Raw genomic sequence first — 54,280 nt, forward strand, 5'->3', positions numbered from 1 at the left:
ACGGGGGAGGCGACCGTGCTCGCGGTCGCGGCGCAGAAGCGGTACATCTCGCTGTACGTGCTCTGCGTCAGCGACGGCCGGTACCTCGCCGAGCGCTACGTCGACAGACTGCCCGGTGCGTCGATCGGCCGGTCGTGCATCCGTTTCACGCGGCTCGCCGACGTCGATACGGCGGTGCTGCGAGACCTGGTCGCCGAGGCGGCGGGACGAGGCCCCGAGGACGCCGCCGGATCCGGGTGATCCCGTCAGCGGGCCGGCATCGTCCGGGCGACCATGTCGAGCAGGTCGAGCGTGCGCTGCGCGTAACCCCACTCGTTGTCGTACCAGCCGAAGACCTTGGCCGTGCTCCCCACCGTGCGGGTCAGCCCGAGGTCGATCACGCAGGACGACGCCTCGCCGATCACGTCGTGGGACACGATCGGCTCGTCGGTGCAGCGCAGGATCCCCTTGAGCACGCCGTCGGCCGCGGTGAGGAACGCCCGGTTGACCTGTCCGACGGTCACCTCACGAGCGAGCCGGACCGTCAGGTCGACGATCGAGGCGTCGACGACCGGAACCCGCAGGGCGACCGCGTCGAGCCGGCCCGCCAGCTCGGGGATCACCTCACCCACGGCCCGTGCGGCGCCGGTGCCGGTCGGGATGATGTTGACGGCGGCGGAGCGGGCGCGGCGCAGGTCGGCGTGCTGCCCGTCGAGCAGGTTCTGGTCGCCGGTGTAGCTGTGCACGGTGGTCAGCAGCCCCTCCTCGATGCCGAAGCTGCCGTGCAGCACCTGCGCCATCGGGGCGGCGCAGTTCGTCGTGCACGAGGCGTTCGACACGAGATGGTGGGCGGTGGCGTCGTAGACGTCCTGGTTGACGCCCATCACGATGGTCGTGTCGAGGTCGTGCCCCGGTGCGGTGACGATCACCTTGCGCGCCCCGGCCGCCAGGTGCGCGGTCACGTCGGCACGGCCGCGGAACCGCCCGGTGGCCTCCACGACGACGTCGACGCCGAGCGCGTCCCAGTCCAGCCGGGTGGGATCGGACTCCTGCGTTGTCCGGATCGCGTGGTCGTCCACGGCGATGAAGTCGTCCGAGAGTTCGAGGCGGTGCGGCCACGTACCGTAGGTGGAGTCGTGGCGCAGCAGATGCGCCGTCGTCGCCGCCGGAGCGACGTCGTTGACGGCGACGATCTCGAACGCCGGATCGTGCCGGTCGACCGAGGCGCGCAGCACGTCCCGGCCGATGCGGCCCATCCCGTTGATGCCCACCCGGACTCGCATCGGTCCCACCTCGCTGATCGGGGATCACCTGGTGCGCACGATCCTGCGCCGGGCCGTCCGGTGCGGACCACGGTCGGACGGGCGCGCGTCGACAGGTCGCTCGACGACCGCGAGCAGGTCCTTCGACCTCTGACGAGGTGCGGAGGCCGCTGCGAGAGTGTGCGCGGTAACAGCCCTGCACACCGAGGTGGAACCTGATGACAACGTCACGCAGCAACACGGCCGTCGCGCACCGGACCGTGCTGGACCGGCTCGTCCGGTCCGGGATCGCCGAGGACCGCGCGGTGGAGCACATCCGGGGAGGCTGGGTCCTCGTCGACGGGAAGAAGGTCACGGACCCGGCGGAGCCGGCCGACGTGCCGGCGAAGGTCGAGCTCCGGGCGATCCCTCGCCGTTCCGACGACGGTGAACGCGCAGCATGACAGCACCCTCTGTCTGAGGATGTGCCGCTCGCGGGCGGCGGGTACGGGCCGGAACCGGTCGGCCGGCCGGCCGGCCGGTGAGCGAGCAGTGGATGACCGTCGTCGTCCAGGACCACGACGCAACGACCGTGGTGACGCTGGTGGGCGCCGTCGACGCGCTGACCGCGCCGCGGCTGCGCGAGGCGCTGCGCCACGCGGTCGACGCGCTGGACGGTCGCGTGCTGGTCGTCGACCTCACGGCGGTGCAGTTCCTCGGTCCACCGGGGCTGCGCGCCCTGGCCGACAGCGCCCGCGAGGCGTCGACCACCACGGGCTGCGGCCACTGCGCACCATCGTGGACCACAACCGTGCGGTCATCCGGCCGATCGAGATCGTCGGGCTCGACGGGGCCCTGGTCCTCCACCAGGACAGGGAAGCAGCTCTGCGCGGCTATGGATGACCGACCACGAGACGACCCGGGAATCGGGCTCCGAGGATCGAGGTGATCAGGCTCCATGGCCCCGCCCTTCGACCGGGAGGAGCAGGCCGCCGGCCGCCGCGGTCCCGAAACCAGCGGCTTCGGCGCGCGCGGTGAAGCCGCGCTGGACCTGGAGCTGCGTGCGGACATCGTGTCGGCGTCGGTCCGGAGACCTACGACCATCCGGGTGCCGTACGCGTCCGAGCGCGGACCGTGCCCGGTAGACCCGGCTTCCGCCACCTCGAACTCGTCGTCTCCGACGACGGCCGATGGCGTGGACCAGAGGCCGGATGCAGCCCGGACACGGCCTGCATCATCCGATGAGCCGACCCCCGCCGTGCACCCGCCCGCCGCTCAGCGGGCCGGGACGATGTCGCGCGGCGGGCCGGCCGGCGTTGTCGCGGTCAGGCGGTGAGCCCACCGGGACACCTCGGCGGGGGCGGCCACGACCCGCTCGACCCCGAGCTGCTTGGCGTTGGTCATGCCGCCTCCCTCCGACGCGATGACGAGAACCCCTGCCGGCAGGGGCTCCCGCGAACCGCACCGGAGGATCCGGGCCCCGGCCGCCACGTCAATCGGGTGAACGGTCCAACGGGCCGGGTGGGAGTGACGCGTCGCCGGCGGAGCGGTCGGCGAGGACACGCTGCCGTCCGCCGAGCGACACGAGCACCGGCGCAACACCGCCGCCGCCACGGCCGAGAATCCCGTCGGCCGCACAGCGGGGCCTGCCGGTGGTGCTCCCGGCCGAGGGGCCGGGGGCGCGCCGGTCCCGCTCGGCGTATTGCGTGGCGGTGCGACCACCGCCCAACCTGTGGTGTGCTCCCACCCGGCCCCGCGGTCCTGACCAAGCCGGTGCACCGGCTCTGTCTCGGCCGGACAACGGGACCGCGTTCTCCTATCTCGCCGGCCCATCGGCCGAGAACGTGACGCGGGGCACTGTGACGACGGCAACCCCGCACCCGGATCCCGTGTCCGGGCCCGTCGGAGCAGGTCGACATCGACGCACCACGTTCAAGGAGGAACCGGTATGGCCGACGTTCTGGCCGAGGGCTACAACGTCTTCGACACGTCCAAGTCCCCCAGCGGGACGGTGAAGTACCTGTCCTCGCCCGCCGACGTCATCAGCCTCATCCAGTCCGGCAAGCTGCAGGAGCACATCCTGCTGGTCCGCGGCGGGACCACGACGTTCCTCGCCCCGGCGCTGAGCATGGGCGCCATCGGTGTGATCACGATGTCGGGTGCGCCGGAGTCGCACCTGGGGATCCTGTCCCGCGAGTTCCAGACGCCGTGCGTGATGACCGCGCACCTGACGAGCAGCGACTCCCGCTACGTCGTCGGCGCCACGGACGAGGCGCACTTCGTGGAGATCGCGCAGGGGCTCGACGGCAAGCGGGTGCGGCTCGACTGCACCGACGACGAGGTCGGCCGCATCGTGGCCGACGACTGACCCGCGCCGAGCACCCCGACCCCCGCCGAACGGACAGGAGCACACAGCAGTGACGACGACCGAGGGCAAGCGCGCCACCTACAAGCAGCGGTACGAGGCCGGTGACGACGGCCTCCGCTTCCAGGAGCTCACCTACACCGGCAACTTCGTCGGCATGGAGCCCGTCACCGACGGGATCAAGGGCGACAAGATGATGAAGGCCCGCGCGAAGAGCGGGGTGCTGGAGAAGGTCTCGAAGGACGACGTCCTCAAGGACCAGTTCTCGATCGACGAGCTGAACGACCTCAACAACTACCTGGCGTGGAACATCTGGGACGTGCTCGTCATGCGTGCCACCGAGGGCGTCAGCGGCATGATCCCGCGACAGGAGTACGAGATCCTGGCCTTCATGCACGAGTTCTACCGCTGGCCGGAGATCCTGCGCATGACCACCGCCGAGGTCGGTGGCGCGCAGGGCGTCATGGACATCGGCGCCAGCGCCCGCCGGGAGATCGGTACGAAGATCAACTCCGTGCACGACTGGGCCATCGGCGCCGTCGGGTTCGGCATGGGGCGCTGCGGCCTGCTCGCGCTCGAGACGATCGGCCCGGACGACTACATCCCCGAGTCGAACGAGATCCTCAAGTTCATGCAGCGCGTGCTGTGGGGCAAGCGGCAGGACGGCTACCTGCTCAACTCGCAGGACCGCTACCGCTGCCAGATCCACGAGCAGGACTTCCTCGACCAGCTGGTCGCGCAGGTGGAGCCGCTGGAGAACGGCAGCCCGAAGCACGCGGCCTTCACGCAGTTCAACGCGGCCGCGGAGCTCCTGTCGTTCCTCGACCACTACGACTGCCGGCTGGGCCTGGGCGACACCGGGCCCTACGAGCTGCCCGACGGCACCATCCTCATCCTGCGCGACCTCTTCGTGAACGAGGAGGTGTTCCACTGGAGCGACGTCTGCGAGGACGCCAAGCTCCCGCACTGCTACACCCTCGCGCTGGTGATCGACCCGGAGAAGATGGGGCTCAACGAGATCCGGGTGAACGACATCTCCACCACCTTCACGAGGCCGAAGAACTACATCGAGGCCATCGTGGGCGGCGCGGTGTTCGCGCGCGAGAAGTGGAACACGCCCATGGGCGAGGTCTACCCGATCAAGATCGACGACCTCGGCGAGCACCTGGGTCGCGTGCAGACCGCCACGCTGAAGCTCTACACGAAGACCTCGAAGATGTGCCGCCGCGACCTGATCTGGAACGGGCAGTACGTCTACTACGTCGACATGATCCTGCCGCACCTGCGCAAGGCCGCGACGTACGAGAAGGCCTGCGTCGACTACGACCTGTGGGAGATCGACCAGCGCGTCTCCAACTACTACTACGACATCACCAAGCGTGGGTTCGCGCAGGAGACCGTGCCCAGCAAGATCTTCTCCGGGGCGGGGTACCTGCCGTTCTCCGACGATGCCGACCTGCGGAACTCGAAGGGGCGCTGGCTCTAGCGGCCCCCGCGCCACCCGTTCCTGAGTCGACCCCTCCGGGCGGCGCGGCCACGCCGCGCCGCCCGGCCCATCGTGGAGGACCCATGACCGCCCCGGTTCCGGACAAGACCGGCTACGACGTGCTCAACGTCGTGGCGCTGAAGAAGATGGCGTCCGCGCCGGCGATCGCCACCGACACCGGTGTCGACGCCGACGCAGTGACGGCCGTGCTCGCCGACCTGTCGGACCGGGGCCTCGTCGTCGTCGCCGGGGACGCCGCGCTGCCCACCGACGAGGCGGAACCGGCGCTCGCCGCGGCCGCCGCGAAGTACTACGCCGACCTGCGCAGCGACCCCGCCCTCGGGGACCTGGTGGACCGGTTCGAGACCGTCAACTCCCGGTTTCTGACCACGATGACGTCGTGGCAGCAGGTCGACGTCGGGGGGCGCAAGGTCGCCAACGACCACGCCGACTCCGAGTACGACGACAAGGTGATTTCCCGGCTCGACAAGCTCGTGCAGCGCCTCGGACCGCTCCTCGATGCTCTCGCCGCGCACGACGCCCGGTTCGCCGCGTACCCGCGCCGCTTCGCCGCGTCGATGGAGGCGATCGACGCCGGGCAGCACGACTTCGTGTCGTCCCCGACGAAGGACTCCGTGCACAACATCTGGTTCGAGTTCCACGAGGACCTGCTGCGCACCCTGGGACGGGAGCGGAAGGAGTGAGCGGCACCGTGGCGACGTCCGGTTCCACCTCGACCTTCACCGACGCCGATCCCGCCGACGTCGACCGGCTCGGTGGCAAGGGCGCGGGCCTCGCCCGGATGACCCAGCAGGGGCTCCGGGTGCCGCCCGGCTACGTCATCGGCACCGACGCCTGCCGCAGCTACCTGGCAGAAGGGTCGGTCCCGGCCGGCCTGGCCGACGAGGTGCTCGTCCGGCTCGGCGAGCTCGAGGCGGCCACCGGCAAGGCGTTCGGGGGCGGGCCGGTACCGCTGCTGCTGTCGGTGCGCTCGGGCGCACCGGTCTCGATGCCCGGGATGATGGACACGGTCCTCAACCTCGGTCTGGACCGGGCGGCGGCGGTGGCCCTGGCCGGGGCCACGGGCGACGCCCGGTTCGTCGCCGACCTGGTGGCCCGCTTCCACGCGATGTACGCCGAGACAGTGCTCGGCGCCCTCGACCCCGGCGCCGGAGTCGCCGGGCTGGTCGAGGCCGTCGACCCGGCCGGGGACGCGGGGGCGGCCTACGACCGGATCTGGTCCGCGTGCGAGCGCGAGCTCGCCGACGACACGGGCGACTCCGTCCCCGACGACCCCCGCGCCCAGTTGATGGGGGCGATCGAGGCCGTCTTCCGCTCGTGGAACACCCGGCGGGCCCGCACCTACCGCGACCACCACGGCATCCCGCACGACCTCGGCACCGCGGTCGTGGTGCAGGCGATGGTGTTCGGCAACCTGTCGGCCGACTCCGGGTCCGGCGTGGTGTTCACCCGCAACCCGGTGACGGGGGAGCCGGGCCTGTTCGGCGAGTACCTCGCGCACAGCCAGGGCGAGGACGTCGTCGCCGGGACCCGCACGCCCGACCCGGTCACCGAGGCGCTGGCTCCGGCCGTGCTCGAGGAGCTGCGTGGCACCTGCCTGGACCTCGAACGCACGCACGGCGACGTCCTCGACGTCGAGTTCACCGTCGAGCGCTCGGTGCTCTACTTCCTGCAGGTCCGCAGCGCCAAGCGCACCGCGGAGGCCGCGGTGCGGATCGCGGCCGATCTCGCGTCCGAGGGCCTGCCCCTCGCGCAGGCGCTGGGGCACGTCACGCCGGCGCAGATCCGCCAGGTGCAGCGCCCGGGCTTCGACGACGCCGAGGTCGAGCGCGCGCGGGAGGGGGAGCGGTTGCTCACCACCGGCATCGGGGCCTGCCCCGGGCAGGTCAGCGGCGAGCTCGTCCTCGACTCGGACCGGGCGAAGCAGGCGGCGGACGCCGGGCGGCGGGTGGTCCTCGCGCGACCGGTCACCAGCCCGGCCGACCTGCACGGGATGATCGCGGCGCAGGGCATCGTGACCGCCACCGGCGGCTCGACCAGCCACGCCGCGGTGGTCGCCCGCGCGCTGGGCACCACCTGCGTGGTCGGGGCGTCGGAGATGCGGGTGGACGAGTCCGCCCGCACGGTCACCGTGGGTGGACGCACGCTGCGCGAGGGCGACGAGGTCTCCCTCGACGGGGCCTCGGGCGAGCTGTTCGCCGGTGGCTTCACGACCTCGACCCCGGTCGCGGCGACGGCCGCGCTAGGTGCGCTGCTGGGCCTGGCGGCCGGGGCGAGCGGCTGCGAGGTCCTGAGCCGCGTGACCCTGCCGGCGGACGTCGCCGCGGCGGTGCAGGCGGGGGCGTCCGGCCTCGTCACCGCCGTCGACGACGTGCTCGCGGCCACCGGCCACCTCGACGGCCTGGTGCAGAGCCTGCTCGGGGACGGCGCGACCGGCGGTGTCGACCGCATCGCCGACCTCGTCGCGCAGGAGTTCACCCCTCTCCTGCGTGCGGCGGGCGACGGCGAGGTGGGTGTGCGGGCGATCGACCTGGTCGCCGACGAGGCCCGCGAGCTGCTGCAGCAGACCGCCGTGACGACCCGGCACCCGGAGCTGTCCGTGCCGCTGGGCCGCCCGGCGCTGATCGAGGCGCAGCTGGCCGGGCTGGCCCGCGCGGTGGAGGACTCCGGCGGACGGGCGGCGGTGCACCTGGCGGTGCGCCACGTGTCCGATCCCGCCGAGGCCCGGGCGCTGCGCGTCCTCGGTCAGGGCACGGGGATCGGCGTGGGCGCCTACCTGACCAGCCCGCGCGGGGCGCTCGCCGCTGGCGCCGTGGCCGAGGCCGGTGACGTCCTGTGGCTCGAGGTGCGGGCGGTGCAGGCGGCGGTGTTCGGGCTGCCCGCGCGCCAGCTGCTCACGGCCGAACCGCTCGACGGGTACCTGGCGCAGGGGATGCTGTCGTGCGACCCGCGCACCACGATCGACCCGTCGGTGGAGGTGCTGCTCGCGGGCGTCGCGGGTGCGGCCTCGTCGGTGCCGCGGTGCCGGGTCGGGCTGCGCCTGTCCGGCGAGGTCTCCCAGGAGGCCGCCGCGCAGCTGCACGCGATGGGGTTCCGCCGTTTCGCGGTCGACGCCGCGGAGACCCGCCCGCTCGTCCTCGCGCTGGGCCGGGCGGCCCTCGGGGTGTGATCGACGGACGCCCCGGCTCTCTGCCGGGGCGTCCGGTGGCTTTCAGGGACGATCAGGCTTTCAGGGACGGTCAGAACGGTCGGACCAGCAGGCCCGCGCGCAGGCGCTGCAGGACGCCTTCGTCGATGCCGCGCGAGCGCGACCAGGCCTCCGCGCCGCCGTGCAGGCGGTCGAGGCCGTCGAGGAAGCCGCGGATCGTGTGCACCTGGGCCTGGTAGACCTCGGCGGGCACCGCCGCCATGTGGTCGCGGTAGCGCGCCCAGCCGCGGAACCGCTCGATCACGCGCGGCATGTTCTGCTCCGTGCGCAGGTAGTCGGCGACGATCTCCTCGTCGTCGACGCCGAGCAGCCGCAGCAGGATCGCGGTGACGAGACCGGTGCGGTCCTTCCCCGCGGCGCAGTGCACGAGGACCGGGCGCCCGGCCAGCGCGCTGACGACCCGGACCACGGTGGCCAGCGGCGAGGTCGGCGACGCGAGGTGCTCCAGGGAGAAGTGCAGGCCCTGCTCGGCCGGGGGCAGGTCGGACACGGGCAGGTCGCGCAGCGGGGCGTTGAGGTAGCTGACGGGTGCCGCCGCCAGCGGGCCCCGGCCCTCCGTCACGGCCTCGGGGCCGATCCGCAGGTCGACGACCAGCTCCAGGGCCAGCTCGTCGACGAGGTAGGCCACATCGGCGGGGCTCAGCGCCTGCAGGGTGTCGCTGCGGAACAGGACGCCCGGCCGGACCACCGCGCCGGTGGGGGTGCGCAGGCCGCCGAGGTCGCGGAAGTTGAACGCGCCCTCGACGGTGTGGTGCGGTTCAGCCACGGCGGCACACCCGGCGCACGGCGTCGAGCAGCTCCCCGGACGCCGACGGTCCGCCGGCCACCGGCGGGGGATGCAGCGGCAGGGCCGGCAGCGCCGGGCGAGCGGCCGGCGCGGGTGCGCCGGTGCGCCGGGCCCGGCGCACCGCGGCCGCGACGCGGACCTGCTCGGCCGCGGTGCCGTCGTCGCCGGACACCGGGGCGGGTGCCGTGACCGGGGCGGGCACGGCGCACGCCCCCTGCGGCGGCCGGGCCGCGGCGTCACCCAGCAGGTGCGCGGCGATCTCCTGCGGCCACAGGGCGACGAACTCGGCGCCCGCCGCCGTCAGCTCCTCCACCGAGTGCATGCCCCAGGCGACGCCGACGACGCGGATGCCCGCGGCCAGCGCGTCGCGGACGTCCCCCGCGGTGTCGGTGACCAGCACCGTGCTGGACGGGTCGGGGGCGGGCCGCCGCCCGCCCTCGTCGTAGTCGGCCGCGCAGCGGCGGCCGAAGCCGCTCCCCGAGTCGGCCAGGAACGCCCCGATGGCGGCCCGCTTGTCCGGCGCCACGTCGCCGCCGAAGACGTGGGCGAAGCAGAACGCGAGGTCGTTGCCCACCAGCACGCGGCGCAGCACCTGCATCGCGTTGGACGACATCACCGCGAGCGTGCAGTCGCCCGCCAGCCGCCGCACGACGTCGGTCACCCCCGGCACCAGCGGTGGCGTGTACTCCTCGCGCAGCAGTGTGAGGAACGCGTCCTTGGCCCGCGCGGCGTGCGCGTCGTCGCGGCACAGCGCGCGGATCGACTCGAAGACGTTGCCGCGGAAGAGGTCGAAGTACTGCTCCGGCCGGTCGACGCCCAGCTCGAACCGCCTGCTGATCTGCTCGAAGATCTCCCACGAGGCGATGCGGGTCTGGACCAGGGTGCCGTCCAGGTCGAAGATCACCGCGCGGACCGGCGGGAGCGGGGGGCTCACCGCGTCACCCGGTGCCGTGGACCCGGTGGTAGGCCGCGCCCAGCTCACCGAGCCCGATGAAGTCCATGCACTCGCCGTAGCCGGTGAGGTCGCCGCACGTCCAGCGGTGCAGCGCGTTGTGCCCGACGGTGCCCGGCCACGCCTGCCACGGGAAGGTGGTGAGCGCGGTGCCCTCGAGCTCCCACGTCCGGTCCGAGGAGTCGGTCAGCGAGAGCTGGATCGCCTCGGGGTAGAAGCCGGTGCGCGAGGTGGTGCCACCGCCGGCCTTGAGCCCGTGCAGCTCGCCGTGGTCGAGCACGTACCCGTGGGTCATCGTCAGCGTCGACGGCGCGTCCGGTCCGGCGTCGGTCGTGAAGTCGAACAGCGCGTGCACGGCGAAGTCCTCCGAGAAGTGCGCGTGCAGCCAGCTCAGCCGCGAGGTCTGGCGCTCGGCCCGGACGCCCCAGCTGTGGTCCATGGTGGAGACGCAGTCGATCGGCGTGGTGGTACCGCGCAGGCTGATCTCGCCCTCGACCCGCCCCGTGAGGTCGAAGTGGCCGGCGTAGGCGTGGCCCCACGTGAGGTCCATGTCCTTGTCGGCGGCCATCGGGTCCTGCTGCGGGTCGTTGATGTCGTAGGGCACCGACAGGCCGGTGAAGCGGAAGTGCAGTTCCAGCCCCGCGGCGGGGTCGGAGTAGTCGACGTCCCAGACGCGGTTGGGCTCGCTGCAGACCACCGCGAGCCCGTTCGCCAGCCGGTAGTCGAGCAGGTTCGACGGCCGGGGCACCGCCAGGTGCTCCCAGGAGTCCCAGTAGTCGGCCGCCCACGGCATCGTCACGCGGCGGCTGTTCACCGACACCGTCGACCCGACGACGCCGAGCGGCTCGCGGAACAGGCCGTACACCCCGATGTTCATCGGCGTGGCGGTGTCCTGACCCGCGTACAGACCGAAGTAGTTGGTCTCGGCCCACAGGGGGTCGTCGCTGGTCGGGGGGTGGAACTGCGCGTCCTCGGGACGGATCACCGGTGAACCCTCCTCACGTCGGGGGCGGGCGCGCCCGGTGCGCCCGCCGTCCGGACCAGACTGGCCGGTCGGGTGGGGCCGATCCAGTGCGGCCGGGGACAACGGGTCCGCGCGACCTTGTCCCGCCGGGATAGGGCCAGGCGCCGATCGCCCGACCTACTGTCCGGCCACCGGCGACGCGGTCCCCCCGACGCCGCCACCGACGGAGGTGACCGCGCCATGCAGCTGGCCACGGTGCTGGGGCAGGTCGTCTCGACGGTGAAGCAGCCGGGACTCGACCGCTTCACCCTCCTCCTGCTGGCCGACGTCACCGGCGCCGACCCGGAGCGGACCACCGGCGCCGACTACGTCGCCGTCGACCTCGTCGGGGCCGGCGTGGGCGAGGTCGTCCTCGTCGCCTCGGGCGGCGCGGCGCGGGTCGCCGCCGGCGCCGACGCCCCGACCGACCGGGCCGTGGTGGCGATCGCCGACACGGTGGTCCGGGCCGGGACCGTCACCTACCGCAACACCTGAGCAACCGACACACATGGAGGACGTCATGGCGACACCGACCGGTGGCACCGGAGCTCCCGCGATGCGCGGGGCGCTCGGCCTGATCGAGACGAAGGGCCTGGTGGGCGCGATCGAGGCGGCCGACGCGATGGTGAAGGCGGCCAACGTCCAGATCGTCGGGCACCGCGAGATCGGCGGCGGCCTCGTCACGGTGATGGTGCGCGGCGACGTCGGCGCGGTGAAGGCCGCGACCGACGCGGGCGCCGTCGCCGCCGCCAAGGCGGGCGAGGTCGTCTCCGTGCACGTGATCCCGCGCCCGCACGACGAGACCGAGGGCATCCTCGCGATCCTGACCCGCCCGAAGGCGTGACGACCGGTCCCCGTCCCGTCCGACCGAGTCGCTGAGGTGTGGAGATGACCGCATCCCTGGATGCCGACCTGGCCGGCCTGGCCGACGTCCGGGCCAAGGCCCGCGCGGCCCGCCGGGCGTTCGACGAGCTGGAGGGCGCCGACCAGGCGACCCTCGACCGCATCGTGCGCGCGATGGCGGTGGCCGGTACGAAGGCCGCCGAGGAGCTCGCCCGCCTCGCCGTCGACGAGACCGGGTACGGCGTCTACGAGCACAAGGTCCACAAGAACCGCTTCAACACCGGCTTCGTCGCGAAGTGGATGCTCGAGCGCCGCGCCGTCGGTGTGCTGTGGGTCGACGAGCAGGCCCGCGTGACGGCCGTCGGCACGCCGATGGGGGTGATCGCGGGGATCATCCCGGTCACCAACCCGACGTCGACCACGCTGTTCAAGAGCCTCGCGGCGGTGAAGTCGGGCAACGCGATCGTGCACGCCCCGCACCCGCGCGCCGCGCGGTGCACGCTGCGGACCGCGGAGGTCATGGCCGAGGCCGCGGTCGCCGCGGGCGCCCCCGAGGGGCTGGTCTCGTGCATCGAGAACCCGACGCTGCCCGCGACGCAGGAGCTCATGCGCCGGCCGGAGATCGCGCTGGTGATGGCCACCGGCGGGCCGGGCATGGTGCGGGCCGCCTACTCCAGCGGCAAACCGACCATCGCCGTCGGTGCGGGCAACGTCCCGGCCTACGTCGGGGTCAGCGTCCCGGACGCGGCCGAGGCCGCCGAGATGATCATCACCTCCAAGTCGTTCGACAACGGCACGGCCTGCGTCGCCGAGCAGTCGGTCGTCGTCGCCGACGCGGTGGCCCCGGCGTTCCTGGCCGCCTTCGAGGAGCGCGGGGCGTACTGGCTCAACGCGGCCCAGCAGGAGCGCCTGGTGCGGGTCCTGTTCGACGAGCGCGGGGCGCTGCGGCCCGCGTCGGTCGGCCAGACCGCCGTCCGGCTGGCCGAGCTCGCCGGGTTCGCGGTGCCCACGACCACCCGGGTCCTGGCCGCGGAGCTCGACTCGGTCGGTGTCGACACCCCGCTGTCGCGCGAGATCCTCGGGCCGGTGCTCTCGGTCTACCGGGTCCGGGACGCCGTCGCGGGCTGGACGCGGTGCCGGGAGATCCTCGCGCTCGACGGCGAGGGCCACACCTGCGCGGTCCACGCCGCCGACCCCGAGGAGATCGCCCCGTTCGGGGCGCTGCCCGCCGGCCGCATCGTGATCAACACTCCGGCGCTGTTCGGCGGCATGGGTTACTCGACCGACGTCGACCCGTCCTTCCAGCTCGGCACCGGCACGTGGAGCGGCTCGATCTGCTCGGACAACGTCACACCGCTGCACCTGATCAACATCAAGCGGATCGCCCACGAGGTGCGCCCCTGGCGGACCGTGTACGACCCGGTCGAGCTGTGAGCGACGGGGGAGACCCGCGGCGCCTGCTGGAGAGCGCCGCCGGGCTCGTCGGCGCGGCCCCGGACGGGCCGCCGGCCGGACCGCTGCGGGTGGGCGTCGATCTGGGCACGGCCAGCTGCGTGCTGGTGGTGCTCGACGGCGACGGCCGGCCCGTGTGGGTCGACAGCCACCCCTCGGGTGCGCTGCGCGACGGCGTGGTCGTCGACTTCGCGCGGGCCACCGCCACCGTGCGGCTGCTGCGGACCCGCGCCGAGGAGGCGCTCGGCGTCACGCTGGCGTCGGCGGCCACGGCGTACCCGCCGTGCATCCCCGTGAAGGACGCCCGGGCCTGCACCTACGTCTGCGAGTCGGCGGGGTTCACCGACGTCGTGCTGGTCGACGAGGTCACCGCGGCACAGCGGACGCTCGAGGTCGTCGACGGCGTGGTCGTCGACGTCGGCGGCGGCTCGACCGGGGTCGGCGTGTTCCGCGGCGGCCGGCTCGACGCCCTCGACGACCGTGCGGGCGGCGGGCACCACCTCGACCTCGTGCTGGCCGGAGCACTGGGCCTGTCCGTCGAGGACGCCGAGGTGCACAAGCGCGAGCACCAGCGGGACTCCCTCCCCGTCCTCGTCCCCGGGCTGCAGCGGATCGCCGAGTCCGTGCGCGCCATGACCCGCGACGCCGAGGAGCTGCCGCTGCACCTCGCCGGCGGCGCACTGATGATCACCGGCGCGGGAGACGTGCTGGCCGAGTACCTGGAGCGCACCGTCGTGACCTATCCCCACGCCCTGCTCATCACCCCGATCGGCATCGCGAGGTCGGCGGCGTGAGCGCGCCCCGGGCCACCCCGACACTGCGCACCTACGCCTTCGTCGACCGCATGCAGCCGCAGTGCGCGGCGCACATCGCCGCCACCAGCCCCGGCGACGTCCCGCTCGCCGGGATGGCGGAGCTCTACATCGAGATGGCCCCCGGCAACGAGGTGTTCCGCGCGGCCGACATCGCGCTCAAGGCCGCCGGCGTGCGGCCGGCGCTGCAGATCATCGAGCGCGAGTTCGGCCTGCTGGAGATCCACTCCGAGCAGCAGGCCGAGGTGCTGGCCTCCGGCCAGGCCGTGCTCGACGAGATGGGGCTGACCGAGGCCGACCGCCTCAAGCCGGTGATCGCGTCGACGCAGTTCATCACGAACGTGCACGCCTACCAGGCGCAGCTGCTCAACAAGTGGCGCAAGGGCTCGATGATGATGCCGGGCCAGAGCCTGTTCGTCATGGAGGTGGCCCCGGCCGCCTACATCGCCGTCGCCGCCAACGAGGCCGAGAAGGCCGCGAACATCACCGTGATCGAGCTCCGCGCCGTCGGCCGGTTCGGGCGGATGTTCCTCTCCGGCACCGAGAGCGAGGTGCAGACCGCCCGCGACGCCGCCGTCGCCGCGCTGGAGGGGATGCACGGGCGCGAGGCGGCGAGATGACGGTCGTGGGGGCCGCCGACGTCGACGCGGCCGCGGCACGCGGCGTCCTGCAGGTCGGCGCCCGCGACATCGTCACCCCGCTGGCGCGGGAGCGGGCCCGTGAGGCGGGGGTCGAGATCGTGGTCGCCACCCCGGGCGCCGCCGCCGCGGTGGCGGGGGACCGCGCCACGCCGTACCCGTCGTCCCCGGTACCGGCGTCCCCTGTCGCCCGGCCCGCCCCCGCGGCCGCGCGGGTCCGCGTGGAGGCGGCCCCGCCCCCGGTGCGCCCACCGTCGGGCGCGCTGTTCCGGCGCGGTGCGCCGCTGCCGCCCGCGGTCCGCCCGGGCGGGGCCGGCCCCGCCCGGGGAACGACCGGACGGGTCGTCGTGGTCGGGGCGGGCAACGTCGGGACGATCACCGGGATGCGCCTGGCCGAGGCCGACGTGTTCGCCGAGGTGGTCCTGGTCGACATCGACGAGGGCCGGGCCGCGGGCGTCGCGCTGGACCTCACCCACACCGCCGCGCTGTGCGGGTTCGCCACCCGCGTACGCGGCGCGGGCACGGTCGAGGCGGCCGGGCCGGCCGACTACGTCGTCATCACCGCCGGGAAGGCCCGGCAGCCGGGGATGAGCCGCTCGGACCTGACCAGCACGAACGCGGCGATCGTGGGTGACGTCGCCGCGCGTGTAGCGGTCACCTCGCCGCACGCGGTGGTCGTCGTGGTCACCAACCCGCTCGACGAGATGACCCAGCACGCCTGGCGGGCGTCGGGCTTCCCCCCGGAGCGCGTGCTGGGGATGGCCGGCGTCCTGGACACCGCCCGCTTCCAGGCCCTGGCGGCGCTCGACGGCAGCGTCCGCGCCGACCGGGTCGAGGCGTGGGCGCTGGGCAGCCACGGCGAGGAGATGGTCATCCCGCTGTCCCGGGCCAGCGCCGACGGCCGCCCGCTGGGCCCCGGTGTCGACGCCGTCGTCGACCGCGCCCGCGGATCGGGGGCGGAGGTCGTGGGGCTGTTGAGGTCGGGCAGCGCGTTCCTGGCGCCCGGCACGTCGGCGGCGCGGATGGTGCTGGCGATGGCGGCCGACAGCGGCGAGGTGATGCCCGCCGCGGTGCTGGCCGACGGCACCTACGGCATCCGCGACGTCTACGTCGGACTGCCCGCGCGGCTGGGCCGCGGCGGCGTCCGGGAGATCGTCGAGCTGGACCTGCTCCCCGACGAGCTCTCGGCGCTGCACGAGGCCGCCGAGCGGATCCGCGAGCGCGTCGGCCGGCCGGCCGGGGACGCGGCGTGAGAGCGGCAGCGCGGTGAGGGCCGTCGTCTTCGCCGGCGACGGGCGGGTCAGCGTCGAGTCGGTGACCGACGCGGCGGTGGCCGACCCCACCGACGCCGTCGTCCGGGTCCGGCGGGCCGCGGTCTGCGGCACCGACCTGCACACCGTCACCCACGCGGAGCACGTGCCGCGGGGCACGGTGCTCGGGCACGAGTTCGCGGGTGAGGTCGTCGAGGTCGGGCCGGCGGTGGTGGGCCACCGGGTCGGTGACCGCGTGGCGGGTGCCGACTTCACCGCCTGCGGCACCTGCTGGTGGTGCCGGCGGGGCGACCACTGGGAGTGCGCGCAACGGCGGTTCTTCGGCACCGGTGCCGCGTTCGGCCCGGCCCTGGCCGGCGCCCAGGCGGAGCTGGTGCGCGTCCCGTTCGCCGACACGGTCCTGCGTCCGGTGCCCGCCGACGTCGACCTGGACGCCGCGGTGTTCCTCGGCGATACCCTCGCCACCGGCTACGCCGCCGTGCGGCGCTGCGGCCTGCGCCCCGGCGACACCGTCGCCGTGCTGGGCGGCGGCCCGGTCGGCCAGCTCACGAGCCTGGCTGCGCAGGCCTGCGGCGCCGGGGTCGTGGTGGTCGTCGAACCGGTCGACGGCCGACGGGCGCTCGCCGCGCGCGAGGGCGCGCTGGGCACCGACCCCGACGGGGCACGCGCGCTGGTCGAGCAGGTGACCGACGGCCGCGGCGCCGACGCGGTGATCGACGCGATCGGCGGCCCGCGCGGGCTCGACGCCGCGTTCGGGCTGGTCCGGCGGCGCGGCACCGTCGTCTCGGTGGGGGTGCACGCCGACCCGACCTGGGCGCTGCCGGTCGCGCGAGCGTTCGCCGACGAGCTGACGCTGCGGTTCGCCATCGGCGACGTCATGCGCGACGGCGACGCACTGCTTGCCCTCGTGCGCTCCGGCGCCGTCGACCCGACCGTCGTCGCCTCCGAGACGGTCGCGCTCGACGACGCCCCGGATGCGTACCGGCGGATGGCCGAGCGACGTACGCTCAAGTCGCTGATCGCGCTCTGAGCCCGGCGGAGGTGGGGTAGATGACTGCGACCGAGCACCGGCCCGTGCTGGATCTGAGCGCCGAGCGCGAGAGCATCGCGTCCCTGCTGCAGACCCTGCCCTCCGACGTCGCCGAGGCCGCCGGGCAGCTCGCCGGCCGGGCGTCGCTGCTCACCGGCACGCCCGTCACCGTCGCGGCGTGGACGGGCGAGCGGTGGACCGCGCTGGCCGGGTCCGGCACCGGGGTCGCCGGCCTGCCCCAGACCGGTCCGACGGCCGGCAGCTGCCGCGACCGCCTGGGCGTGCTCGCCGTCGACGACGGGTCGGTCGCGATCTGCTGGGACCCGGCCGTCCGGTGGGACCCGGAGTGGAAGAGCCTGCTGCGGCAGGCCTGCGCGTGGCTGTCGCTGCTGCTGGGCCGGCAGACGACCGCGGCCGAGATCGAGGCGGCCGGCGCCGAGGCCGGGGTCGTCCGCGACGTCGTGCGCCAGCTCCTGTCGGTGCGCGACGTCGACCGGCTGCTGCTCTCGATCGCCGAGCGCACGCTGGGGCTGCTCGACGCCGACATCTGCGGCGTGATGCTGCGCGAGGGCGACGTCGTGCGGATGCGGTCGTGCGTGGGCAACCGCGTCGCGGAGACCGCGCGGCTGCAGATGCGCCGGGGCCAGGGCGTGGCCGGCCTCGTGTTCCTCACCGGCGAGCCGGCCAAGGTCGACTCCTACCTCGACGACGAGACCATCAGCGACGACTTCATGTCCCTGGCCGAGCGCGAGGAGACCCGCTCCGCGCTGGCCGTCCCGCTGCGCCTGCAGGGCGAGTTCATCGGCGTCCTCGAGGTGTGGCGGCGCCGCCGGTCGATCTTCACCGAGCACGACACCCGCCGGATGGTCACGCTCGCCGACTTCGCCACCATCGCGATCGACAACGCCCGCCTGCACGACGAGCAGGCCGCGTCCACCGCCGAGACCGAGCGCGCCCGCGACGCCCTGCAGCACCAGGTGGCCGTGCTCGACCACTCGTCGCGCCTGCAGCAGACCCTGCTGTCCACCGTCATCGAGGGCGGAGGGCTGCCCGCGATCGCCCGCACCGTCGCCACCGAGTTCGACTGCGAGGTCGGCGTCTACGGGCCGGACGGCACGATGATCGCCTCGCACACGGGCTACCAGGTCGTGGGCTCGCTGCCCGAGCGGCTCGCGTCGTCGGCGGGCCGGACGGGCGAGCGCGAGCAGTGGATCCGGCCCGTTTTCGCCGACGGCGACCAGGTCGGCCGCGTCCTGCTCGTCCAGGGACGGCGGTCGGCCGAGATGATGGAGGCGGTCGCCGGGCAGGTGGCCATGGCCTGCTCCCTGGCGCTGCTGCGCCAGCGGGCGGCGAGCCGGGCCCGGTCCGAGGCGATCGAGCAGGTCCTCTGGGACCTCCTGCAGGGGCCGGTCGAGCACCGCGTCGCCGCCCGCACCCGGGCGCAGCAGCTCGGCGTCACCCTCACCGGGGCGCTGCGCGTGGTGCACGGCCAGATCGACAACGTCGAGGACCTCGCCGCGCAGGAGGGCTGGGACACCTCGCAGACCGACCGGGTCCGGCGCGACGTCCTGCGCACCGTCCGCGCCCTCGACGACGGCCGCGGCCTGGCGCTGGCGAGCCTGCGCGGCGACCTGCTCGTCGCGGTCGCCGCCGACATCGACCGCACGGCGGTCAAGGACCTCGTCACGGCGTTCTCGTCGGCGGTGCACCGCCACCAGCCCGGCCTGCGGCTCACGTGGGGCGTGAGCCGGGAGCACCACGACGCCATCGAGCTGCCCAGCGCGCTGAACGAGGCCCGCACCGCGCTGTCGGCGGCGCGCCGCCTGGGCGGGCAGAACGTTTTCCTCTACGAGGAGCTCGGCATCGTGCGGCTGCTGCTGGGCACCGGTGACGATCCCGACCTGCAGACCTTCATCGACGAGGTCACCGGGCCGCTGGTCGCCTACGACCGCGACAACGACGGCGCGCTCATCCGCACGCTGCGGGTCTTCTTCGAGTCCGACTGCTCGCAGCGCGTGGCGGCGGAGCGGCTGTTCATCCACCACAAGACGCTGCGCTACCGGCTCGAGCGGATCCGCCAGCTCACCGGCCTGGACCTGAGCCGCCACGAGGACCGCATGCGGGCCGACTTCGCGCTGCGGCTGCTGCAGGTCAACCGGGCCGCCACAGACGAGACCGGCTGAGGCCTCACCGGGGGAGGTCTCAGGAGGTCGGGGTGATCGCCTGGCCGAGCACGTCCTCGGTCTCGCCGTGCGGGCGGGCGATGATGTGGCTGGCGTACAGCTCGCCGACGCGCAGCGCGGCCGCCTTCCCGGCGTCCACCGCGGCGTTGACGGCGCCGACGTCGCCCCGCACGACGATCGAGACCTGCCCGTTGCGCAGGGTCCGGTAGCCCTCGATCTCCACGTTGGCCGCCTTCACCATCGCGTCGGCCGCCTCGATGGCCCCGACCAGGCCCTTGGTCTCGATGAAGCCCACAGCACCGGCCACGGTGATCCCCTCCGCCAGGGGCGCCCGGTGCGCCCGCGCTCTCCCCGACGCTAGCCGTCGGGACCGCACGGGGGGCTGTCCTCGCGGGACAACGGGCGCCGCCCCCGTTGTCCCGGGCGTCACGGCGTCCGCAGTCCGGCGGTGACCATGTGGACGAGCAGCTCGTAGGTCTCCTCCAGGTCCTCACGGCGCTGGAACGCGCCCTCGATCTCCAGCACCGCGAACCCGTGCACGGCGGCGCGCAGGCAGCGGGCCGCGTGGATCGGGTCGAGGTCGTAGGCGCGCAGGGACGCCACCAGGACGTCGACCAGCCTCTCGCCGGCCTGCGCCCCGATCGGCGAGGGCGCCTGGTCGGCCGCCGCGTAGCGCTGCGGGTGCTCCCGCACGTACCCGCGCCACGCCGTCATCAGGGCGCGAACCGCTTCGTCGCCGGAGCGGCCCTGCACGACGCCGCCGATGCGCTCGGTCAGCTCATCGACAAGCCGGACCGACAGCAGCGAGCGCAGCTCGGCCAGGTTGCGGACGTGCTTGTAGAGCGACGGCGTGGCGACGCCCGCGCGGGCGGCCACCGCCGCCAGCGTGAGCGCGGCGGCGCCCTCGTCGTCGACCAGGTCCAGGGCGATCTGCACGACCGCGTCCGCGGACAGCGTCGCCCTAGCCACGGGCGTCGGCCCCGAGGAACGACAGGACGGCCGCCACCACCTCGGCCGGGAACTGCACGTGCGGGTAGTGGCCCGCCCCGTCGATCACCTCGACGCAGCCCAGTCCCGGTGTCATGGCCGCCACGACGCCCTCGCCCTCGGCGCGCGCGTCGGTCCAGTCGGGGTCCAGCGAGCCCTCGATGATCAGGGTGGGGCAACGCACGTCGCCGAGCAGAGCGCCCGCGTCGGTGGGCGCGGAGGTGCCCATCGCGGCGAGCACCTTCATGCGGCCGGGCCGGCGCAGGTCGTCCTCGACGGCGGCGAGGTGCTCGGCGACACCGGCGGGCCGAGTGCCGGGGTAGGCGTGGTCGAGGTAGCGCATCCACAGCCCGACGCTGCGGAACAGCCCCGCGCCGACGAGCAGGGACATGCCGGTGCGGTAGCGGGCGTCGGTGACGAGGCCCCGCACATCGATCTTCTGCGCGCGCGTGAACGGGCTGATGCCGACGATGGCGGTGACCAGGTCGGGCTCCTGCGCCGCGGCGATGGTGACGGCGCCGCCGGCGAAGGAGTGGCCGACGAGGACGGCCGGGCCCCCGAGGTGCCGCACGACGGCGAGCAGGTCGGCCGCCGAGTCGGTGCGGGTGTAGGACGCCCAGCCGGTGCTCGACGCGCCGTGCCCGCGCTGATCGACCGACGCGACGCGGTAGCCGGCACCCGCGAGCGCGGCCGCCATCTCGCCGAAGGCGGCCCGGTTGTCGCCCATGCCGTGGGCCAGGACGACCAGCGGCCCCTCGCCGACAACGTCGTAGGCGAGCCGGCCGCCGTCGCGCTCCAGGAACTCCGTCATGTCCATCCACTCCTCAGCTAACGTCTATAGCTAGAAAGCTAATGACATTAGCCTCAGGAGTCAAGGCGTTCCCGGGAGGTCAGTCGTCGTCGACCGCCGGCTGGTGGCCCTGCGCGGCGGGAACGTCGACCTGCGGGCCTCCCGGCACCTCGGCCATCGGCTCGACGCCGGCGGCCAGGTCGTCGGGCGGGGCCGACGGCGGCGAGGCGTGCTGGTCGTCGGCGGCGGCGCGGCGGTCGTCGTCGGTGCGGTCCTGGGGGTTCGTGTCGTCGGTGGTCACGGTGCCGGCGTACCCACCGGCCCGGGCGGCCACCCGCGTCAGACCGGATCGAGGCGCACCGCCACGACGGCCCGGCGCCCGGCGCGGGAGGCGACACCGTGTCCCGCCCGCTCGACGCCCCCGAGCCGGACCGAGAGCGGCGCGCCCTCGCCCGTGAAGTTGCGCCACCACTTCTTCCGGTCCGGGAGCTCGACCCGGATCGTCACGTCGTCGCCCTCGCGCCGGTAGGCGACCGGGATCGTGAAGGTGCGGCCCGACCGGCGACCGGTGTAGGTGACCACCGTCATCGACCCCGCCAGCAGCCGGCCCCAGCGGGGCGAGAGGACGAGCGGCCGGACGACCGCGTTCACCGCGACCGCCATGTTCTGCAACGCGTTCATGCCGTTCCTCCCGTGGGTTGTGCCTCCGGTCTACCGCACCGGCGACGTCGCGGTGGGCTCGCCGGGGGGCGGCGTCGCTGTGCGCGGGGTGGACGGTGCAGGACGTCGCCGCCCACATGACGTGGGTGACGCGCCTGCACGACGGTCTGGGATCCGCTCGTCGACGTCCTGGTGCACGGCCAGGACATCGCGCGGCCGCTGGGCCGGGAGCTGGTGATGCCGCTGCGCCCCGTCCTCGGTGCGCTGACCCACGTCTGGTCGACCTCGGGCTACGGGACGCCGAAGCGCTTCGCCGGGTTGCGGTTCCGGGCCACCGACGCGGCCCGAACGGGGGAGAACGATGAGCGAGGCGGGGGAGACCGGCGCGGGGAAGACCGGGCCGGAGGAGCTCACGCAGGCGTGGCGCGACGCCGTGCCGTGGGACCACCCGATGTCGCGGGGCGACAAGGTCCTGGTGTTCGCGACGCTCGGCGTCCTGGTGCTGATGCTGGCGACGCTGTCGGTGCGGCCGTTCCTGCTGGCCTCGCACCCGGTGGCGCTGAGCGCGGTCACCGGCAGCCTGTCCGCGATCGGCGCCGGGGCGGCGTTCGCGCGGATCGGCGAGGGCGAGCTGTGGCCGGTGGTCGTGGCGGGCGTGTTCGGGATGGTCAAGTTCGACTGGCTGTTCTGGCTGGCCGGACGCCGGTGGGGAGCGAAGGTCATCGAGCTGTGGGCGCCCGGCGACGTCGCGAAGCGGTTCGTCGCGCGGGTCCGGTCGTGGCCCGCGTGGGCGATGCCGCTGGTCGTCATGGCGGCGGCGCTGCCCGGCGTCCCCGCTCCGGCGGTGTTCGCGCTGGCCGGGCTCGGGGGCACGGGCGTCGTCCGGTTCCTGCTGTTCGACGCGCTCGGCGCCGCGGTGATCGTGGGCCTCGTCGCGGGCCTGGGGTTCTGGGTGGGGCAGTACGCGGTCGACGTGGTGCTGCTGATCGACGAGTACGCGCTGTGGATCACCCTGGCGCTGGTCGTGCTCGTGTCGTTGCGGGCCGGGTACCGCGGCTACCGGGAGGACCGCGCGAAGAAGGCGCGGGAGGCGGGCGGGAAAGCGCCCTCGACGCCGTGACCCGGGTCGGGGCCACGGCCGTCGAGGTCGTCCGACCGGCCGGGCTCAGTCGTCGAGCAGCCAGGGCATGAACGGCACCAGCGGCGTCACGTCGGCATAGAGCTTCTCGGTGTGCATCCTGTCCCCGTCGAACAGGAACACGCCCATCGAGCGGACCTCGACGACCTGGCCCGTCTGCTGCCCGTCGAACCCGTCGGGGAACACGGTCAGCACCTCGACGGCCGTCGCGTCGTCGGCGTGGTAGAACGCCTCGCCGATGTGGGTGTTCGGGCCCATCGAGTCGAAGAAGGTCTGCAGGAACTTGCGCACGTCGTCGCTGCCCCGGACGGTCTTGCCGGCGCTGACGAGGTCGTAGGCGGGCTCGCCGCCGAAGGTCGCGAGAACGGCGTCGACGTCCTTGGCGCTCTCGCCGTCGAGGTGGGCGGCGAGCACCTGCTCACGGGCGGCGATGATCTCGGGGGTCAGCATGGTGGGTGCTTCCCTTCCAGGGTCTGCCAACGGTCGACAATCGACGGTCGCGCGTCGTGATCGTAGGTCCTGGGGCCGGTCCGGTCAGGCGATCGGGCCGAAGAGATCCGCGGCGGTGAGCTCGTCGTCGTCGAGGACGCCCAGGGCGTCCAGGACGTCGAGCAGCCGGCGCTCCTCGTAGCGGAAGTGGGTCTGCACGACCGCCTCGATCCCGTCGAGGTGGCGCAGCTTCACCTCGGTGGACGCCTCCTGCTCGACGGCCCGCTGCAGCTCGCCGATCAGGTGCTCGATCATGTGGTGGTCCTGCACCAGCTGGGCCACGACCGGTGCGAGGTCGGGACGCCGGTCGACCAGCAGGGGGAACAGGGCCCCGTCCTCGCTGCGATGGTGGCCGGTGAGCGCCGTGCAGAACCCCCAGCAGTACAGCAGCGGGGTCGCGGCGAGCGGGTCGACGGTGTGCTCGTCCTCGATCGACTCCCGGGCGAGGTCCAGGGCCTCGACCAGCCGCCGGTGCACCCGGCGCATCTCCTCGCTCCACGCCCGCAGCCGCCCACCCACGCGATCCCCCGCCGTCGGGACGAGCATCCCGGACGTGCGACCCCGTACGGTCGGCAGGTCGCCGGACCAGCGTCGTGAAGGAGTTCCCGTGCGTCTCGAGACCCTGCTTCCCCTGGGCAAGGTGGACCCCGGTCTGCGTGCCCCCGAGGTCCCGCTCGACATCCACTCCGTCGCGGCCGGGGCCGCGCTGCTGGAGGAGGTCGGGTACGGCGGGCTGGTCGTCGAGGAGACGAAGGACGACCCGTTCACGCTGCTCGCGCTGGCGGCCACCACGACCGAGCGGCTGCGCCTGGGCACGGCCGTGACCATCGCCTTCCCGCGCAGCCCGACCGTCATGGCGATGCAGGCCTGGACGCTGCAGAAGCTCTCGCGCGGCCGGTTCACCCTCGGGATGGGCACGCAGGTCCGGGGCCACATCCAGCGCCGCTACGGCGTGCCGTGGTCTCCGCCCGGGCCGTGGATGCGGGAGTACGTGCAGGCCGTGCGCGCGGTGTGGGACTGCTGGCAGAACGGCACCCCGCTCGACGTCCGCGGCGAGCACTACACGCTCGACCTCATGGTCCCGCTGTTCGACGCCGGGCCGATCGAGCACCCCGACATCCCGGTCCACCTCGCCGCGATCAACCCGAACATGTGCGCGGTCGCGGGGGAGGTGGCCGACGGCGTCCGGCCGCACCCGGTCTGCACGCCGTCCTACATCGCGGAGGTCATGCTGCCCGCCGTGCGGCGCGGCGCCGCCCGGTCCGGGCGCCCGCTCGACGACTTCCGGGTGTGCATGAAGCCGCTGGTCGCCTCGGCGCGGACGCAGGAGGAGCTGGTGCCGAAGGTGCGCGACGCACGGGCGCGGATCGCGTTCTACGCCTCGACCCCGGGCTACCGCGCCGCGTTCGCGCACCTCGGCCTCGGCGACCTCGCCGACGAGGCGAAGCACCTCTCCAAGGCCCAGCGGTGGGAGGAGCTGCCCGTCCTCATCGACGACGACGTCCTCGACCTGTTCGCCGTCATCGGCACCTACGACGAGATCGGCGCCCGGCTGCTCGACCGCTTCCGGTCGGTGGTCACCGACGTCGAGTTCTCGATCCAGGTCCGCGACGACCGCGACCGCGCGACGCTGACCGATCTCGCCCGCCTCGTGCAGTCCGACGACGACGCCCCGGCACGCGCGGCGATCACCGGCCGGCAGGGGGCCGGCGACGCCGTGTGGAGGTCGGGGCGGTGAGGGTCAGTGCGCGGCGGCCTTGCGCTTCGGCAGCAGGTGCATCACCGCGACGACGATCGCGCCCACGACCAGGCCCAGGATCGCGGAGAAGACCGTGTTGGTGAGCCAGCCGAGGAACCCGCCGAGCGCGCCGGTGGCGTCGTGCACGAGCACCTCGACGTGGTGCACGAAGTCGTAGATCGGGTGAAAGCCCAGCTCGTCGATGCCGACGAGCAGGATGTGCCCGCCGACCCAGAGCATCGCCGCGATCCCCACGGTGGACAGCACCGAGAGCACGATCGGCATCGCCCGGACCAGGCCGCGGCCCAGCCCCGCCACGGCCGGGGAGTCGCGCTGCGCCAGCACCAGGCCGGCGTCGTCCATCTTCACGATGAGCGCGACCACGCCGTAGACGAGCACCGTGATGGCGATGGCCACGACCAGCAGGATGACCGCCCGCGAGAGCAGGCCCTCGGACGCGACCTCGTTGAGCGCGATGACCATGATCTCCGCGGACAGGATGAAGTCGGTCCGCACGGCGCCCGAGACGACCTTCTTCTCGTGGGCGGCGGGTTCGGCGACGGCCGCCTCCTGGGTCTCCTCCGGCGAGGGGTGGTGCCCCGCGACCAGCTCCCAGATCTTCTCCGCGCCCTCGTAGCAGAGGTAGGTGCCGCCCAGCATGAGGATCGGGGTGAGGGCCCACGGCGCGAACTGGCTCAGCAGCAGCGCGGCCGGAAGGATGAACAGCAGCTTGTTGCGCAGCGAGCCCTTGGCGATCCGCCCGATGATCGACAGCTCGCGCTTGGGCTCCAGCCCCTGCACGTAGCGCGGGGTGACCGCCGCGTCGTCGACGACGACCCCCGCCGCCTTGACCCCCGCCCGCCCGGCGGCGCCCGCGATGTCGTCGAGCGACGCCGCCGTGAGGCGGACGAGCGCGGCGACGTCGTCGAGGAGCGCGAAGAGCCCGCTCATCGGGTCGGGTTCCGGGTCGAGGAGGTCTGCGTCGAGGCCGTGTGTCGCACGCGGGGGAGAGTACCCGGGCCACGGGGCCCCGCACCTCCACCGCGTCGGCCGCCACCGGCGACGCGGCTCCCCGTGCCCATCCCGGTCGCGCTCCACGACCGACGCGACGACGGCCACGACGCTGCGGGCCTGCGCTTCAGCCCCGGTGACGAGCGCGGCGTCGACGAGCTCGCCGGATCGGCGCACACCTCCAGACGGACGATCGAGCGCGCGTCGTAGCGGCCCGCGTCGAGCCTGCCGGACCGGGCGACACGTGACATCATCGGCCATCAGCTCGGTGACACATCGTGATCGACCGATTCGATGTCGCGTTCCGCCGGGTCGCCGACACCAGGGGAGGCACGACGGTGCCCACGGAAGCGCGGTTGCCGCGCGGCGCGCGCAGGCTGCGGGCCGCGGCGGCCTGGTTCACCACGCCGCTGCTGCCCGACGACTACCTGACGCTGATCAGCCCGCTGTGGTCGGCGCGGGAGCTGCGCGGGCGGATCGTCGAGGTGGTGCCGGAGGCGGGCGACGCGGCCACGCTCGTGATCGAGCCCGGCTGGGGGTGGCCGTTCGACTCGGCGCCGGGGCAGTACATCGGCATCGCGGTGGAGGTCGACGGGCGCTTCCACTGGCGCTCCTACTCCCTGACCTCGCCGCCGACACGCCGTCAGCGGCACGTGGCGGTGACGGTCAAGGCGATGCCGGAGGGGTTCCTCTCCCAGCACCTGGTGTCCGGCGTCGCCCCCGGCACGGTCGTGCGGCTGGCCGCGCCGCGCGGGGAGTTCGTGCTGCCCGACCCGCCCCCGCCGCGGATCCTCTTCCTCACCGCGGGCAGCGGCCTCACCCCCGTGATGGCGATGCTGCGCACCCTCGCGCGCCGCCGCACGCTGCCCGACGTCGTGCTGGTGCACTCCGCGCCCGACGCGGGGGAGGTGCTCTTCGGCGGGGAGATCGACCGGCTGAGTGCCGAGCACCCCGGGCTGCGGGTGCACGAGCAGCACACCCGCCGCGACGGGCGCCTCGACCTCGCCGCGCTCGACACCGTCTGCGCCGACTGGCGCGAGCGCGAGGCCTGGGTCTGCGGGCCCAACGCGATGCTCGACGAGGCGGAGCGCGTCTGGGGCGACGCCGGCCTCGCCCGGCGCCTGCACGTCGAGCGCTTCTCCGCCGACCTCACCGGCGGGGAGGCCGAGGGTGGCACCGTCACGTTCGGCGCGTCCGGGCGCGAGGTGGAGGTCGACGGCGCCACGACCCTGCTGGAGGCGGGGGAGTCCGCGGGCGTCGCACTGCCCTTCGGCTGCCGCACGGGCATCTGCCACAGCTGCACCGTGCCGCTGCGCTCCGGCGCGGTGCGCGACCTGCGCGACGGCACCGAGCACCGCATCGGGCGCGGTGCCCCCGCCGAGAAGGTCCAGACGTGCGTCACGGCCGCGGCCGGTGACTGCGTGCTGGACGCCTGACCGTCCTCGACATCCGCGAGAGAGGTACCGCCATGGCCATCGCCGACGTCCGCGAGTTCGCCCACCTCACCGAGGCCGACGTGGAGGCGGTCGGCCGTGAGCTCGACGCCGTCTGCGCCGACGTCGAGGACTCGCTCGGGCAGGCCGACGCCGACTACATCCGCCGGGTCATCACCGTGCAGCGGCGCCTGAACGTGGCCGCGCGGGTGGTGCTGCTCGGGTCGCGCGTGCCACCGCTGTGGGCGGCCGGGACCGCGATGCTCGCCGTGGCCAAGATCCTCGAGAACATGGAGGTCGGCCACAACGTCATGCACGGCCAGTGGGACTGGATGAACGACCCGGAGATCCACTCGTCGACGTGGGAGTGGGACACCGTCTGCCCGGCGTCCCAGTGGCGGCACTCGCACAACTACCTGCACCACACGTACACGAACGTCATCGGGCGCGGCAAGGACGTCGGCTACGAGATCCTGCGCGTCCGCTCCGACCAGCCCTGGCACCCCTACCACCTGACGCAGCCGGTGGTCAACGTGCTGCTGATGCTGCTGTTCGAGTACGGGGTGTCGCTGCACGACCTCGACATCGACGGCCTGGTCAAGGCGCACATCGAGGACCCGGCGGAGTTCCGCAGCAAGATCGCCGAGATCGGCCGCAAGCAGGCCCGCCAGATCAGCAAGGACTACGTGCTGTTCCCGGCACTGACGGGGCCCGCCTTCCTGTCGACCGCGGCCGCGAACGCCGTGGCCAACGTGGTCCGCAACGTCTGGTCCTACGCGATCATCTTCTGCGGGCACTTCCCCGACGGCGCCGAGGTCTTCGCCGAGGAGGAGCTCGACGGCGAGACCCGCGGCGAGTGGTACCTGCGCCAGCTCCTGGGCTCGGCGAACTTCCGCGGTGGTCGTCTCATGCACGTGATGTCGGGCAGCCTCGGCTACCAGATCGAGCACCACCTGTTCCCGGACCTGCCGTCCAACCGGTACCCCGAGATCGCGGTGCGGGTGCGCGCCCTGTGCGAGAAGTACGACCTGCCCTACACGACCGGCCCGTTCCCCCGGCAGTTCTGGCAGGCCACCCGCTCGATCTGGCGGCTGTCGCTGCCCCAGCGCGGACTGGCCGCCCGCGAGCGCCGCCGGCAGGCGCGGGGCCTGCGCCGCCGGGAGGGAGGCAGGATGCGGGGGTGACGGTCCTCCTGGAACGCGGCTCCGACCTGACCGTCGACGTGGTCCGCCGCGTCGCCCGCGACGGCGAGGCGGTCGAGCTCACGGCGGCGGCGGTCGAGGCCGTCGGGCGGCGGCGCCGGGAGTTCCTGGACTTCGTCGACGCCCACGGCGAGCGCCATCTCTACGGCATCACGACCCGCCACCACACCGGGGCCACGCACCTGCTCACGCCGCAGGAGCGCGCGGAGTACGGCAGCCACTTCGTCACGGTCCCCTCCACGACCGGCCCCGGCCTGCCCGGCCGCGTGCTGCGGGCGGTGCTGCTGGCCCGGCTCGCCGACGTCCTCAACGGCACCGCCGCGGTGCGCCCGGAGACCGCTCTCGCGCTGGTCGGGATGCTCGACGGCCCGCTGCCGCACGTGCCCGAGCGCGGCCACGGCGAGCCCGGCGACATCATCGCGCTGGGCCACCTGCTGCGGCCGCGGTTCACCGGGCACGTCGAGATCGGCGAGGGGATGGCGCTGATCAACGGCTCGCCCGTGGCGGCCGGGGTGCTGGCCGACGCCGTCGTCTCGGGCCGCGGGCACCTCGCCGTCGCGGAGGAGGTGGTGGCGCTGGCCGCCGTCGCCGCCGGCTCGCCCGACGCCCACTACGACGTGCGGCTCGCGGCGCTCTGGGGTGACGAGCACCAGACCGCGGCGCTGGCCCGGCTGCGCGACCTGCTGGCGGGTGGCGGCCGGACGGTGCTGCCGTACCAGGCGCCGGTGTCGTTCCGCAGCGCGCCGCGGATGCTCGGGTGGCTGCGCCGCTGCCAGGCCCAGGCCGAGGAGTGCGCCGCGATCGCGCTGTCGGCGTCGTCGAACAACCCGGTGTTCGTCGGTCCGGACGTGAGCCCGCCCCTGGGCGACGTGCTGTCCAACGGCGGCTACCACAACCCGCTCGCCGCTCCCGTCCTCGACGCCCTGACCCGCGCGTGGGCCGACCTCGGTCAGCTCGTCACCGCCCAGGTCGGGCGGCTGGTGCTGCTGCCCGACGGCATCGCGGCCACGGAGTCGGAGCCGCGCGTCAGCATGTTCGACATGACCTCCTCGGGCTGGGCGGAGGAGGGGCGGGCGGCGGCGCAGGCGTCGCTGATCGGGCTGGGACCGGTCGGGCGCACCGACACGACGACGTCGGAGGTGCTGGCCTGGCGCCGGGCGCGCGACGCCGGTGCGGCGCTGGTGGCGAACCTGGCCGCGCTGGCCGTGGTCGCCGCCCACACCGTCGCCCGCCGCGGCGCCGCGGTGCCGCCCGGGCTGGCGGAGCTGTCCGGGGCGGTGCTGACGGCCTTCCCCCTCGACACGCACCCCGCCGACTTCGGCCCGGCCCTGGTGCGGGTCCAGGAGCACCTGCTGCGCTGAGGGGCTCGCACACACCGCCGGGTGCTCGCACACAGGTCCGGCCCTGTGTGCGGGCCCCGCGGCCTGTGTGCCAGCCCGCCCGTTGCGTCGGAATGGGGTCCGGACGCGACCCGTTGACCAGGTGTGTCGAGTTCGCCCGCGACGGCCGACGCCGTCACCCCTCCCGAGACCCCCACCACCAGCACCGCCGCCGACCGCCTGCTGCGCATCGGCACCGTCTACGCCGAGCCCGAGGCGCGCGACTCCGAGCGCGGGCAGCAGATCCTGTCCCGCTTCCCGGGCGCCGAGGTGATCGAGGTCCCCTCGCACTGGCAGATCCCCGAGCTGCACGGCAACGAGGGCAACGTCGAGCGCTGGGTGCGCGTCAAGTCCGGGACGCTCGTGCTCGGCGTCAAGAAGTCGCTGTCGGCCCGGCCCAACGGGCGGTCGTCGGACTTCATCGCGCCGTCGACGTCCAACGGCTGCGCCATGGCGTGCGCCTACTGCTACGTCCCGCGCCGCAAGGGCTACGCCAACCCGATCACGGTCTTCACCAACATCGACAAGATCACCCGCTACCTGCGCGGGCACGTGCGCCGGCAGGGCGTGAAGCCCGAACCCGACCAGGTCGACCCGCACGCCTGGGTCTACGACATCGGCGAGAACAGCGACTGCTCGGTCGATGCGCTGGTGAGCGACAACGTGGCCGACCTCGTCGCCACCTTCCGCGAGCTGCCGACGGCCAAGGCCAGCTTCGCGACGAAGTTCGTCAACCGCGAGCTGCTCGACCTCGACCCGCAGGGCCGCACCCGCGTGCGCTTCTCGCTGATGCCCGAGAACGACGCCAAGCTCCTCGACATCCGCACGAGCCCGGTTCCCGAGCGGATCGCCGCGATCGACGACTTCGTCGCCGCCGGCTACGAGGTGCACCTCAACTTCTCGCCCATCGTGCTGCGCGAGGGCTGGGAGCGCGACTGGGCCGAGCTGCTGACCCGCCTCGACGACGAGGTCGGCGCCGCGGCCAAGGAGCAGGCCGCCGCGGAGATCATCATGCTCACCCACAACCGCGACCTGCACGAGGTCAACCTCGGCTGGCACCCCAAGGCCGAGGACCTGCTGTGGCGGCCCGACATCCAGCAGCCCAAGCGCTCGCAGTCGGGGATGTGGAACGTGCGCTACCGCAACGCGCCCAAGCGCGAGGCCGTGGCTCGGGTGCAGGACCTGATCGCCGCGCACGCCCCGTGGATCCGGGTGCGGTACGCCTTCTGACGGCGCGCCCCGCGTTCCGCGGGACGCTCACCGGCCGTGACCGCGCACGATCGAGACCGGCCCGCCGACTCTGGACGGTCGTACAGTGGCGTCATGTCGAGCAGCCCCCGGTCGGAGTTCGTCCTCGACGAGCAGCTCTGCTTCGCGCTGTACACGGCGTCCCGGGCGATGACCGGCGCCTACCGCGACGGGCTCGCGCGCCTGGGGCTCACCTACACCCAGTACCTCGTGCTCCTGCTGCTGTGGGAGCACGGCTCGCTGCCCATGGGGCACCTCTGCGAGCGGCTGCACCTCGACAGCGCCACCCTGTCCCCGCTGCTCAAGCGGCTGGCGGGGGAGGGGCTGATCACGCGGGAGCGGTCGCGCGTCGACGAGCGGGTCGTCGACATCACCTGCACCGCCGAGGGCCACGCGCTGCGCGATCGCGCGCACGAGGTCCAGTGCGACGTCGAGGACGCCGCCGGGCTCACGGCCGAGGAGCTCGCGACGATGCGCGCCGACCTGCACCGCATGGCCGAGCGCCTGCGCGAGCACCCGGCAGTCCACCGGTCGTGAGAGGAGCCGGGGAGCTGCTGTAACTCCGGCCCGGTGGCGGGCGTCCTCCTGGGTGCACGGGCCATCCGGCCCCGCCACCGCAGCCCAGGAGGATCCGATGTCCGAGTGCTACGCCCCCGAGCCCCTGATCGAGACCGGCAACGACGGCGCCATCCACCCCGGCTCCGGCGACGGGACCTCCGGGTCGTACGAGAGCCACGAGGTCTCCGAGACCTACGAGCCCTCCGAGACCTACGAGGGCCACCAGAGCTACGAGTACGTCGACCTCGACGGTGACGGCGACGAGGAGACGACGCTGGTCGACTCCAACGGCGACGGCGAGATCGACACCGTGCTCTCCGACGTCGACGGCGACTACCACGACGACATGGCCCTGTTCGAGAACGTCCCCGGCGACGCCCCGTTCGTGCCGGACGTCGTCGCGCTGGCCCTCGACGCCGACGGCCTGGCCGACGTCGTCCTCGACGACACCGACCTCGACGGGCTCTTCGACGCCATCACGCCCGGCAACGACGAGCCGCTCGCCTACGCCAACCCGTACGAGATCCCCGCCGGCGTGCCGGGCGCGTGACCGCCGGGGTGCAGCAGGATGCCTCATGGAGCCGGTGGGCAGCGGGATCCCGTCGCGAGGGCGGCGGGATCCCGACCGCAAGGCCCGCATCCTCGAGGCCGCGGGCGCGCTCATCGTGCGCTCGGGCTACCACCGGGTCGCGATGGCCGACATCGGCGCCGTCGGGATCGTCGGCTCCGGGATCTACCGGCACTTCGACAGCAAGGCCGCGATCCTCGCCGCGCTGCTGCAGGAGGTCCTGGACGAGCTGGAGCGCTCGGTGCGCTCGTCCGCAACCACGTCGAGATCGCCGTGACCGACCGGCGGGTCCTGCAGGTCTACCACCGCGAGGCCCACAACCTGCCCGAGTAGCCGCTGCGCCGGCTGCGGCGGGCGTCCGGTAGCGCTCGTCCGGAGGCGCACAACGCGCCCGCCCGGCCGGGTCCTCAAGTACCGGCTCCGCGAGCGGCACCGCGACCTCGACGCCGGCTGAGCGGCTCCTTCACAGAGGCCGCACCGTCACCGCCACCGCCCGGTGGTCGCCGAACACCAGTCGCCACGCCCGGGCGTCGCCGCCGCGCAGGTCGCCGAGGGCGAGCACGTGGTCGAGCTGCACGCGCGGGTCGTGGGCCGGGAAGGTCGGCGTGCGCACGAGCCGGGTGCCACCGCTGACGAGTTCGGGCACCGGCCCCACCAGGTTGAGGTCGCCCGCCACGACGACCGGCCCCGGCAGCCCGCGCACCCAGTCGCGGATCCGCGCGAGCTGGCGCCCCGCGGTGACCGGGGCGAACGACAGGTGCGTGCCGACGACCGTGAGCCCGTCGAGCTCCGCGGCGACGGCGGCGCGGGGCTCGTCGGGCACCCAGACCAGGCGCGGGGACTCCCGGCCCGTCGGCACCGGCAGCCGGCCGCGCCCGGTGCCCAGATCGAGCACGTGCCAGCGTCGTACCGGGTGCCGGGAGAACAGCGCGACGCCGTAGTGCGGGCCCGCCGGGCCGTCGCCGGGGCCGTGCAGGGCGAGCGGCTCGGCGGCCCGCCAGGTGTGCTGCGGCCCGGGCGTGCCCGTCACCGTCGGCGCCCAGCGCCAGTCGACCGCGCCCAGCGCCCGCGCCACGACGGCGGGCTGGTCGACCCCGTGCGAGCGGGGCTGGTCGCGGTCGACCTCCTGCACGGCGACGACGTCGGCCCCGACCCCGTCGAGCGCCGCCTCCAGCGTGGCGGCGTCGAGGGATCGTCCCGTGGCGTCGCGCCCCGAGGCGAGGTTCAGCGTCGCGACCCGCACCTACTTCGGGGGCATCCGGATCGCGCCGTCGAGGCGGACGGTCTCGCCGTTCATGTAGTCGTTGGTGAGGATCTCGACGGCCATCGACGCGTACTCCTCGGCCGACCCGAGCCGGTTGGGGTACACGACGCTCTGCCCGAGCTGGGCCTTGAACGCCTCGGCCTGCTCGCCGGTGCCGTAGATCGGGGTGTCGATCAGGCCGGGGGCGATGGTGTTGACGCGGATGCCGTGGCGGGCGAGGTCGCGGGCCATCGGTAGCGTCATGCCGACGACGCCGCCCTTCGACGCCGAGTACGGCGTCTGCCCGATCTGGCCGTCGAACGCGGCGGCCGAGGCGGTGTGCAGGATCGCGCCGCGCGAGGTGCCGTCGGCCAGCGGCTCGGTGGCGGCCATCGCCGACGCGGCGAGGCGCGAGCAGTTGTAGGTGCCGACCAGGTTGACGCGCAGCACGAACTCGAACTGCTCCAGCGGGATGGGCGACAGGTCCCGCCCGATGATCCGCCCGGCACGGCCCAGGCCGGCGCTGTTGACGAGCACGCGCAGCGGCCCCAGCTCCGACGCGGCCTCGACGGCGGCGCGCACCTGCTCCTCGTCGGCGACGTCGGCCTTCGCGAACACCCCGCCGATCTCGGCCGCGACGGCGCTGCCCAGCTCCTCCTGCACGTCCAGGACGACGACGTGCGCTCCGCGCTCCGCGAGCAGGCGCGCCGTGGCCGCGCCCAGCCCGGACGCACCCCCGGTGACGACGGCCGACGCTCCGCTGATCTCCATGTACCCGTGCTCCTCACGATCGACTGGTCCGGCGGAGTCTCGCAGACCGGCGTTAGCGTGGCCCGGTGACGCAGACCCCCTCCGCCCCCGGCGTGCGCGCCGCCTGGGCCGCCGGCCGCGCGGCCCGCAACGGCTGGATCACCGTGCCGGACCCGCACCTGGTCGAGGTCGTGGCGTCGCGCGGCGTCCTCGACGCGGTGACGCTCGACCTGCAGCACGGCCTGTTCGACCGCGCCTCCACCGCCGCCGCGGTGCGGGCCGCCACCCTGCACGGGACGGCGGTGCTGGTCCGGCTGACCGCGGTCGACGCCGCCGAGGCCGGGTTCGTGCTCGACCTCGGGGTGCAGGGCGTCATCGCGCCGATGGTCGACGACGTCGCCACGGCGCGGGCGCTGGTCGACGCGTGCCGGCTACCCCCGCTCGGGCGCCGCTCCTACGGCCCGATCCGCACGGCCTTCGGCGGTGCCGACCCCGTCGCCGCCGCGGAGCAGGCGCTCGTGTTCGCGATGGTCGAGACCGCGGGCGCGCTGGAGAGGGCCGGCGAGATCGCCGCCGTCGAGGGGCTGGACGGGCTGTTCGTGGGTCCCGGCGACCTCGGCGTCGCCCTCGGGCTGGGGGCGGCGCAGAACCGCGAGGAGCCCGAGGTCCTCGACGCGTTCGCCCGCGTCCTCGCCGCGTGTCAGGCCGCGGGCGCCCGGGCCGGGGTGCACGCCACCAGCGCTTCCTACGCGAGGGCCCGGGCCGACGACGGGTTCGGGCTGGTGACGGTGTGGTCCGACCTGCCGGCGCTGGCGGCGTCGGTGGACGCTTCGGCGTGGCCGCGCCCGTGAGCGCAAACCAGTGCCAGAGCACTCGTCGCCACTCACGGGTGCCGGAGGCGCCCGCCCGGTGACGGTCGTGAGTGGCGATCGTGGCCCTGGCGACGTTCGCCACTCACGGGCGCCGAAGGCGCATGCACGGAGCTCTGCTCGAACCGTGACCGCTGGGGCGCCGACGACGTCCTGGGCACCCTGAACTCCCTCGACGAGGCCAAGCGCCGCGAGGGCGCCGCGGTCGTGCGGCGAGGGACGAGCTCCTCCCTCGTCCAGTCCGTCGACGGCAACGGCCCGCAGGAGGACTGGCGCCGCCGGACCACTACGGTGCACACGGTGCTCGACACCGGCGTCGACGGCTTCGCGATCACCGTCGAGCAGGTCGCCGCGGGCGTCGCCGTCCGCACGCACCTACGAGCACGCCGGGTCGTGCATCGCCGACCGGGTGGCGGCGCGGTTCGCCGGGCGCTGACGAGCGGCGCGGCTCAGTGCGGCGAGGTGCGGCTCGGATCAGCGGTCGACAGAGCGCCGACCGCGACGTACAGCGCGGTCGTCAGCGGCAGCACCCCGAGCGCGGCGAGGCCGATGAGGACCAGCGGGCCGACGGCGGCGGTGAGCAGGGGCGGTGGGGGATTCGGACGGCGTCGCGTCGCCACTACGGGGGGCGTAGGGCGCAGCGACCCGGGTACGCCACCGCCATGAGCTTCCAGGTGACCGAAGTGCAGAAGGCCCTCAAGGGCGCGGACTACCCGATGGACGGGGCGGCCATGGCCGACCTCGCCGAGTCCAACGGGGCCGACAAGGAGCTGGTGGACGCGCTGCGACCGATGCGGGAGGTGGACGGACCGAACGGGGTGATGAAGGAGCTGAAGGGGCAGCTCGGGGGCGACGCGTGACGTCCTCGGCGCGCGGGTTCGCTCGCGGCCTGGCCGCGGGGGCCGTCGGCACGACGGTCCTCAACGCGGTGACCCAGCTCGACATGGCCGTGCGCGCACGGCCGGCGAGCGAGGCGCCCCAGGAGGTCGCGGCGGCGCTGACCGACCGGCTCGGCGTGCGTCTGCCCGGCGGCCGGCGGGCCCGCGGCCGTCGCCTGGCCGGGCTCGGCCCGCTCGGCGGGACCGCGGTCGGGGTGATCGTCGGCGGGCTCGGCGGGGTGCTGCGCTCCGCCGGCCTGTGGCTGCCCGCCCCGGTCGGCGGCGCCCTGCTCGGCGCGGCCGCGATGCTCGCCACCGACGGGCCGATCGCCGCGCTCGGCGTCGACGACCCGCACCGGTGGAGCGCCGCGACGTGGGCGACCGACGCCGTGCCGCACCTGGCCTACGGCCTCGCGACGCACGCGGCGCTGGTCGCGGCGATCCCCGAGCGGGAGGCCGCGACGCGCCGCCCGCCGCCCGCGGTGCTGCTGCGCGCGGCGGCGCTCGGGGCGGCCACCGGATCGCGCAGCTCGGCGGGGATGACGGGGCTCGCGCTCGCATCGTCCGGGCGCCGGGGCGCGGTGGCGGGGGCGCTGGCCGGGACGGAGCTGCTGCTGGACAAGAGCCCGGTGGTCCCGCCCCGCACCGGCGCACCCGGGCTCGCGCCGCGCGTCGCGCTCGGGGCGGCGTCGGCGGCCACGCTCGCGCACCGGGAGGGGGTCGACCCCGTCCTGCCCGGCGCGATCGGGCTGACGGCCGCGCTGGCGTCGTCGGTGCTCGGGCAGTGGGGGCGCTCGGTCGCCGCCCGCCGGCTCGGGTCCGACCTCCCCGGCGCGATCGCCGAGGACGTCCTCACCGCGGCGCTCGCCTGGGCCGGGGCGCGCCGCGCGCCCGAGCGGCCCGTGCCCGAGAGGTTCGCGCCCGCGGTCGACGCGTCGGCGGGGGCGCTCACGTAGCCGCTCGCCCCCAGGGGTCTACCCCTTGAGCGGGTCGTGGCCCCAGTTCATCAGCGAGTACCGCCACTTCGTGTCCGTGACGTCGCCCTTCGGGCGCTGCGCGAGGTGGCGGTGCACGTACCCGACGACCTTGCGCATCCGCGCGAGGTCGTCGTCGGTGAGGTCGCCCGCCTTCGTGCCCTGCAGCTCCACGATGTGGCGGCCCATCTCGTGGCCGACGGCCTCGCCACCGTCCTTGTGGTCGCCGACCGCCTTCGAGTCGTCGGTCCCGAGCCACTCGCGCAGCTCCTTGCCCGACATGTTCACGGCGTCGGAGAAGTCGGCGCGGATCTGCTTCGCCTCGTCGTCGTCCATGCCGGGCGGGTACCCCGTCCGGCCGCGCGGATGCTGCGTTCGGACGGCCGGTACCACCGGTCGGCCCCCCAGACGGAGCAGGTGACGATCAGCAGCGCGGCACCGAGGGCCAGCGCCGGTTGGAACCCGTGGAACGGGAACAGCCCGCCCGTCGGGGCCAGGACCAGCGCCAGCGGCACCGAGACCGCGAGCAGCGCCCGGCGCAGCCGCGGCAGCGCCGGCGTCGCGACCAGCGGGACCAGGACCCAGAGCAGGTACCACGGCTGCCCGGCCGGACCGAGCAGCACGACGGCCGCCAGCGAGGCCCCCAGCCCGGCGACCGGGTCGAGCCGCCCGCGGTGCACGGCGAGCAGCGTCGCCCCCACCACGGCGACGCCCGCGACGAGACCCACCGCCCGCACGAGCGCGACGGCCGTGGCGGTGTGGTCACCGAGCCCGGCGAGCACGCCCAGCGCGCCGGCCGCGTAGCCGATGTCGGTGGTGGGGGAGAAGGGGCTGTCGATCGAGCCCGGCACGCCGAGCGCGCCCAGCCAGCCCGGGCCGACGCCGGTGACGGCGGTGCACGCGGCCAGGCCGGCCACCGCGACGGCGGCCGGCACCGCCGCCTGCGCCGCGACGGCCCGCCACCCGCCGCCGCGGGCCCGGGCCACGCCCAGCACCCCGAGCGCGACGAGCGCGGGCAGCTTCACCGCCGACGCCGCGACGACCAGCACCGCGCCGCCCAGCAGCCGCGGGTCGAGCAGCCGCTCGCCCGCCCGCAGGCCCAGCTCCAGGCCGGCCAGCACCAGGCCGAGCATGAGGGCGTCGTTGTGCACGCCGCCGACCAGGTGGAACAGCACCAGGGGGTGCGCGGCGCCGCACCACAGCGCGTACCGGGGGTCGACGCCGCAGCGCCGCGCCAGCGCGGGCAGGACGGCGACGACCAGCGCGAGCCCGGCGAGCGCGAGCGCGCGGTGGACGAGGACGCCGAGCGCGACGTCGTCCCCGGCCACGTGCACGACGCCGCGGGCCAGCGCCAGGAACAGCGGACCGTAGGGCGACGGCGTGTCGCGCCACATCGCCGGGATGCTGCGCACCAGCGGGTCGTCCATGCCCAGCGCCTGCGCGGGCCCGAGCGCGTACGGGTCGAGCCCCTGCGCGAGGACCGCACCCTGCGCGAGGTAGCTGTAGACGTCGCGCGAGAACACGGGCGGGGCCACCGCGAGCGGCAGCGCCCAGAGCAGCGCGGTCCGGCCGAGCTCGGCCCGTCCGGGCGCGAGGGGGCCGCCCGCGCGTACGCGGCGCGACACCTGCAGCCACGCCAGCACCAGCAGCGCGGCCCCCGCCCACGCGAGGGCGAGCGACAGCGTCGCGGTGCGGGCGGGCAGCCCGAGCAGGCGCAGCCCGGCCAGCGGGTGCGGCACCGGCAGCGCGCCGGCACCCAGGGCGCCCAGCGCCACGAGCAGTGCGCCGGTCGTCCCGAGCAGGCGGGCACGCACCATCCCGTCGGCGGCCGGCCCCGTCACGGGCCACGTCACGAGGCCTGTCACGGGCGCCGCGCCGCGCGTCGAGCCGTCATCGGTCCTCCGGTCCACCCGCCGCGGCCCGGTCGGCCGCCTGCCGGAGGTGCCACGCAGGCGCCGTGTCGAAACCGCCGGGGACGAGGCGTGCACCACCCGGCGGCGCGGGGGCGGGTTCAGGCCGCCGGCCGCTGCCCGGTCCGGCGCACCGCGGCGCGCCGGCGGTCGGTCGACCGGGCCAGGCGCACGGCGTCGCGCAGTCGGCGCCGCACCGCGACAGGGTCGTAGGGCGTCGCACAGCGGCACGGCGCCTGCGGAAGGATCGCGTCGCCGCAGCGCTCGCACAGCCAGTCGTGCATCGGGTACCTCCTGGTCGTCCCGGTCCGTCGCGGGGGAGTGCCCCGGATCACAGGGGTCAATCACGCGGATCGCCGCGGATCTGCACGGATCTGCACGGATCTGCACCGGGTGTCGACCGGGGCCCCGGGGGTACCCCCCCTCCTGCGCCGTCGGGAGGATCCCGGCGCCGGGAGCAGAAGGAGCAGGCGTGTCGATCAGGGAGGGAGCGGTGCGGGCGCCCGGCTGCCGCGACGACGCGTGGAACGCCCGGGAGCGCGCGGAGGGGCCGCTGCAGCGGGCCGACCGCAACTTCGCCGAGCTGCTCCAGGAGCTGCGCGTCGTCCTCACCGGGGTGCAGATCCTGTTCGGCTTCCTGCTGACGCTGTCGTTCAGCGCCCGCTTCGACGCCCTCGACGGCGTGCAGCACGCGGTGTTCGTCGTGACGCTGTCGGCGGCCGCGCTGTCCTCGACGCTGCTGGTCGCCCCCGTCGCGGCCCACCGCCTGCTGTTCCAGCGCGGGCGCAAGCGCGAGCTCGTCCGGTGCGGCCACCGGATGGCGCTGGCCGGGCTCACCGCGCTGGCCGTGACGCTGTCGGCGGGGCTGTTCCTCGTGCTCGACCTCGCGGTCGGCCGGGCCACCGCCGCGGCGATGACGGGCGGGCTGCTGCTGGTCACCGCCGTGCTGTGGGTCGGCGTGCCGCTGCGGATGCGCGGCACGCCGACCCCCCGCTGACCCTCCGTCAGGTCGCGGGTGCGGCGTCGCGCACCGCGACGTCGATCTCCCCGTCGCGCACGCCGACGTGCACGTGCGAGCCCGGCGTCAGCGTCCCGGCCAGCAGCAGCGCGGAGAGCCGGTTGTCGACCTCGCGCTGGATGGTGCGGCGCAGCGGACGCGCGCCGAACTCGGGCTGGTAGCCGATCTCGGCGAGGCGGCGCACGGCGTCGGCCCCGAACTCCACGGTGACGTCCTGGCCCGCGAGGCGGCGCCGGGTGTCCTCCAGCAGCAGGTCGGTGATCGACTCCAGCTGCTCGGCGTCGAGGCGGCGGAAGACGATGATCTCGTCGATCCGGTTGAGGAACTCCGGCCGGAACACCTCGCGCAGCCGCGGCATGATCGTGTCCTGCAGCGCCCGGCCCTCCTGCGAGGCGGGGTCGCCGCCACGCGGGGTGCCGAAGCCCAGCGTCATGCCGCGATTGGTGATCAGCTCCGAGCCGACGTTGCTCGTCATGACGATCACGGTGTTGCGGAAGTCGACGGTGCGGCCCTGGCCGTCGGTGAGCCGGCCGTCGTCGAGGACCTGCAGCAGCACGTTGAAGACGTCCGGGTGCGCCTTCTCGATCTCGTCGAGCAGCAGCACCGAGTACGGGCGTCGCCGTACGGCCTCGGTGAGCTGCCCGGACTCGCCGTAGCCGACGTAGCCGGGAGGGGAGCCCACCATCCGCGCGACGGTGTGCCGCTCGCCGTACTCGCTCATGTCGAGGCGCACCATCCGGTCCTCCTCGCCGAACAGCGCGGCGGCCAGCGCCCGCGCCAGCTCGGTCTTGCCGACGCCGGTCGGGCCGAGGAACAGGAAGCTGCCGACGGGGCGGTCCTCGTCGCCCAGCCCCGCACGGGACCGGCGGATCGCCTCGGCGACCGCGCGGACGGCGTCGTCCTGCCCGACCACGCGCGCGTGCAGCTCGTCCTCCAGCTTGAGCAGGCGGTCGCGCTCGGCCTCGGTGAGCTGCGCGACGGGGATGCCGGTGGAGCGGGACACGACATCGGCGATGTCGTCGACGCCGACCTCGGGGACCTCACCGGCGCCCAGCGCGCTCGCCCCGAGCGGGCCGCCGCCCAGCTGCGCCCGCACCTCGGCGATCTGGTCGCGCAGCTCGCTCGCCCGCTCGTACTGCTCGTCGGCGACGGCCTGGTCCTTGTCGCGCTCGAGCTGCTCGAGGCGCTGCTCCAGGCCGCGGCGGTCGGTCGAGGGGGTGCGCGTGCGCAGCCGCACCCGCGCGCCCGCCTGGTCCATGAGGTCGATGGCCTTGTCGGGCAGGAACCGGTCGGTGACGTAGCGGTCGGCCAGCTCGACGGCCGCGCGCAGCGCCTCCTCGGTGTAGCGCACCTGGTGGTGGGCCTCGTAGCGGTCGCGCAGCCCGTGCAGGATCTCGATCGCGTCCTCGCAGCTCGGCTCGGGCACCAGCACCGGCTGGAAGCGACGGGCCAGCGCGGCGTCGGTCTCGATGTGGCGGCGGTACTCGTCGAGCGTCGTCGCGCCGATGACGTGCAGCTCGCCGCGGGCCAGCGCGGGCTTGAGCATGTTGCCCGCGTCCATCGCACCGCCGCTCTCGCCGCCGCCCCCGCCCGCGCCGACCATGGTGTGCAGCTCGTCGATGAAGACGATGAGCTCGTCGCCGTGGGCGCGGATCTCGTCGATGACGGTCCGCAGCCGCTCCTCGAAGTCGCCGCGGTAGCGGGTGCCGGCGACGACGCCGGAGAGCTGCAGCTCGACGACCCGGCGCCCGGCGAGGGTGTCGGGCACGTCGCCGTCGACGATGCGCTGGGCGATGCCCTCGACCACCGCGGTCTTGCCGACGCCGGCCTCGCCGATCAGCACCGGGTTGTTCTTGGTGCGCCGCGACAGGACCTCGATGGTCTGCTCGATCTCGTCGGCCCGCCCGACCACCGGGTCGAGCTTGCCGCCGCGCGCGGCGGCGGTGAGGTCCTGGCCGAACTGGTCGAGCGTCGGGGTGGACGAGGGCCGGTCGGGCGTCGCCGCCGCGGGTCCGGGCTGCGGCACGGGGCCCTCGGGGCGGCGCCCGCCCGCAGCGGGGCGCGCCTGCGCGAGCAGCTGCCCGGCCGCGGACTCCTGGTTCGCCGCGATGGCCAGCAGGATGTGGTCGGGCCCGATGTAGCTCGACCCGAGCGAGCGCGACACCTGGTGGCCGTCGAGCAGCGCGCGCTTCGCCGCCGGGGTCAGGCTGGGTGCGCGGCCGGTCGGTTCGCCGCGGCGCAGCCCCTGGTCGAGGGACTCGGCGAGGCCCGCGGGGTCGATGCCCGAGCGCTCCAGCCACTGCCGCGTCGAGGGCAGGCGGGCGGCGGCGAGCAGCAGGTGCAGGGCGTCGAGGTCGGTGTCGCCGCGGTCCATCGCCGCCTGTGCGGCGGCGCTGAGCAGCTCGCGCGCACCGGCGCTGAGCAGCCGGGTGAGGTCGACGCGGCGCACGCCGCCCCGCGGGCCGCCCGCGCCCAGGAAGCGGGCGAACAGGTCGTCGGCCGGGTCGCCGTCCTCGGGCCCGAGGAAGCCGGTCATGGGAGCACCTCTCGTCGTCGGCAGGGATCCCGGTCGGCGTTCCCGGTGTGGCCCGGCGGAAACGCTCGCTCAGCGCCGCACGTCGTGCGCGCCCAGCCGGTCGGCCAGCCCCGCCCCGGCGTCCTCGCCCACCGGCGACAGCGCGGTCAGCGTCGGGTGCCCGGCCGCGAGCAGCGCGGTGTCGGTGCCGGGGTCGGGCGTGCCGTCGCCCTCGACCTCCTGGAGCTGCCAGTGGTCGCTCGCGGCGGAGTCGACGCGGGTCTGCACGGCGCCGAACGGGGCCAGCGCGGCGTGCCGCAGCGGCCCGCACTCCGACGGCGGGCGGTCGGGGGCGTTGAGCGAGAGCACCGTGCCCTCGGGCAGGTCGGCCAGCAGCGCCAGCACCTCGGGCAGCAGGGAGGTGGCGCTGTCCCAGTGCCGGCCGCCGCTGCCGTCGGGGTGCAGGGCGACGTCGAGCGACACCGCCAGCGCCTTCACGCCGTGCACGCCCGCCGTCAGCGCGGCGCCCACCGTGCCCGAGTGCAGGACGACCCGGCCGGTGTTGGCGCCGTGGTTGATGCCGGAGAGCACGAGGTCGGGCACCGGGTCGAGCCAGCCGACGACCGCGGCCAGCACGATGTGCGCGGGCTGCGCCGACACGGCGTAGGCGGGGACGCCGTCGAGGCCGTCGACGGTGACCTCGCGGACCGGCGTCCGGCCCTCCTCCCGCTCGGCGGTGATCGCCGCGCTCGCGCCGCTGGACTGTTCGGCGGGCGCGGCGATGACGACGTCGAGGCCCGCGTCCACCGCCGCGCGGGCCAGCGCGGCGATGCCGGGGGCGTCGATGCCGTCGTCGTTGGTGACCAGCACGCGCGTCACGAGCGCTCCGTCCCGTCGTCGTTGCGCCGCACGATCTCGATCCGGTCGGCGAGGGCCTGCACCGCCTCGGAGCTGCCGGTGCCCAGCCCCTGGCGCACCACGTTCAGCGCGCCGCACGCCGCGCCGGTGCGCAGCGCCTCGACGGGGGAGCGGCCCTGCACGAGCGCGGCCATCATGCCCGCGGTCATGGAGTCGCCCGCCCCCTTCGGCTCGGCGGTGCGCAGCGGAGGCAGGTGGATCGCCAGCACCTCGCCGTCGACGAGGGCGAAGGCGGGCTCGGCCGCCCGCGAGACGACGACGATCCCGGCGCCCTGCTCGTGCAGCTCGCGCATGGCGGTGACGAGGTCGACGGGGTCCTCGGACTCGGCCCGCCCGTCCTCGACGAGCTCCTCGTGGCTGACCTTCACCAGGTCCGGCCCGCCCCCGAGCGCCGCGGTGAGGCGCTCGCCCGACAGGTCGACGGCCACACGGCACCCGTTGGACTGCAGGTCGGCTGTGAGGCGGCCGTAGAGCTCGGCGGGGACGACGCGGTCCTCGTGCGGGCCCGACAGCAGCGCCGCGCCGTGCTCGAGGCCCAGGGAGAGGGCGAGCTCGTAGAGGGCGTCGTGCTCGTGGCGGTCGAGCGCGCCGCCGGGGGAGTGGGCCACGACGGTGCGGTCGCCGTCGCGGCGGTCGTGGACGTAGCCGCCGTTGCGGCTGCTCAGCTTCACGGTCCGCAGCTCGACGCCCTCCTGCGGGATCAGGTGCAAGAGCACCGATCCCGTCTCGCCGCCGAGCCCGGCGCAGAGGACGACCCGCACGCCGAGCGAGGCGAGCATGCGGGCCTGCCAGACGCCCTGCCCCCCCGCGTGGACGTGGATGTCGGGTTCCCCGGCGCGGTCCTCGATGGTGACCGTGAGCAGGGGCGAGGGCGCGAGCACGACGACGGTGGCGGACACGGAGCAGGAACTACCCGAACCGGTCGTCGGTCATTCGCCGGGCATGGGATCACGTCCCCGGGGTACGCGGCGCCGGTGACCCCATCTCCCGAGGACCTCCGCGCCGCCGCGGCGGACGCGGTGTCGAGCCGGTGCCGCGACGAAGGCCGCACCGTCGCCGTCGCCGAGTCGCTGACCGGCGGCATGGTCAGTCAGGCGCTCGCCGTCGCGCAGGGCTCCGCGCAGTGGTTCCGCGGCGGGCTCGTCGCCTACAGCTCCGACGTCAAGCACGAGGTGCTCGGCGTGCCCGAGGGGCCGGTCGTCAGCGCCGCGGCGGCCGTCGCGATGGCCCGGGGCGTCCGCTCGCTGCTGCGCGCGGACGTGGCCGTCGCCGCCACGGGGGCGGGCGGGCCCGACCCCCAGGACGGCCGCGAGCCCGGCACGGTGTTCCTCGCCGCCGTCGACGGGGGCGGGGTGGTGGTGCAGGAGCACCGCTTCCCCGGAGAGCCGGCGGAGGTGTGCGCCGCCACGGCCCAGGCGGCGCTGAGCCTGCTGCAGGACCGTGTCTGCACCCCCCAGCCCGCCGACGTGACGACCGGCCCCTAGCCCCCGCGAGTTCGCCCCTCTCGCCCGGCGAGTTCGCCGCCGCCGCCCCGCGAGTTGTCCGGGCAGGTCCGGCCCGTCCGCACCCGCCCGGACAACTCGCCGAGCATCGACGGCAGACTCGCCGGGTGTATTGGCAGACTCGCCGGGGGTGTCGGCGGACTCGCCGCGGGTGTGGGTGCTCGTGCTCGGGGTACTGGCGGGGGATGACTTCACTGCTCTCCGCCCCCACCACCGCCCCACCCGCCGATCCGCTCGTCGTGCTCGACCCCCGGACCGGGGAGGTCGTGAGCACGATCAGGGTGACGACGGAGGCGGAGTGCGCGGAGGCCGTCGAGCGGGCCCGCGCCACCGCCCGGGGCTGGGCGCGCACCCCGGCCGCCGAGCGGGGGGCGGCGCTGCGGGCCGCCGCCGACGCCGTGCGGGCCGTCGCCGACGAGCTGGCCGAGCTCACGACCCGCGAGACCGGCAAGCCCGTGGACGACGCCCGCGGCGGCGTCGACGCCGGTATCGGGACCCTGGAGCAGTACGCCGAGCTCGGCCCGGTGCACGGCGGCCGGACCCTGAACGGCGGCTGGTCCGCGCTGGACGTGATGGTGCCGCAGCCGCGCGGGGTGGCCGTCGTCCTCACGCCGTGGAACGACCCGGTGGCCGTCGCCGCCGGGCTGCTCGGCGCCGCGCTGGTCACCGGCAACACCGTCGTGCACAAGCCGAGCGAGCGCTGCCCGGCCACCGGGCGCCGCTTCGCCGAGCTCCTCGCCGCGCAGCTCCCCGACGGCGTCCTGCAGATCCTCGACGGCGACGCCACCACCGGGGCCGCGCTGGCCGCCGCGCCCGTCGACGTCGTCGCGCACGTCGGCAGCACCGCGACCGGCCGGCTGATCGCGCTGGCCTGCGCGCGCAGCGGGGCCAAGGCGCTGCTGGAGAACGGAGGGAACGACCCGCTCGTCGTGGACGAGGGCGTCGACCCGGGATGGGCCGCCGAGCAGGCCGCGCTCGGCGCGTTCGCCAACGCCGGGCAGATCTGCGTGTCCGTCGAGCGGATCTACGTCCACGCCGCCGTCGCCGAGCCCTTCCTCGCCGCACTCACGGACCGGGCGCGCGAGTGGGGCGAGCGGATCGGGCCGCTGGTCGACCGGCGCCACCGCGACCACGTCGACGGCCACGTACGGGCCGCGCTCGCCGCCGGCGCGCAGGTGCTCACCGGCGGGACGGTGCCCGAGGGGCCCGGCGCCTTCTACCCGCCGACGGTCCTCGCCGGGTGCGGGCCGCGGATGGCGGTGCTGCGGGAGGAGACGTTCGGGCCGGTCGCGCCGGTGCGGGTGGTGCCCGACTTCGCGACCGCCCTGGCCGAGGCGTCCGACGACGCCTACGGCCTCGCCGCCACCGTGCTCACCCGCGACATGGGGCACGCGCAGGAGGCCTGGCGGGAGCTGCCGGTGGGCGCGGTGAAGGTGAACGACGTGTTCGGCGGCGCGCCCGGCGGGGCCTCGCACCCGCGCGGTGCCAGCGGTCAGGGCTTCGGCTACGGCCCCGAGCTGCTCGACGAGATGACCGCGACGAAGCTCGTGCACCTGGGCCAGGCTCCCGACCCCGGCCGGGGCGCGTGATGGCCGAGCGCCGCCGCCGCACCCGCGCGGACTACGAGAAGGGCCTGCCCGGCTACCACGACCCCACCGCCGGCGTCGGCGGTTCGACGCCCGCGCTCAGCGCCCTGACCCTGCGCGCCGTGCTGGCCGCGTTCGGCCTCGTCGTCTCGGCGGTCGGCGCGGTGCTCGCGCTGCGCGCCGGGCTGCCGCTGTTCGCGATCCTGCTCGGCGTCGTCGCGCTCGTCGCACTGGTGGACCTGGCGTGGGTGCTCTACCGCAAGTACCGCGGGGAGCCCGGATGAGTGACCTCGACGAGCTGCGCGAGGCCGCCGCGAGCTGCACCGCGTGCGAGCTGTACGAGCCCGCCACGCAGACCGTGTTCGGCGCCGGACCGCCGTCGGCGTGGCTGATGCTCGTCGGCGAGCAGCCCGGCGACCGGGAGGACCTCGACGGCGCGCCGTTCGTCGGCCCGGCCGGGCGCCTGCTCGACACGGCGCTGCAGCGCGCGGGCATCGACCGCACCGAGGTGTACGTGACCAACGCCGTCAAGCACTTCCGGTTCGAGGCCTCGGGCAACCGGCGGCTGCACAAGACGCCCGGCGTCACGCACGTCCGGGCCTGCCGGCCCTGGCTCGACGGGGAGCTGGCCGCGGTCGGGCCCGCCGTCGTCGCCACGCTGGGAGCAACCGCCGGCAAGGCGCTGCTCGGCTCGGCGTTCCGGATCACCGCCGAGCGCGGGAGGCCGCGCCCGTGGGAGGACCGGACGCTGGTGCCGACCACGCACCCGTCGGCGATCCTGCGCACCCCGCCCGAGCAGCGCGACGAGGCGCTGGACGCGCTCGTCGCCGATCTCCGCGTGGTCGCGGAGCTGCGTCCCTGAGCTGCGTCCCTGACCGGTTGCGCCGCCCGCGATCGGGTACCGCTGCGTCGAGACCCCGACCGAACGACCAGCGGAGGACACCCCACGCATGCGAGCAGTCACCTGGCACGGCAAGCGCGACGTCCGCGTCGACACCGTCCCCGATCCGCGCGTCGAGGACGCCACCGACGTCATCGTGCGGATCACCTCGACCGGCCTGTGCGGCTCGGACCTGCACCTCTACGAGGTCCTCGGGCCGTTCCTCGACGTCGGCGACATCCTCGGGCACGAGCCGATGGGGATCGTCGAGGAGGTCGGGCCGGGCGTCACCGAGCTGCGGGCCGGCGACCGCGTCGTCGTGCCGTTCAACGTCTCCTGCGGCACCTGCTTCCTGTGCTCGCAGGGCCTGCACTCCCAGTGCGAGACCACCCAGGTCCGCGAACAGGGCAGCGGCGCCGCCCTGTTCGGCTACACGAAGCTCTACGGCCAGGTGCCCGGCGGGCAGGCCGAGTACCTGCGGGTCCCGTTCGGCAACACCCTGCCGATCAAGGTCCCCGAGGGCCCGTCCGACGACCGGTTCGTCTACCTCTCCGACGTGCTGCCGACCGCGTGGCAGGCCGTCGCCTACGCCGACGTGCCCGCGGGCGGCAGCCTGGCCGTGCTCGGGCTCGGACCGGTCGGGGACATGTGCACCCGGATCGCGCGGTACCGCGGCGTCGAGAACGTCATTGGGATCGACCTGGTGCCCGAGCGGCTGGAGCGCGCGCGGGCCCGCGGCACCACCACGGTCGACCTGCGCGCCCACGGCAACGAGCTCGGCGACGTGATCCGCGGCCTGACCAACGGGCGCGGCGCCGACTCGGTGATCGACGCCGTCGGCATGGAGGCGCACGGCTCGCCCGCCGGGAAGATCGCGCAGCAGCTCGTCGGCCTGCTCCCGGACGCCGTGGCGGCGCCGGTGATGAAGACCGCCGGGCTCGACCGCCTCGGCGCGCTCTACTCCGCGGTCGACATCGTGCGCCGCGGCGGCACCATCTCGCTGTCGGGCGTCTACGGCGGCACGGCCGACCCGATGGACATGCTGCGGCTGTTCGACAAGCAGATCCAGATGCGGATGGGCCAGGCCAACGTGCACCGCTGGGTGCCCGACATCCTGCCGCTGCTCACCGACGACGACCCGCTGGGCGTCGACGGCTTCGCCACCCACCGCCTGCCGCTGGAGCAGGCGCCGCAGGCCTACGCGACGTTCCAGAAGAAGGAGGACGGGATGGTCAAGACGCTGCTCAGGCCGGGGGCGGCGTGATCGCCCTGTTCTCCAGCCGGCTGGGCTGCCTGGGCTCGCTGCTGGTGTCGCTGGTCCTGACCGCGGTGCTGCTGGTGGTGCTGTTGCTCCTGTAGCCCTCACCCCGCCCGGTCCTCCGGGCGGGGTGAGGGCCGGGCGCCTCAGGACTCCGCTGACCCCGGCTCCGCCATCAGCCGGTGCATCTGGGCCTTCGCCGCGTCCGGCAGCACCGCGTTCGCCACCCCCGACGCCTTCGTCGACACCGACCCCGCGATCACCTTCGCGTCGCCGTTCAGCATGGCCTGGAAGCCCTGCTCGGCGACCTGCGCCGGGTCGTCCTTGCTCGAGGCGCCCACGCGGGTGTCATCCATGTCGGCGCGGTGGAAGAAGTCGGTCTCCGTCGGCCCGGGCGTGAGCGAGGTGATCGTGACCCCGCTGTCCTTCAGCTCGTTCTGCAGCGCCTCGGTGAACGACTGCAGGAACGACTTCGAGGCGTTGTAGACGGCCTGGAACGAGCCCGGCATCGTCGACGCGATCGACGACGTCACGAGCACGCGGCCCGCGCCGCGCCCCACCATGTCGCGCAGCACCAGCTTGGCCAGGTGCACTGTGGAGGAGATGTTGAGGTCGATGATCTCCTGCTCGTCGTCGAGGTCGGTCTCGACGAACGCGCCGCCCCGGCCGACCCCGGCGTTGAGCGCGGCGGCGGCGAGCGGGCGGCCGGTGGCGGTCACGGCCTCGAACAGCGTCTCCACGCTCTCGGGCCGGCGCAGGTCCGCCCGGACGGGCGTCACGGTGCCGCCGGACGCCTGGCCGAGGACCTCGGCGGCGCGGTCCAGGCGCTCGTCCTCGGCGGCGACGACGAGGTCGTAGCCGTGACCCACGAAGAGCTTGGCCAGCTCGTAGCCGATGCCGCTCGAGGCGCCGGTGACGAGGGCGAGGGGACGGTCCTTCTCGGGTGCGGTCATCCCCGCGACGTACCCGCGGCCGTCGTCGCCATGCCCAGGAGGTCCCGCGCCTCCTCGAGGACCTCGGCGACCGGGATCTGGTCCAGGAACGACGGACGGTGGTCGCAGCCGTCGCCGGGGCGGTGCGGGTGGCCCGCCGGGGTGCAGTCGACGCCGCACTCGGGGCAGTGCACGGTCCAGCTCAGCAGCGGGCGCGAGGTGGCGCGGCGCGGGGCGGCGGCGTTGATCGCATTGCCGCACCAGTAGAGGCCGACGGTCGGTGTCCCGACGGCGTGCGCGAGGTGCAGCGGCCCGCTGTCGTCGGCGATCACCAGCGCACAGCGCGCGAGCACCCCCGCGAGCGTGCCGAGGTCGGTGCGGCCGGTGAGGTCGGGCAGGGGACGGCGGGCGGCGGCGCGCACGGCGGCGGCGACGGGCTGCTCGCCCGCGGCCCCGACGAGGACCGGCCGCGCGCCGTCGTCGGTGAGCCGGTCGGCGACCGCGGCGAACCGCTCGGGGGGCCAGCGGCGCCGGGGGTCGGTCGCACCGGGGTGCAGCGCGATCCACGGCCCCGCGCCGGGGAGCAGCTCCGCGGCGCGCGCGTGCTCGTCGTCGAGGACGGCCAGGCGCGGCGTCGCGGACGGGCCGTCGGCGCCGACCAGCGCCGTGACCTCCAGGAACCGCTCCACCTCGGGCTGGTAGTAGCGGTAGGGCACCCAGCGGTCGAGCTCCGGGGCGCCCTCGGCGCGCAGCCCCACCGCGCAGGCCGCGCCGAACGCCCGCACCAGCGGGTTGGAGGTGGCGCCGCCGCCGTGCAGCTGCAGGGCGAGGTCGAACCGGCGCTCCCGCAGCCCGGCGAGGAACCCGTCGAGCTCCGACGCCGGCGGCGCGCCCGGAGGCTGCCCGGCCAGGCCCGCGACCTCGGGCAGCACCGCCACCTCGTCGACGGGGCCGGGCCGGCCGGTGAGGAACGCCGCGTGCCAGCGCGCACCGACGAGCACGATGTGCGCGTCCGGGTAGGTGCGGCGCAGGGCGTCGAGCGCGGGGGTGGCCATGAGGTGGTCGCCGAGGGCGTTGGCGCGCAGGACGGCGATCCGGGTGACGCCGTGCAGCGGGTCGGGAGCGGGCACGTCGGGCGCGTACCCGGGGCCCGCCCGGGTAACCGCCGCAGGTGCCCATCGACGACCGACCCGTCCAGCTCGTCCTGCGCGCGCTCCACCTGGGCGACCTGCTCGTGGCCGTCCCGGCGCTGCGCGGCCTGCGCCGTGCGCGCCCGGACCACCGGCTGGTGCTCGCCGCGCCCGCCGAGCTGGCCCCGCTCGTCGCGCTGACCGGCGCCGTCGACGACCTGCTGCCGACCCCGGCCCCCGACGCGCTGCGCTGGGACGGCCCGCCGCCGGACGTCGCCGTCAACCTGCACGGCTCCGGCCCGGAGAGCCACCGCGCGCTCGACGCCACCGGTCCGCGGGTGCGCATCGGCTACGCCGCGTCCGGCTGGCCGGGCCCGGAGTGGGACGGCCCGCGCGAGGACCCTCTCGGTCTCACCGACCTCGCCAGCGGCGATCTGGCCGCCGCCGAGCTCGACTCGGGTCACCTCGGCGACGACGAGCTCGGCCTGCGTGCGCTGGTCACCGACCCGGCGCGCCCCGAGCGGCACGAGCGCGAGCGCTGGTGCGGGATGCTGGCGGCGTTCGACGTCCCCGCCGACCCCGACGACCTGCTGCTCGCGCCCCCGCCCGCCGTCACCGCCGGCACCCCGCCCACGGTCGTGCACCCCGGCGCCGCCTACGGCTCCAAGCGCTGGCCCGCGGAGCGGTTCGCGGAGGTGGCCGCGGTGCTGCACGGCGCGGGGCACCGGGTGGTGCTCACCGGCTCGGCGGAGGAGCGGGAGCCGGCGACGCGGGTCGCGGCGCTCGCCGGCCTGCCGGACACCGCGGTCCTCGCCGGGCGCACCGACCTCGCCCAGCTGGCGTCGCTGGTGGCGGGCGCGGCGCTGGTGGTCAGCGGCGACACCGGCATCGCCCACCTCGCCTCGGCGTTCCGGACGCCGTCGGTGGTGCTGTTCGGACCGGTCCCGCCGGAGCGGTGGGGTCCACCCGCCACCGGCCCGCACGTGGTGCTGACCGACGCCGACCGGCGCCGGGGCGAGCCGTTCGCCGACGACCCCGACCCGGCGCTGCTGGCCGTCGAGGTGCCAGACGTGCTGGCGGCGGTGGGGTCGGTGGTGGGGGCGCGGGCCGGCCGCTGACGGCGCGCGGCCCTACGCCCCGGCCGACCGCACCGACCGGGAGGGGGCGCTGTCGGGCTGGCCCCACCCCCGGGCCGTGCGCCGCACCGCGCCCGCACCCCCGGCCGCGACGAAGGCCGACGCGGCCGTCACCCCGCGCTCCACGGCCCGCCGCAGGGACGCGCCGGTGCCCAGGGCCGCGGCGAGCTCACCGGCGAAGCGGTCGCCCGCGCCGCAGGGGTCGCCGTCGACAGCCGGGGGAGCCGGGACGACGGCGCCGCCGCTGCCGCCCTGCAGGGCGGCGCCGCGCGACCCGAGCGTCACCACGACCGCCCCCACCCGCCAGCGCTCGCGCAGCGCGTCGGCCAGGCGCAGCACGGCCTCGTCGTCGTCGGGGGCGGGGGCGGGGACGCCGAGGACCGCGCACGCCTCGGACAGGTTCGGCGTGACGACCGACGTGCCGGGCACCGGATCGCCCCCACGGGGGTGGGGGTCCCAGACGACCGGTCGGCGGGTGGCGCGCAGGGCGGCCCGCACGCGCGGGTCGGCCGCGACCCCGCGCCCGTAGTCGGAGACCAGGACCGAGCCCCCGCTGGGGGAGGGCCGCAGCGCCCCGCGCAGGGCCGGGCCCAGCGCCCGCCCGAACCCCGGCGCCGCGCGCCCGGCGCCGCGGTCGGCGCGCAGCAGCACCCGGCCGTCGGCGCGCAGGCGCGTCTTCACCGCGGTGCCGCCGGTCCCGGGCCCCGCGACGAGCTCGACGCACCCGGCCAGCAGCCCGCGCAGCCGCCGGGCCGCGTCGTCCTCGTCGAGCGCGGCGACGAGCCGCACGGGCACCGACGCCGCCAGCAGCACCGCGGCCAGCCCCGCGCCGCCGGGCCGGTCGCGCTCCGCGTCGACGTCCAGGACCGGCGCGGGCGCGTCCGGGCACAGCCGCTCGGCCCGCCCGTCGACGTCCTCGTCGAGCAGCAGGTCCCCGACCACGACGACGCCGGTCACGAGCGCACCACCTCCCGCGCCTCGACGCGCCGGTCGGGCACGGTCGTCGGCGACTCCAGGTGCACCGCGCCCGAGGGCAGGATCCCGGCGCCGCCGAACCCGGCGAGGACCCGCAGCTGCGCCAGGACGTCCTCACCGCAGTGCACCGGGGGCAGCTCGGTCCAGAAGTCGAACCCGCCGACGGCGTCGAGCGCGCGGCGGTCGTAGAGCACGCACCCGCCGACCCAGGCGATCTTGTAGGCGACCCACCGCTCCCCGGGGCCGACGTGCAGGTCCGCGAGGTGGGTGGGGTTGGCCGCGTTGTGCAGCGTCCAGCGCCGCCACTCCGGGCCGTCGGGGCTGATCCGCTCCGGCTCGGGCCGCCCGTCCCACCGCTCGAACGGGGCCAGCTCGTGCGGGCGGTGGTCGGCCAGGTGCGACAGCCCCTGCACCGCGGCGCCGACGAGCCCGCAGCGCAGCTCGCCGATGGCCTCGCGCAGGCGGGCGACGGTGCCGGGCTCCAGCCACACGTCGTCGTCGAGGAACAGCACGTACCGCGCCGGCGACGCCTCCACCAGCGACGCGCGGTGCTCGGCCAGCCCGCGCCGCGGGAGGTGGCGCCGCGTGCGGACCCGGCGGCCCTGGCGGCGCAGCGCGCGCAGCATCGCCCGGGCCGGGGCCGTCTCGAAGGACGGGGCGCCCGAGGACTGGTCGCTCACCAGCACGTCGAACGGGTGGTCCTGACCGGCGAGCCCGGCGAGGGTCGTGGCCAGCTCGACGGGGCGGTCGCAGGTCGGCACGAGCACCTCGAGATCGGGCGCGAGGTCGGGCGCGGGGTCGAGAGAGTCGGTCGTGTCCACATCGGTGAGATCGCCGCTGGGGAGCGGTCTAAACGCTCCGCAGCCAACTGCTACTCCCCGTGTCGACTCCTGACCCTCGGTGGAGAGGTCAGTCGAAGAACCGCGCCGACCGCGTCGCCGGCACCTCGTGGTCGGCCGCGACGGGCGTGAGGTCGGCGAACACCGTGGCGCCGTCGTTGCCGACGTGCAGCGGTGACCAGCGCCGCGGCGACCCGGCCCGCGCGCAGATCCCCTTGACCGTCTGCGTGTCGAGCATCCGCACGTGCGTCGGGTCGGCCACGGCGTTGACGTGGCGCCACCAGGGCGTGAGCACGTGCAGCACGCCTCCGGGGCGCAGCACGCGGTGGCACTCGTCGACCAGCGCCAGGAAGTCGAGCAGGTGCTCCAGGACGTGGACGGCGAAGATGCGGTCGGCGCAGCCGTCGCGGAAGGGCAGCGCGCGGGAGAGGTCGGCCTGCACGGCCACCGCACCGGTGCGGCGCAGATCGACGCCCAGGTTGGTCGGGTACTGCG

General features: G+C 75.0%; 63 protein-coding genes (2 of these 63 running past the window's edge). 36 read left to right on the top strand and 27 right to left on the bottom strand.

Annotated elements, in window-relative coordinates:
• Positions 1–240: the 3' portion of a DUF1801 domain-containing protein gene (locus tag I4I82_RS29765; RefSeq protein WP_226370320.1), read on the top strand. Its footprint begins 111 nt before the window's first position; the window shows 240 of its 351 coding nt (coding positions 112–351); its start codon lies beyond the left edge, outside the window; the stop codon is at positions 238–240.
• 5 nt (positions 241–245) lie between these two features.
• On the opposite strand, the gene gap is transcribed toward I4I82_RS29765, so the two are convergent.
• On the bottom strand, positions 246–1,262 hold the full coding sequence (gene gap / locus I4I82_RS29770) for a type I glyceraldehyde-3-phosphate dehydrogenase (protein ID WP_218591570.1): 1,017 nt from the start codon (positions 1,260–1,262) through the stop codon (positions 246–248).
• A gap of 197 nt (positions 1,263–1,459) precedes the next feature.
• On the opposite strand from gap, the gene I4I82_RS29775 reads away from it, so the two are divergent.
• On the top strand, positions 1,460–1,684 hold the full coding sequence (locus I4I82_RS29775) for an Hsp15 family protein (protein WP_218591571.1): 225 nt from the start codon (positions 1,460–1,462) through the stop codon (positions 1,682–1,684).
• A gap of 92 nt (positions 1,685–1,776) precedes the next feature.
• The gene (locus I4I82_RS29780) at positions 1,777–2,169 is read left to right on the top strand and encodes an STAS domain-containing protein (RefSeq protein ID WP_218591572.1); all 393 of its coding nucleotides are present in this window, start codon (positions 1,777–1,779) and stop codon (positions 2,167–2,169) included.
• A 326-nt stretch (positions 2,170–2,495) separates the two neighbouring features.
• Here I4I82_RS29780 and I4I82_RS34575 read toward each other — a convergent pair whose 3' ends face one another.
• Positions 2,496–2,624, bottom strand: a complete 129-nt coding sequence (locus I4I82_RS34575) for a hypothetical protein (RefSeq protein ID WP_267460578.1) — start codon at positions 2,622–2,624, stop codon at positions 2,496–2,498.
• A 544-nt stretch (positions 2,625–3,168) separates the two neighbouring features.
• Here I4I82_RS34575 and I4I82_RS29785 point away from each other — a divergent pair.
• The 4 genes from I4I82_RS29785 (at position 3,169) to I4I82_RS29800 (ending at position 8,261) form a co-directional block, all read left to right on the top strand.
• On the top strand, positions 3,169–3,588 hold the full coding sequence (locus tag I4I82_RS29785) for a PEP-utilizing enzyme (protein WP_218591573.1): 420 nt from the start codon (positions 3,169–3,171) through the stop codon (positions 3,586–3,588).
• A gap of 49 nt (positions 3,589–3,637) precedes the next feature.
• On the top strand, positions 3,638–5,071 hold the full coding sequence (locus I4I82_RS29790) for a hypothetical protein (protein WP_218591574.1): 1,434 nt from the start codon (positions 3,638–3,640) through the stop codon (positions 5,069–5,071).
• An 83-nt stretch (positions 5,072–5,154) separates the two neighbouring features.
• Positions 5,155–5,775, top strand: coding sequence for a hypothetical protein (locus I4I82_RS29795; protein WP_218591575.1), 621 nt, complete (start codon positions 5,155–5,157; stop codon positions 5,773–5,775).
• An 8-nt stretch (positions 5,776–5,783) separates the two neighbouring features.
• A complete protein-coding gene (locus tag I4I82_RS29800; protein ID WP_218591576.1) occupies positions 5,784–8,261 on the top strand; it encodes a pyruvate, phosphate dikinase in 2,478 nt (825 codons plus the stop codon).
• Between the two features lie 70 nt (positions 8,262–8,331).
• Here I4I82_RS29800 and I4I82_RS29805 read toward each other — a convergent pair whose 3' ends face one another.
• The 3 genes from I4I82_RS29805 to I4I82_RS29815 are packed head-to-tail and all read right to left on the bottom strand — an operon-like array spanning position 8,332 to position 11,024.
• The gene (locus I4I82_RS29805; RefSeq protein WP_218591577.1) at positions 8,332–9,066 is read right to left on the bottom strand and encodes a tyrosine-protein phosphatase; all 735 of its coding nucleotides are present in this window, start codon (positions 9,064–9,066) and stop codon (positions 8,332–8,334) included.
• On the bottom strand, positions 9,059–10,021 hold the full coding sequence (locus tag I4I82_RS29810) for an HAD family hydrolase (RefSeq protein WP_218591578.1): 963 nt from the start codon (positions 10,019–10,021) through the stop codon (positions 9,059–9,061). Before I4I82_RS29810 ends, I4I82_RS29805 begins: the two co-directional genes overlap by 8 nt.
• Positions 10,022–10,025: 4 nt before the next feature.
• Positions 10,026–11,024, bottom strand: a complete 999-nt coding sequence (locus I4I82_RS29815) for a DUF7064 domain-containing protein (RefSeq protein WP_218591579.1) — start codon at positions 11,022–11,024, stop codon at positions 10,026–10,028.
• A gap of 219 nt (positions 11,025–11,243) precedes the next feature.
• Here I4I82_RS29815 and I4I82_RS29820 point away from each other — a divergent pair, with 219 nt between their 5' ends.
• From I4I82_RS29820 to I4I82_RS29855, 8 genes are all read left to right on the top strand, one after another.
• Positions 11,244–11,537, top strand: a complete 294-nt coding sequence (locus tag I4I82_RS29820; protein ID WP_218591580.1) for a EutN/CcmL family microcompartment protein — start codon at positions 11,244–11,246, stop codon at positions 11,535–11,537.
• A 61-nt stretch (positions 11,538–11,598) separates the two neighbouring features.
• Entirely contained in the window at positions 11,599–11,886 is a 288-nt protein-coding gene (locus I4I82_RS29825) for a BMC domain-containing protein (RefSeq protein ID WP_218591582.1), read from the top strand.
• Between the two features lie 44 nt (positions 11,887–11,930).
• Positions 11,931–13,319 carry an aldehyde dehydrogenase family protein gene (locus tag I4I82_RS29830; RefSeq protein WP_218591581.1) on the top strand — a complete coding sequence of 463 codons (1,389 nt, stop codon included), beginning with the start codon at positions 11,931–11,933 and terminating at the stop codon, positions 13,317–13,319.
• On the top strand, positions 13,316–14,131 hold the full coding sequence (gene eutJ / locus I4I82_RS29835) for an ethanolamine utilization protein EutJ (RefSeq protein ID WP_226370321.1): 816 nt from the start codon (positions 13,316–13,318) through the stop codon (positions 14,129–14,131). Before I4I82_RS29830 ends, eutJ begins: the two co-directional genes overlap by 4 nt.
• On the top strand, positions 14,128–14,769 hold the full coding sequence (locus I4I82_RS29840; protein WP_226370322.1) for a BMC domain-containing protein: 642 nt from the start codon (positions 14,128–14,130) through the stop codon (positions 14,767–14,769). The genes eutJ and I4I82_RS29840 overlap by 4 nt, the downstream gene beginning before the upstream one ends.
• Complete coding sequence (locus I4I82_RS29845) at positions 14,766–16,040, top strand: malate dehydrogenase (protein WP_218596273.1); 1,275 nt, start codon at positions 14,766–14,768, stop codon at positions 16,038–16,040. Before I4I82_RS29840 ends, I4I82_RS29845 begins: the two co-directional genes overlap by 4 nt.
• A gap of 13 nt (positions 16,041–16,053) precedes the next feature.
• Positions 16,054–17,088 carry an alcohol dehydrogenase catalytic domain-containing protein gene (locus I4I82_RS29850; protein WP_218593583.1) on the top strand — a complete coding sequence of 345 codons (1,035 nt, stop codon included), beginning with the start codon at positions 16,054–16,056 and terminating at the stop codon, positions 17,086–17,088.
• 20 nt (positions 17,089–17,108) lie between these two features.
• Entirely contained in the window at positions 17,109–19,271 is a 2,163-nt protein-coding gene (locus I4I82_RS29855; RefSeq protein WP_218593584.1) for a helix-turn-helix domain-containing protein, read from the top strand.
• A 19-nt stretch (positions 19,272–19,290) separates the two neighbouring features.
• On the opposite strand, the gene I4I82_RS29860 is transcribed toward I4I82_RS29855, so the two are convergent.
• From I4I82_RS29860 to I4I82_RS29880, 5 genes are all read right to left on the bottom strand, one after another.
• The gene (locus I4I82_RS29860) at positions 19,291–19,578 is read right to left on the bottom strand and encodes a BMC domain-containing protein (protein ID WP_218593585.1); all 288 of its coding nucleotides are present in this window, start codon (positions 19,576–19,578) and stop codon (positions 19,291–19,293) included.
• 119 nt (positions 19,579–19,697) lie between these two features.
• On the bottom strand, positions 19,698–20,207 hold the full coding sequence (locus I4I82_RS29865) for a TetR-like C-terminal domain-containing protein (protein WP_226370323.1): 510 nt from the start codon (positions 20,205–20,207) through the stop codon (positions 19,698–19,700).
• Positions 20,208–20,232: 25 nt separating this feature from the next.
• Positions 20,233–21,069, bottom strand: coding sequence for an alpha/beta fold hydrolase (locus I4I82_RS29870; protein ID WP_218593587.1), 837 nt, complete (start codon positions 21,067–21,069; stop codon positions 20,233–20,235).
• A gap of 79 nt (positions 21,070–21,148) precedes the next feature.
• Positions 21,149–21,349: a hypothetical protein gene (locus I4I82_RS29875; RefSeq protein WP_218593588.1), complete on the bottom strand. Its 201-nt coding sequence runs from the start codon at positions 21,347–21,349 to the stop codon at positions 21,149–21,151.
• A gap of 38 nt (positions 21,350–21,387) precedes the next feature.
• Complete coding sequence (locus I4I82_RS29880) at positions 21,388–21,729, bottom strand: nitroreductase/quinone reductase family protein (protein WP_218593589.1); 342 nt, start codon at positions 21,727–21,729, stop codon at positions 21,388–21,390.
• A 116-nt stretch (positions 21,730–21,845) separates the two neighbouring features.
• Here I4I82_RS29880 and I4I82_RS35120 point away from each other — a divergent pair, with 116 nt between their 5' ends.
• Both I4I82_RS35120 and I4I82_RS29885 read left to right on the top strand, forming a co-directional pair.
• Complete coding sequence (locus I4I82_RS35120; protein WP_372451492.1) at positions 21,846–22,073, top strand: hypothetical protein; 228 nt, start codon at positions 21,846–21,848, stop codon at positions 22,071–22,073.
• Positions 22,070–22,828: a DedA family protein gene (locus I4I82_RS29885; RefSeq protein ID WP_218596274.1), complete on the top strand. Its 759-nt coding sequence runs from the start codon at positions 22,070–22,072 to the stop codon at positions 22,826–22,828. Before I4I82_RS35120 ends, I4I82_RS29885 begins: the two co-directional genes overlap by 4 nt.
• 45 nt (positions 22,829–22,873) lie before the next feature.
• Here the strand turns inward: I4I82_RS29885 and I4I82_RS29890 are convergent, their stop codons facing one another.
• A complete protein-coding gene (locus tag I4I82_RS29890) occupies positions 22,874–23,296 on the bottom strand; it encodes a nuclear transport factor 2 family protein (RefSeq protein ID WP_218594629.1) in 423 nt (140 codons plus the stop codon).
• 84 nt (positions 23,297–23,380) lie between these two features.
• On the bottom strand, positions 23,381–23,854 hold the full coding sequence (locus I4I82_RS29895) for a hemerythrin domain-containing protein (RefSeq protein WP_226370324.1): 474 nt from the start codon (positions 23,852–23,854) through the stop codon (positions 23,381–23,383).
• 88 nt (positions 23,855–23,942) lie between these two features.
• On the opposite strand from I4I82_RS29895, the gene I4I82_RS29900 reads away from it, so the two are divergent.
• On the top strand, positions 23,943–25,073 hold the full coding sequence (locus I4I82_RS29900; RefSeq protein WP_218594631.1) for a TIGR03617 family F420-dependent LLM class oxidoreductase: 1,131 nt from the start codon (positions 23,943–23,945) through the stop codon (positions 25,071–25,073).
• Between the two features lie 3 nt (positions 25,074–25,076).
• Here I4I82_RS29900 and I4I82_RS29905 read toward each other — a convergent pair whose 3' ends face one another.
• Complete coding sequence (locus tag I4I82_RS29905; protein ID WP_218596275.1) at positions 25,077–26,024, bottom strand: DUF808 domain-containing protein; 948 nt, start codon at positions 26,022–26,024, stop codon at positions 25,077–25,079.
• A 123-nt stretch (positions 26,025–26,147) separates the two neighbouring features.
• On the opposite strand from I4I82_RS29905, the gene I4I82_RS29910 reads away from it, so the two are divergent.
• The 8 genes from I4I82_RS29910 to I4I82_RS29945 all read left to right on the top strand — a co-directional run bounded on the left by I4I82_RS29910 (position 26,148) and on the right by I4I82_RS29945 (position 32,749).
• The gene (locus I4I82_RS29910) at positions 26,148–26,294 is read left to right on the top strand and encodes a hypothetical protein (protein WP_218594457.1); all 147 of its coding nucleotides are present in this window, start codon (positions 26,148–26,150) and stop codon (positions 26,292–26,294) included.
• A 128-nt stretch (positions 26,295–26,422) separates the two neighbouring features.
• Entirely contained in the window at positions 26,423–27,520 is a 1,098-nt protein-coding gene (locus tag I4I82_RS29915) for a ferredoxin reductase (RefSeq protein ID WP_218594458.1), read from the top strand.
• A gap of 32 nt (positions 27,521–27,552) precedes the next feature.
• Positions 27,553–28,701, top strand: a complete 1,149-nt coding sequence (locus tag I4I82_RS29920) for a fatty acid desaturase family protein (protein WP_218594459.1) — start codon at positions 27,553–27,555, stop codon at positions 28,699–28,701.
• Entirely contained in the window at positions 28,698–30,080 is a 1,383-nt protein-coding gene (locus I4I82_RS29925; protein WP_218596276.1) for an aromatic amino acid lyase, read from the top strand. The genes I4I82_RS29920 and I4I82_RS29925 overlap by 4 nt, the downstream gene beginning before the upstream one ends.
• 123 nt (positions 30,081–30,203) lie before the next feature.
• Positions 30,204–31,328, top strand: coding sequence for a spore photoproduct lyase family protein (locus I4I82_RS29930; RefSeq protein WP_218593935.1), 1,125 nt, complete (start codon positions 30,204–30,206; stop codon positions 31,326–31,328).
• Positions 31,329–31,421: 93 nt separating this feature from the next.
• Positions 31,422–31,883, top strand: a complete 462-nt coding sequence (locus I4I82_RS29935; RefSeq protein ID WP_218593936.1) for a MarR family winged helix-turn-helix transcriptional regulator — start codon at positions 31,422–31,424, stop codon at positions 31,881–31,883.
• 97 nt (positions 31,884–31,980) lie between these two features.
• Positions 31,981–32,454, top strand: a complete 474-nt coding sequence (locus tag I4I82_RS29940) for a hypothetical protein (protein WP_218593937.1) — start codon at positions 31,981–31,983, stop codon at positions 32,452–32,454.
• Between the two features lie 25 nt (positions 32,455–32,479).
• Positions 32,480–32,749 (top strand): TetR/AcrR family transcriptional regulator, encoded by a 270-nt coding sequence (locus I4I82_RS29945; protein ID WP_225920724.1) that lies wholly within the window; start codon positions 32,480–32,482, stop codon positions 32,747–32,749.
• A gap of 186 nt (positions 32,750–32,935) precedes the next feature.
• On the opposite strand, the gene I4I82_RS29950 is transcribed toward I4I82_RS29945, so the two are convergent.
• Together I4I82_RS29950 and I4I82_RS29955 are read right to left on the bottom strand one after the other, a co-directional pair.
• Positions 32,936–33,715: an endonuclease/exonuclease/phosphatase family protein gene (locus tag I4I82_RS29950; RefSeq protein WP_218593938.1), complete on the bottom strand. Its 780-nt coding sequence runs from the start codon at positions 33,713–33,715 to the stop codon at positions 32,936–32,938.
• The gene (locus I4I82_RS29955; RefSeq protein WP_218593939.1) at positions 33,716–34,486 is read right to left on the bottom strand and encodes an SDR family NAD(P)-dependent oxidoreductase; all 771 of its coding nucleotides are present in this window, start codon (positions 34,484–34,486) and stop codon (positions 33,716–33,718) included.
• Positions 34,487–34,551: 65 nt separating this feature from the next.
• On the opposite strand from I4I82_RS29955, the gene I4I82_RS29960 reads away from it, so the two are divergent.
• Positions 34,552–35,316, top strand: a complete 765-nt coding sequence (locus I4I82_RS29960) for an HpcH/HpaI aldolase family protein (RefSeq protein ID WP_218593940.1) — start codon at positions 34,552–34,554, stop codon at positions 35,314–35,316.
• A gap of 467 nt (positions 35,317–35,783) precedes the next feature.
• Here I4I82_RS29960 and I4I82_RS29965 read toward each other — a convergent pair whose 3' ends face one another.
• Positions 35,784–35,954 (bottom strand): hypothetical protein, encoded by a 171-nt coding sequence (locus I4I82_RS29965; RefSeq protein WP_218596277.1) that lies wholly within the window; start codon positions 35,952–35,954, stop codon positions 35,784–35,786.
• A 42-nt stretch (positions 35,955–35,996) separates the two neighbouring features.
• Between I4I82_RS29965 and I4I82_RS29970 the strand changes: the two genes are divergently transcribed.
• Both I4I82_RS29970 and I4I82_RS29975 read left to right on the top strand, forming a co-directional pair.
• Complete coding sequence (locus I4I82_RS29970) at positions 35,997–36,194, top strand: DUF2795 domain-containing protein (RefSeq protein ID WP_218596278.1); 198 nt, start codon at positions 35,997–35,999, stop codon at positions 36,192–36,194.
• On the top strand, positions 36,191–37,168 hold the full coding sequence (locus I4I82_RS29975) for a hypothetical protein (protein WP_218593118.1): 978 nt from the start codon (positions 36,191–36,193) through the stop codon (positions 37,166–37,168). Before I4I82_RS29970 ends, I4I82_RS29975 begins: the two co-directional genes overlap by 4 nt.
• Positions 37,169–37,186: 18 nt before the next feature.
• Here the strand turns inward: I4I82_RS29975 and I4I82_RS29980 are convergent, their stop codons facing one another.
• From I4I82_RS29980 to I4I82_RS29990, 3 genes are all read right to left on the bottom strand, one after another.
• Positions 37,187–37,522 carry a DUF3140 domain-containing protein gene (locus tag I4I82_RS29980; protein WP_218593117.1) on the bottom strand — a complete coding sequence of 112 codons (336 nt, stop codon included), beginning with the start codon at positions 37,520–37,522 and terminating at the stop codon, positions 37,187–37,189.
• Positions 37,471–39,027: a polyprenol phosphomannose-dependent alpha 1,6 mannosyltransferase MptB gene (gene mptB, locus I4I82_RS29985; protein ID WP_218593116.1), complete on the bottom strand. Its 1,557-nt coding sequence runs from the start codon at positions 39,025–39,027 to the stop codon at positions 37,471–37,473. The genes I4I82_RS29980 and mptB overlap by 52 nt, the downstream gene beginning before the upstream one ends.
• A gap of 170 nt (positions 39,028–39,197) precedes the next feature.
• On the bottom strand, positions 39,198–39,380 hold the full coding sequence (locus tag I4I82_RS29990; RefSeq protein WP_218593115.1) for a hypothetical protein: 183 nt from the start codon (positions 39,378–39,380) through the stop codon (positions 39,198–39,200).
• A gap of 188 nt (positions 39,381–39,568) precedes the next feature.
• Between I4I82_RS29990 and I4I82_RS29995 the strand changes: the two genes are divergently transcribed.
• Positions 39,569–40,093 (top strand): DUF6328 family protein, encoded by a 525-nt coding sequence (locus tag I4I82_RS29995; RefSeq protein ID WP_218593114.1) that lies wholly within the window; start codon positions 39,569–39,571, stop codon positions 40,091–40,093.
• 7 nt (positions 40,094–40,100) lie between these two features.
• On the opposite strand, the gene I4I82_RS30000 is transcribed toward I4I82_RS29995, so the two are convergent.
• From I4I82_RS30000 to I4I82_RS30010, 3 genes are all read right to left on the bottom strand, one after another.
• The gene (locus I4I82_RS30000) at positions 40,101–42,650 is read right to left on the bottom strand and encodes an ATP-dependent Clp protease ATP-binding subunit (protein WP_218593113.1); all 2,550 of its coding nucleotides are present in this window, start codon (positions 42,648–42,650) and stop codon (positions 40,101–40,103) included.
• Between the two features lie 69 nt (positions 42,651–42,719).
• Complete coding sequence (gene surE / locus I4I82_RS30005) at positions 42,720–43,508, bottom strand: 5'/3'-nucleotidase SurE (RefSeq protein WP_218593112.1); 789 nt, start codon at positions 43,506–43,508, stop codon at positions 42,720–42,722.
• Positions 43,505–44,446: a 1-phosphofructokinase family hexose kinase gene (locus I4I82_RS30010; protein ID WP_218593111.1), complete on the bottom strand. Its 942-nt coding sequence runs from the start codon at positions 44,444–44,446 to the stop codon at positions 43,505–43,507. The genes surE and I4I82_RS30010 overlap by 4 nt, the downstream gene beginning before the upstream one ends.
• Before the next feature lie 75 nt (positions 44,447–44,521).
• Between I4I82_RS30010 and I4I82_RS30015 the strand changes: the two genes are divergently transcribed.
• The 5 genes from I4I82_RS30015 to I4I82_RS30035 all read left to right on the top strand — a co-directional run bounded on the left by I4I82_RS30015 (position 44,522) and on the right by I4I82_RS30035 (position 48,779).
• The gene (locus I4I82_RS30015; RefSeq protein ID WP_226370325.1) at positions 44,522–45,031 is read left to right on the top strand and encodes a CinA family protein; all 510 of its coding nucleotides are present in this window, start codon (positions 44,522–44,524) and stop codon (positions 45,029–45,031) included.
• A 203-nt stretch (positions 45,032–45,234) separates the two neighbouring features.
• Entirely contained in the window at positions 45,235–46,638 is a 1,404-nt protein-coding gene (locus I4I82_RS30020) for an aldehyde dehydrogenase family protein (protein WP_218596279.1), read from the top strand.
• Positions 46,638–46,919 carry a DUF6343 family protein gene (locus I4I82_RS30025; protein WP_218593920.1) on the top strand — a complete coding sequence of 94 codons (282 nt, stop codon included), beginning with the start codon at positions 46,638–46,640 and terminating at the stop codon, positions 46,917–46,919. The genes I4I82_RS30020 and I4I82_RS30025 overlap by 1 nt, the downstream gene beginning before the upstream one ends.
• Positions 46,916–47,497 carry a UdgX family uracil-DNA binding protein gene (locus I4I82_RS30030; RefSeq protein ID WP_218593919.1) on the top strand — a complete coding sequence of 194 codons (582 nt, stop codon included), beginning with the start codon at positions 46,916–46,918 and terminating at the stop codon, positions 47,495–47,497. Before I4I82_RS30025 ends, I4I82_RS30030 begins: the two co-directional genes overlap by 4 nt.
• Before the next feature lie 88 nt (positions 47,498–47,585).
• Positions 47,586–48,779 (top strand): zinc-dependent alcohol dehydrogenase, encoded by a 1,194-nt coding sequence (locus tag I4I82_RS30035; protein WP_218593918.1) that lies wholly within the window; start codon positions 47,586–47,588, stop codon positions 48,777–48,779.
• 140 nt (positions 48,780–48,919) lie between these two features.
• On the opposite strand, the gene I4I82_RS30040 is transcribed toward I4I82_RS30035, so the two are convergent.
• Together I4I82_RS30040 and I4I82_RS30045 are read right to left on the bottom strand one after the other, a co-directional pair.
• Complete coding sequence (locus I4I82_RS30040; RefSeq protein WP_218593917.1) at positions 48,920–49,726, bottom strand: SDR family NAD(P)-dependent oxidoreductase; 807 nt, start codon at positions 49,724–49,726, stop codon at positions 48,920–48,922.
• Positions 49,723–50,835, bottom strand: coding sequence for a glycosyltransferase family 9 protein (locus I4I82_RS30045; protein WP_218593916.1), 1,113 nt, complete (start codon positions 50,833–50,835; stop codon positions 49,723–49,725). The genes I4I82_RS30040 and I4I82_RS30045 overlap by 4 nt, the downstream gene beginning before the upstream one ends.
• A gap of 41 nt (positions 50,836–50,876) precedes the next feature.
• Here I4I82_RS30045 and I4I82_RS30050 point away from each other — a divergent pair, with 41 nt between their 5' ends.
• Positions 50,877–51,953, top strand: a complete 1,077-nt coding sequence (locus I4I82_RS30050) for a glycosyltransferase family 9 protein (protein ID WP_226370327.1) — start codon at positions 50,877–50,879, stop codon at positions 51,951–51,953.
• Positions 51,954–51,965: 12 nt separating this feature from the next.
• On the opposite strand, the gene I4I82_RS30055 is transcribed toward I4I82_RS30050, so the two are convergent.
• The 3 genes from I4I82_RS30055 to I4I82_RS30065 all read right to left on the bottom strand — a co-directional run.
• Complete coding sequence (locus I4I82_RS30055; RefSeq protein ID WP_218596280.1) at positions 51,966–52,928, bottom strand: bifunctional heptose 7-phosphate kinase/heptose 1-phosphate adenyltransferase; 963 nt, start codon at positions 52,926–52,928, stop codon at positions 51,966–51,968.
• Positions 52,925–53,767: a glycosyltransferase family 2 protein gene (locus I4I82_RS30060; protein WP_218593844.1), complete on the bottom strand. Its 843-nt coding sequence runs from the start codon at positions 53,765–53,767 to the stop codon at positions 52,925–52,927. The genes I4I82_RS30055 and I4I82_RS30060 overlap by 4 nt, the downstream gene beginning before the upstream one ends.
• 88 nt (positions 53,768–53,855) lie before the next feature.
• On the bottom strand, positions 53,856–54,280 hold the 3' portion of the coding sequence (locus I4I82_RS30065) for a methyltransferase domain-containing protein (protein ID WP_226370328.1). 292 nt of this gene lie beyond the right edge of the window; the window shows 425 of its 717 coding nt (coding positions 293–717); the start codon falls outside the window, past its right edge; its stop codon occupies positions 53,856–53,858.

The organism is Pseudonocardia oceani (genome assembly GCF_019263585.2).
GTDB lineage: Bacteria > Actinomycetota > Actinomycetes > Mycobacteriales > Pseudonocardiaceae > Pseudonocardia > Pseudonocardia oceani.

Bases quoted from the DNA above. Each gene is read 5' to 3' on its own strand.
- gap (WP_218591570.1), bottom strand. From the start codon at position 1,262: ATGCGAGTCCGGGTGGGCATCAACGGGATGGGCCGCATCGGCCGGGAC.
- I4I82_RS29775 (WP_218591571.1), top strand. From the start codon at position 1,460: ATGACAACGTCACGCAGCAACACGGCCGTCGCGCACCGGACCGTGCTG.
- I4I82_RS29780 (WP_218591572.1), top strand. From the start codon at position 1,777: ATGACCGTCGTCGTCCAGGACCACGACGCAACGACCGTGGTGACGCTG.
- I4I82_RS34575 (WP_267460578.1), bottom strand. From the start codon at position 2,624: ATGACCAACGCCAAGCAGCTCGGGGTCGAGCGGGTCGTGGCCGCCCCC.
- I4I82_RS29785 (WP_218591573.1), top strand. From the start codon at position 3,169: ATGGCCGACGTTCTGGCCGAGGGCTACAACGTCTTCGACACGTCCAAG.
- I4I82_RS29795 (WP_218591575.1), top strand. From the start codon at position 5,155: ATGACCGCCCCGGTTCCGGACAAGACCGGCTACGACGTGCTCAACGTC.
- I4I82_RS29820 (WP_218591580.1), top strand. From the start codon at position 11,244: ATGCAGCTGGCCACGGTGCTGGGGCAGGTCGTCTCGACGGTGAAGCAG.
- I4I82_RS29825 (WP_218591582.1), top strand. From the start codon at position 11,599: ATGCGCGGGGCGCTCGGCCTGATCGAGACGAAGGGCCTGGTGGGCGCG.
- I4I82_RS29830 (WP_218591581.1), top strand. From the start codon at position 11,931: ATGACCGCATCCCTGGATGCCGACCTGGCCGGCCTGGCCGACGTCCGG.
- I4I82_RS29845 (WP_218596273.1), top strand. From the start codon at position 14,766: ATGACGGTCGTGGGGGCCGCCGACGTCGACGCGGCCGCGGCACGCGGC.
- I4I82_RS29855 (WP_218593584.1), top strand. From the start codon at position 17,109: ATGACTGCGACCGAGCACCGGCCCGTGCTGGATCTGAGCGCCGAGCGC.
- I4I82_RS29870 (WP_218593587.1), bottom strand. From the start codon at position 21,069: ATGACGGAGTTCCTGGAGCGCGACGGCGGCCGGCTCGCCTACGACGTT.
- I4I82_RS29880 (WP_218593589.1), bottom strand. From the start codon at position 21,729: ATGAACGCGTTGCAGAACATGGCGGTCGCGGTGAACGCGGTCGTCCGG.
- I4I82_RS35120 (WP_372451492.1), top strand. From the start codon at position 21,846: ATGACGTGGGTGACGCGCCTGCACGACGGTCTGGGATCCGCTCGTCGA.
- I4I82_RS29885 (WP_218596274.1), top strand. From the start codon at position 22,070: ATGAGCGAGGCGGGGGAGACCGGCGCGGGGAAGACCGGGCCGGAGGAG.
- I4I82_RS29890 (WP_218594629.1), bottom strand. From the start codon at position 23,296: ATGCTGACCCCCGAGATCATCGCCGCCCGTGAGCAGGTGCTCGCCGCC.
- I4I82_RS29905 (WP_218596275.1), bottom strand. From the start codon at position 26,024: ATGAGCGGGCTCTTCGCGCTCCTCGACGACGTCGCCGCGCTCGTCCGC.
- I4I82_RS29920 (WP_218594459.1), top strand. From the start codon at position 27,553: ATGGCCATCGCCGACGTCCGCGAGTTCGCCCACCTCACCGAGGCCGAC.
- I4I82_RS29935 (WP_218593936.1), top strand. From the start codon at position 31,422: ATGTCGAGCAGCCCCCGGTCGGAGTTCGTCCTCGACGAGCAGCTCTGC.
- I4I82_RS29940 (WP_218593937.1), top strand. From the start codon at position 31,981: ATGTCCGAGTGCTACGCCCCCGAGCCCCTGATCGAGACCGGCAACGAC.
- I4I82_RS29945 (WP_225920724.1), top strand. From the start codon at position 32,480: ATGGAGCCGGTGGGCAGCGGGATCCCGTCGCGAGGGCGGCGGGATCCC.
- I4I82_RS29955 (WP_218593939.1), bottom strand. From the start codon at position 34,486: ATGGAGATCAGCGGAGCGTCGGCCGTCGTCACCGGGGGTGCGTCCGGG.
- I4I82_RS29970 (WP_218596278.1), top strand. From the start codon at position 35,997: ATGAGCTTCCAGGTGACCGAAGTGCAGAAGGCCCTCAAGGGCGCGGAC.
- I4I82_RS29980 (WP_218593117.1), bottom strand. From the start codon at position 37,522: ATGGACGACGACGAGGCGAAGCAGATCCGCGCCGACTTCTCCGACGCC.
- I4I82_RS29990 (WP_218593115.1), bottom strand. From the start codon at position 39,380: ATGCACGACTGGCTGTGCGAGCGCTGCGGCGACGCGATCCTTCCGCAG.
- I4I82_RS30000 (WP_218593113.1), bottom strand. From the start codon at position 42,650: ATGACCGGCTTCCTCGGGCCCGAGGACGGCGACCCGGCCGACGACCTG.
- I4I82_RS30020 (WP_218596279.1), top strand. From the start codon at position 45,235: ATGACTTCACTGCTCTCCGCCCCCACCACCGCCCCACCCGCCGATCCG.
- I4I82_RS30025 (WP_218593920.1), top strand. From the start codon at position 46,638: ATGGCCGAGCGCCGCCGCCGCACCCGCGCGGACTACGAGAAGGGCCTG.
- I4I82_RS30030 (WP_218593919.1), top strand. From the start codon at position 46,916: ATGAGTGACCTCGACGAGCTGCGCGAGGCCGCCGCGAGCTGCACCGCG.
- I4I82_RS30035 (WP_218593918.1), top strand. From the start codon at position 47,586: ATGCGAGCAGTCACCTGGCACGGCAAGCGCGACGTCCGCGTCGACACC.
- I4I82_RS30040 (WP_218593917.1), bottom strand. From the start codon at position 49,726: ATGACCGCACCCGAGAAGGACCGTCCCCTCGCCCTCGTCACCGGCGCC.